This window comes from Bradyrhizobium sp. Y36 (genome assembly GCF_002531575.1).
Classification (GTDB): Bacteria; Pseudomonadota; Alphaproteobacteria; order Rhizobiales; family Xanthobacteraceae; genus Bradyrhizobium.
Map to the genome: position 1 here is coordinate 1 of NZ_NWTI01000028.1, position 56,107 is coordinate 56,107.

Sequence of the window (56,107 nt, forward strand, 5' to 3'; positions counted from 1 at the left end):
CTCGCCCGCGCGCGTGCAGTGGACCCCGACCGGCAACAACGTGCCCGACTATCCGAAGCTCGCGCAGCTGTGGTGGCAGAACATCGGCGATGCATCGTCCGGTGCGAAGACGCCGCAGGCGGCGATGGATGCGCTTGCGGCTGCTCAGGACTCCGTCATGGAGCGCCTCGAGAAATCGAACGTACAGGGCGCCTGCGGTCCGAAGCTCCACAAGAAGGAGACGGCCGAGTACTGGTACGCGAAGGCCGAGAAGGACGGCACCATCGCGCCCCAGCGCAAGCTCGCCAACGAGAAGCCGAAGGGCGAGACCGTCGACTACGACACGCTGATCAAGTCGTGGCCGGCAACCCCGCCGAAGCGCGCGGAAGCGAAGTAAGCGCGTCGAGCGTCCTCAAATGCGAAAGGCCGGGAGCGATCCCGGCCTTTTGTTTCGTGCTTGTGATGATGTGGGACGCGCCTCCCACACACTCGATGTCATTGCCTGCGGAAGCGGGCAATCCAGTATTCCAGAGACGGCCGTGATTGAATCGAGAGGCCGCAGCGTACTGGATGCTCCGCCCCCGTGCGCAATTGCGCACTAGGCGGGGCATGACGGTTGTCGTGTGGAGGGTGGTTACTCCGCCGGCTCGGCCGCCAGCGTCGGGTAATCCGTGTAGCCCTTGGCGCCGCCGCCGTAGAACGTGTTCTTGTCCCAGTCGTTCAGCGCTGCGCCCTGCTTCAGCCGCTCGACGAGGTCGGGGTTGGAGATGAAGGGCTTGCCGAAGGCGATGAGATCGGCGGCGTTCGCATCCAGAACCTTGGTGGCGAGATCGAAATCGTAGCCATTGTTGGCGACGTAGGCGCCGGAGAAGCGCTTGCGCAAGGATGCGTAGTCGAACGGCGCGATATCGCGCGGCCCGCCGGTGGCGCCCTCGACGACATGGAGATAGACCAGCTTGAGCGCGCTGAGCCCGTCGACGATGTGGTCGTACAGTGCCTGTGGGTTGGAATCCGAGATGTCGTTGGCCGGCGTCACCGGCGAGATGCGGATGCCGGTACGATCGGCGCCGGCCTCGGCGACGACGGCCCTGGACACCTCCAGCATCAGCCGGGCGCGGTTCTCGATCGAGCCGCCATAGGCATCGGTGCGCTTGTTGGCGCCGTCCTTGGCGAACTGCTCGAGCAGATAGCCGTTGGCGCCGTGGATCTCGACGCCGTCGAAACCGGCTTCCAGCGCGTTCTTCGTGGCGCGCTTGAAGTCGTCGATAATCCCTGGGATTTCGGAGAGCTCGAGCGCACGCGGCTCGGAGACGTCGGCGAAGCCGCCGTTGACGAAGGTCTTGCCCTTGGCGCGGATCGCGCTCGGCGCCACAGGAGCTGCGCCGTTCGCCTGGAGGTCGACATGCGAGATGCGGCCGACATGCCAGAGCTGGATGAAGATCTTGCCGCCGCGCGCATGAACCTTGTCGGTGACCTTGCGCCAGCCGGCGACCTGGTCCTTGGAATAGATTCCGGGGGTGTCCTGGTAACCCTGGCCTTGTTGCGAGACCTGGCTTGCTTCGGTGATCAGGAGGCCTGCGGAGGCGCGCTGGCCGTAATAGTCGGCCGCAAGCGCACCGGGCACGAATGTGCCGGGCACCGCGCGGTTGCGCGTCAGCGGCGCCATGACGAGGCGGTTGGCCAGCGTGATCGGGCCAAGCTTGTAGGTCTCAAACAGTTTGGTCGGACGGCTCATGAGGGATGTTCCAGACGGTGAAAGGTCAGGAACACTTGTGCATCGCGGCATCGAGCGCAAGAGACGAGCCATACGGAAAGTGCAGGCGAGCTACGCGGCAAGCACCGCGTAGCATAATTCATGTGCAATTTCGTCCGCAGCAGCGGATTCCGACTGCCGCGGCCGTGCGATTTCGCAAATCAGTTCGCGCCCAGGAAATCGCGCTTGCCGATCTCGACGCCATTGTTGCGCAAAATGCCGTGAGCAGTCGCGGCGTGGAAATAGAGGTTCGGCAGTGAGAACGCGCTGAGGAATTGCTGGCCCTTCATGGTGATGGATTTGTCCGGGCCGGCCGGGAAAGTGACGTCCTTGCTCTCGGCGCCCTCGAATTGCTCGGGCTTGAACGACTTCACGTAGTCGATCGTCTTCGCCAGCCGCTGCTTCAATTCCGCAAAGCTGGTCTCGGTGTCGGGCGCCGAGGGCACCTCGCTGTGGGTCAGTCGCGCGCAGCCCTTGGTGGCGAAATCGCTGACGAGCTGGATCTGGCGCGACAGCGGCAGCATGTCCGGAAACAGGCGGGAGCCGAGCAGGACGCTCGGATCGATCTTCTTCGCCGCGCAATGCGCCTCGGCTTTGGTGAGCAGCCCGGTCACGCTGTTCAACATCTGCAAATAGGCGGGAACGACGGCGTCGTAGAAGGACATGTGATGCTCGCTTGTGAATGGGAAATCTCAGGAGAAAACCTGAGCCACTCACATGGGAACGTCATGGAAAAATACAATCGCGCAGGGCGCCTTTTGCAGTGCGAAAATTCTATCGCGCCAGCTCCGCTGTCGTCGTCTCCGCACCCTTCGCGGTCATCGCCCGGCTTGGCCTGCGATCCGGTACTCCGCGGCTGGAATTGTGCGAACCAACTATGGCTGCGGCGTACTGGATGCCCCGATCAAGTCGGGCATGACAGCGGATGGAGCTTTACCGCACCGTGCCTGCCGGCTGGGCCTGCGCCGTGCCGCCGCGCATGCGGGCGAGCAGCTCGGCGGTCGGCCAGGAATCGGCGGGCAGGCCGAACTTGACCTGCATCGCCTTCACGGCAGCGCGGCTCTGCTGGCCCAGCACACCGTCGACCTTGCCGACATTGAAGCCGGCACGCACCAGGAGCTGCTGCAATTCCTTGAGCTCGTTGAACGGCAGCTGCGGCACTGGTTGGGCCGGTTTGCGCATGGGGGCGGCGCCCGCGATGCGCGAGGCGAGATAGCCCGCGGTGGTCGAATAGATCAGCGAGTTATTCCATTCGGTGTAGGCTGCGAAATTCGCATAGGCCATGAAGGCCGGACCAAAGCGCCCCATCGGCAGCAGCACGGACGCCGCGAGATTGTCGCTCGGCAGCGGTCGTCCGTCGGGATAGGTGACGCCGAGCTGCGCCCAGGTCGAGCGCGGCTCGCGCACGGTGAGATCGGTCTTCTCCCACGGCAGGTTCGGCGGCACCTTGATCTCTTCCAGCCATGGCTCGCCGCGCCGCCACTTCAGGCCGTTGGCGATGTAGTTCGCGGTCGAGCCGATCACGTCGGCGGGCGAGCGCAACAGGTCGCGTCGTCCGTCGCCGTCATAGTCGACGGCATAGTTGACATAGTGCACCGGCAGGAACTGGGTCTGCCCGAGTTCGCCGGCCCAGGAGCCGATCATCTCGTCGGGATGCAGATCGCCGCGGTCGATGATCTTCAGCGCGGCGATGGTCTCGTTCACGAACATCTCGGAGCGGCGGCAGTCATAGGCCAGCGACACCAGCGATTTCAGCGTCGGCAGATTGCCCATGTTGGCGCCGAAGTCGCTCTCCAGGCCCCAGAACGCGGCGATCACCGCCGGCGGCACGCCATATTCCTTTTCCGCGCGCGCGAACGCTGCGGCATGTTGCTTGATGTGCTGCTGGCCGTTCTGCATCCGATAGGGCGCCGCCATGCGTCCCGCGAATTCGGTGAAGAGCTGGCCGAACACGCGCTGGCCGCGGTCGCGGTTGACGATGCCCTGGTCGTAGACGAGATAGGGCGAGGTCTCCGCGATCGTCCGCTGCGACACGCCGGCGGCGACCGCCTGTTGCTTCACGTCAGCCAGGAAACGATCGAAGCTCGCGCCGTTGTGGCATGAGGCGGCGCGGGGCGAGGGGGCTGTCGCTTTGGGCGCAGCGGTCCTTCCGGGCGGCGGCTGGAGCTGGGCGGAGGCGGGAACGGACAGCGCAGCGAGGGCAACGGCCGCGATCGCAAGTCGGGTCTGGAGCATGGAGTTTCCGGCGGGGAGGGAACGCTTGGATTCTGGGTGAAGTTTAATGGAAGTATGGTGCGCGAACCAGTGCCGCGGCTCCGCGACGCACCTCGAAACCTTGCACTCCGGCCGGGGTCATCCCTACCTCATGCTTGCCGGCCTGCGGACGCCTCCAGCGGCCGCGGCGGGCCTCAGGAGACGGCCATGAACTATCTTCGTACCGCAATGCTGCTCGCCGGCCTGACCGCCCTGTTCATGGGCGTCGGCTATCTGATCGGCGGCGCCTCCGGCGCCATGATCGCGCTCGTTATTGCCGCCGCGATGAATGTCTTCACCTATTGGAACTCCGACCGCATGGTGCTCTCGATGTACGGCGCCCATGAGGTCGACCGTTCGTCCGCGCCTGAGCTGGTCGGGCTCGTCGCCGAGCTTGCGAGCCGTGCCGGCCTGCCGATGCCGCGCGTGTTCCTGATGGACGAGGTCCAGCCGAACGCCTTCGCGACGGGCCGCAATCCCGAAAACGCCGCGGTCGCCGTCACCACCGGCCTGATGCGCCAGCTCAGCCGCGAGGAGCTCGCCGGCGTGATTGCGCACGAGCTCGCCCATATCAAGAATCACGACACCCTGCTGATGACGATCACTGCGACCATCGCCGGCGCGATCTCGATGCTGGCGCAGTTCGGCATGTTCTTCGGCGGCAATCGCGAGAACAACAATGGTCTCGGCATCGTCGGCTCGATCCTGATGATGATCCTCGCCCCGCTGGGCGCCATGCTGGTGCAGATGGCGATCAGCCGCACCCGCGAATATGCCGCGGACAATCTCGGTGCGCGCATCGCGGGACAGCCGATGTGGTTGGCCTCTGCGCTGGTGAAGATCGAGGGGGCCGCGCATCAGGTGCCGAACTACGAGGCCGAGCGAAACCCCGCGACCGCGCACATGTTCATCATCAATCCGCTGTCGGGCCATGGCGTGGACAATCTGTTCGCCACCCATCCCTCGACGCAGAACCGCATTGCCGCGCTTCAGCAGCTCGCGGCCGAGCTCGGGGCGCGGGCCGCTCCGTCGGTCGGCGCCAACGAAAATTATCCCCCGCGCGGCCCGTGGGGACGCTCGTCGTCGGGTGGTCCTTCGCGCGGCCCCTGGGGTTGACGGAAACTCCAGGCGAGATCCGCGCTTTGTGACCTGGCGCACACAGGATCGTCCCGGCCGGTGCTAACAGCGGGGGAGATGCTTTCTTCGAAAGGGGATGCGTGGCCGGCCAAATGCCGGTCGCCGTCGAAGATGACCAGAACTGCCGTGCCATTGCTGATCGTCCTGTGTGTGCTCATCGGTTTGTCGACGCACACGGTCGTCAATTGCGGTGACGAGGACGAGCCCGACGTCTGCTCGGCCGTGATCGGCTTCTCGCCGCTGCGGGGATCGCTGATTGCCTTTGCCTATGAGGGGCGCGGACGGATCGCGTTGCGCCGTGGCGATTTCGGGCGGGCGATCGCCGATTTCGACGAGGCCATTCATCTCAATCCCAACCGTGCGGCGCTCTATCGCGATCGCGCGCTTGCACACCGCCTGAACGGCGACTTCGAGCTCGCCATCGCCGACTATGACGAGGCGATCGCGCATGATCCCAAGCTTGCCGCCCCCTATCACCAGCGCGGCCTCGCGCTCGCTGCCACCGGTGATCTCGACCGCGCCATCCTGAGCTACAACACGGCGGTCCGCCTCGATCCCAGGGATGCCGAGGCCCGCCTCGACCGCGGCCTGGCATTCCTCGCCCGCGGTCAGGCCGACGACGCGCGTGCCGATTTCGAGGCGGCGCTGGCGCTGCCATCAGGCAAGGACGGCCGCGCGCGCGAAGCCGCCCTTGCCAAGCTCGCCGAACTCGCGAGCGCCGAGCCGGCCCAGATGTCGGTGCCGCGAAGGTGAGGGGGCTCTATCCACGAATCCGGGAATCGTAAGGTGGGCAAAGGCGCCCCTGCGCCGTGTCCACGATCTCTTCAATACGACAACCGACGTCTGGCACGCTTCGCTTTGCCCGCCCTGCGATTGAACCTCCACGAGGACGGAGTGAGCCGAAGCCCTCGATCGTCTCCACACGGTCATTGCGAGCGCAGCGATGCAATCCAGAGTCTTTCCACGGAAGAATTCTGGATTGCTTTGCTGCACCAGTGCAAAATTGCTTCGCAATTTCGTCACGGGCTCCTCGCAATGACGAGGTGGATGTGGCTCTTCCATCCCTCGTACGGAGAGAGGCAGGCAGCAGCTACTTCGCCTTCTTGGCTTTGGCCTTCTTGGCCTTGGCGGCCTTCTTCGCCGGCTTCTCGTCCTTGGCCTTCTTCTCGACCTTCACGGCAACCGGCGTGCTGGCCGCAATCCGCATTGACCGCGCGTAGCTGTCGGCGACGTTGTCGGCGGACATCTGCAGGCGCTTGGCGGCGGCGGTGGCCTGCTCCAGGGTGGCCTTGGCCATCAACTTGAAGCGGTCGGCGGTCTCCTTGCTCTTGGCCTTGGCCGCAAGGCCGTTGAAGCGATCCCGCCGCTCCTTGGCGCGGGTCATCAGGCCCGTATGCAGCTGTCTGGCCAGTTGCCGGATCACGACATCCAGGTCGGCGTCCGCCATGTTCTCTTATCCTCTTCGAAAAACGCTATCGATGCGGGCGGGACTATGCAGATCGGGCCCCACCTTGGCAATTCCCGGCTGTGCGTCATCCGCAGCTTCCATCGGCCAAAACTGAAAAAGCCGCGCAGATCGCGCGGCTTTTTGGATGTCTCGGCGGGGCGCCTCACTTCAGCGAGGCAACCGGGCCGTTTGCCGCCGCCGGCTCGGGGTCGAAGCCGAACACGCCGACCAGATATTTGTAATAATCCGGCATCTTCTCCTTGAGCGCCGCGCGCGACTTCGGATCGTGGAATTCGCTCTTTCCGGAGAGGAAGATGCTGGAGGTCACGGCAAAGAACTCCATCGGGTTCTTCATCGCGTAGGACTCCTTGGGCAGCATGTCCTTCGACTTGGCCAGGGCGTAATAGGTGATCACGCCCTTGTTCGCATAGCCGTCCGGCAGCAGCCGCGCGTGATAGGCGTGGAGCAGCTCGTGCAGCAGCACGGCCTCCTTCTCGTAGCGCATCATGTCCGGCCGCAGCATGATCACGCCGAGCCCGGAATCGACCGCGAGGTCGACGGCGTTCGGATTGGTCCAGCGCTGCTTGTTCGGATCCCACACCGTCAGCGTCCGCGGAACGGTGCGGCGGATGTCGGGCGTGACCCGGCCGTAGCACGCGGTCGCGGCGCCTTCGTCCAGGCAGGCCAGCTCGCTCGCGACGATCGGCACGGTATGGAAGAAACGCAGCACGCGCGGCGACAGGCCCGCGCCTTCGACGAGATCGATCTGCTGCTTCAGATTGTCGGTGAGCTTGTCGACGTCCTTGCGGTCGGAATTCTCCGACAGGTCGAACATGTAGCCGCGGTAGCTCTGGAAGCCCGGCGGCAGCAGCTGCGCCGCGTCGGCGTCGAGCGATCCGGCACGAGATGGGCCGGCGAAGAGCGCGCCGACGACGGTCGCGGCCAGCAGCAACGCAATGCGCATGATGAACCCCCTGATGTCACTTCGCCCGGCAGAATAGGCCGCCGTTGTTTGCGAAAAGTGAGTGGGGCGAGACTAGGGCAGCGATGTTGAGGCGTGCTTAACCGTTGGTTGCAGATCGCGCAGGCGAATTAGCGCCGGATTAACCAAGGAGGGTATCCGGGCCCCCCGCTTCGGCGTAACATCCGGTCCGGGCACAACGCCCGCATCAAGAGCCGGGAGGAGGAAGCCATGTATGCCGCCATCCGTCAGGCCAAGGCGAAAAGCGGGAGCGCGGAGGAATTGGCGCGCCGCATCAAGGACGGCGCCGTTCCGATCATCAGCGACGTCGACGGTTTCCGTGCCTATTACGTCGTCTATGCCGGCGACGACACGGTCACCGCGATCTCAATCTTCGACAAGTTCGAGCAGGCCGAGGAAGCGAACAAGCGCGCCATCGCCTGGATCGAGAAGGATCTCGGCCCGCTGCTCGCGGGGCACGCGAGTGCGGCTGCCGGGCCGGTGATCGTGCATACGCTGGCGTGAGGGTCTGGGCCGCTCGCTCTCGCTTCACATTCAACTGCCATCGCCCGGCTTGACCGGGCGATCCAGTACTCCGTGACAGGCGTGATAGGGCCGATGGGCCGCGGCGTACTGGATGCCCCGCTTTCGCGGAGCATGACGGCGGAGTGAGTGGCGCGTGCGTGCCCTTAAGCGTCCCCTCACAATTCCCGCGCATTCGAGAACGCAAAGCTCGACACCCGCCGCGTCGTCTCGTCCAGGATCAGCGTGCGCGTGATCGGGGGCTCGGCGCGCTGGGCGCAGTTTTCGCGCTCGCAGAGGCGGCAATTGACGCCGATCGGCGTGCCCTCGCTCTTCTCCAGGTCGATGCCGGCGGCATAGGTCAGGCGCGCGGCGTGGCGGATTTCGCAGCCGAGGCCAATGGCGAAGCGCGGTTGCGGCAGCGGATGCGGCGCGACGGGACGGCGCACCATCTGCGCGATCGAGAAATAGCGCGTGCCGTCGGAGAGCTCGATCACCTGCTTGAGCAGGCGGTCGGGCGTGTCGAAGGTCGAGTGCACGTTCCACAAGGGACAGGTGCCGCCGAACTTCGAGAACGGGAACGTGCCGGACGAGAAGCGCTTGGAGACGTTGCCGGCATTGTCGACGCGGAGCAGGAAGAACGGAATGCCGCGCGCGTTCGGCCGTTGCAGGGTGGTGAGGCGGTGGCAGACCTGCTCGAAGCCGGAATTGAAGCGCTGCGCCAGCACGTGGATGTCGTAGTTGAGCGCTTCGGCGGCGGCCAGGAATGCCGGATAGGGCATCATCACGGCCGCCGCAAAGTAGTTGCCGAGCGTGATGCGGAACAGCCGGCGCGGCGCATCGTCGAGCGGGCCGGCGCGGCCGATGATGGTTTCCAGGGCTTGCGCGCATTCCCCCAAGCCCAGCTGGAAGGCGAGCTGGAACGCGCGGCCGGGCGGATCGACCAGCTCCGAGATCAGGAGCTGGCGGCGGTGACGATCGAAGCGGCGCAGCGTCTCGCGCATGACGTCGACGGGCATGATGCGGGTCTGGATCGAGTGCTTTTCCCGCAGCCGCGCCGCGAGCGCGGCATAGAGGCCCTCGGCCGGGACGTTCAGCTCGTCGCGGAGAGTCTCCGCGGCCTGCTCGAGTTCCGGAAAATAGTTGCGGTTGGCCTCGATCAGCTCGCGCACGCGCTCGACCGGATTGGCCTCATAGCGGGTGCCGACGTCGCGGTCGGCCATTTGCGCGGCCGCCAGCGTCTCGCCCTGGCGGGCCTCGGTATAGGCCGCATAGAGCCGTTGCAGCGCATGGGTGACGCCGGGGCAGAGCTCGGCGAGGTCGCGCAGCTCCTGCTTGGGCACGTCGATCTGGCGGAACAGCGGATCGGAGAAGATCTCGTTCAGCTCGGCGAAGAATCGGTCCTCGTCGGCGGTGGCGAGGTCGCGCAGATCGAGATCGTAGGTCTCCGCAAGCCGCAGCAGGATCTGCGCCGTTACCGGGCGCTGGTTCCGCTCGATCAGGTTGACATAGCTCGGTGAGATCCCGAGCCCCTCGGCGATCTGGGTCTGCGACAGTCCCAATTGCTGCCGGATCCTGCGGAAGCGGGGGCCGACGAAGAGTTTCTTGCCGGATTCGGCAGCCATGTCTCAGATCTCCGTGCGCGTGAAGGACAGTCTTGCTGACCTATATTTTTACAAGATTTACAAAATTACATCTATTACATGTTCCGATGTTACATGACATCACCAATAAAAAACAAGCCATCTATACGAAGTTTCTGTTTTGGCGTTTAGCTTCTGACACGCATCTCGCAATGCAGTGTCAAGAATGTCGATGGCAAGCCATCGCCATCGTCAGCGAAAGGATCAGTCAGATGAACTACCAGCCGCGCGGCATCAGCACCCTCCAGGGCCCGTCGTCCTATCAGGACGAGGTCAAGGCAGCCCAGGCGCTCCTCGAGACCCAGCCGACCTGGAACGGCGTGTCGGCCGAGGCCGTCGCGCGCATGCGCCTGCAGAACCGTTTCAAGACCGGCCTCGACGTCGCCCGCTACACCGCGGCGCTGATGCGGGCCGACATGGCGGCCTATGACAAGGACCCGACCAAGTACACCCAGTCGCTGGGCTGCTGGCACGGCTTCATCGCCCAGCAGAAGCTGATCTCGGTCAAGAAGCATTTCGGCGGCAAGACCGATCGCACCTATTTGTATCTCTCTGGCTGGATGATCGCGGCGCTGCGCTCCGAGTTCGGCCCGCTGCCCGACCAGTCGATGCACGAGAAGACCTCGGTGCCTGCGTTGATCGAGGAGCTCTACACCTTCCTGCGTCAGGCGGATTCCCGTGAGCTCAACGACATCTTCCGCCAGCTCGACAAGGCCCGCAAGGAAGGCGACAAGACCCGCGAGAAGGAGCTGATCGAGAAGATCGACAACTTCCAGACCCACGTCGTCCCCGTCATCGCCGACATCGACGCCGGCTTCGGCAATGCGGAAGCGACCTATCTGCTCGCCAAGAAGATGATCGAAGCGGGCGCCTGCGCGCTGCAGATCGAGAACCAGGTCTCGGACGAGAAGCAGTGCGGTCACCAGGACGGCAAGGTCACCGTGCCGCACGAGGTGTTCATCGCCAAGATCCGCGCCTGCCGCCACGCCTTCCTCGAGCTCGGCGTCGAAGACGGCATCATCGTCACCCGCACCGACTCGCTCGGCGCCGGCCTGACGCAGCAGATCGCCGTCAGCCACAAGCCCGGTGACATCGGCGACCAGTACAACAGCTTCCTCGATTGCGAGGAAATCACCCCGGAGAACGCCCGTAACGGCGACGTCATCATCAACCGCAACGGCAAGATGATGCGTCCGAAGCGGCTGCCCTCCAACCTCTACCAGTTCCGCCCCGGCACCGGTGCAGACCGCTGCGTGCTCGATTGCATCACCTCGCTGCAGAACGGTGCCGACCTGCTCTGGATCGAGACCGAAAAGCCGCACATCGAGCAGATCGCCAGCATGGTCGACCGCATCCGCAAGGTCGTGCCGAACGCCAAGCTCGCCTACAACAACTCGCCGTCGTTCAACTGGACCCTCAACTTCCGTTGGCAGGTCTACGACGCGATGAAGGAAGCGGGCCAGGACGTCAGCAAGTACAACCGTGCCGAACTGATGAAGGCGGAGTACGACGACACGCCGCTGGCGAAGGAAGCCGACGAGCGCATCCGCACCTTCCAGGCGGATTCGGCCAAGCGCGCCGGCATCTTCCACCACCTGATCACGTTGCCGACCTACCACACGGCGGCGCTCTCGACCGACAATCTCGCCCGCGAGTATTTCGGCGAGCAGGGCATGCTGGGCTACGTCAAGAACGTCCAGCGCGCCGAGATCCGCCAGGGTATCGCCTGCGTGAAGCACCAGAACATGGCCGGCTCCGACATCGGTGACGACCACAAGGAGTACTTCGCCGGCGAGGCTGCCCTGAAGGCGGGCGGTGCCCACAACACGATGAACCAGTTCGGCTAACGCAGCACGCTATTGGACAGGAGACTGACAATGACCAAAGGCAGCAATTTCTGGGTGATCGGCGGCGAGTTCGGTTCGATGAACTTCCACAAGCTCGTGGAAGGCTCGGCCCAGGTGCAGGGTCCGTTCAAGACCCGCAAAGAGGCCGAGGATGCCTGGCGCACGGTCTCGGAAGAGAACCGCCACAAGGCCGGCGTCCGCTTCTCGATCGTGGAAGAGCCCTCGCGCGTCTCGGCCTGATCTCCCGACTTAAGAAGACGTCCAAGGACGGATGGTCCCATCCAGGCTCTGCCTGGGTGGGATCGTCTGTTTTTGGTACAGGTGAAACGCCTGTGGGTGCCTCTAAGCCTCTGGAATTGTAGGTCTTTGCGGCGGGTGTGGTTGCTGATAGGTTAATGGGGATCAGTCGAGGACGAGGCCGCCAATGTCAGAGCCCGAGACCAGCGGGACCCATCCCGGCCAGTCGCGCCCGGTGCGGCTGCGCGATGCGCTGTTGCGCGCGCGGATCGAGGCCGCCGACCGGACCGGCGTCGTCGTCGATCTCAGGGACGCCGAGGTGGCGCGGCTCGAGATCCTCAACGACGCGCTCGATCCCCTGTTCGCTCAGGTGCCTGACCGGATTGATCTGTTCGACCGCGGCATCAGCCAGGGCGATACGCCGCGACTCTGGATCGACGTCGTCGCCCACATCGTGATGGGGCGCGACAAGCGGATGTACCGCTTCGTCCAGGACACCCGGTTCGGCCGCATCGTGCTCGCCGAATCGCACGACACCGCAGCGATCGTCGAGGCCGTCACCGACTATGTCGCGCGCCGCATGGTCGAGCGCGAGCGCGCCATGGTGATCCCGCCCGAACCGCAAGCCCAGGCCGCTGAGCCGCCACCGCGCCGTTCGCGCTTCTGGCCGTTCGTGTTGGGCTTCCTGCTCGGTGCCGCCGCGCTGTTCGGATTTGCCTTGTTCGCGGCCTTGCGGAGCTGGTGAGGCATCTTGCCGTAGCCCGGATGGAGCGCAGCGCAATCCGGGGCCTTCGCGCGACGGACACAGGCGTCCCGGATTATGCTGCGCTCCATCCGGGCTACGGACGGCCGAACTAGATCAGCCTCACATGCTTGATACGTCCGATCTGATATCCCGTTCCCAGCCCCCGCACGGTCTGCTCGCAGCGCCAGCCCGCATTGTCCTTTTCGATGCTGAACAGATTGTACGCCGCCGCCGGGTAGTGGCCGTGCGCGAGCGCGGAGGCCGAGGGCACGCCGAGCGCGGGAATGTTGCCGTTGGGGCCTTCGAACCACATCGTCGAATGAATGTGGTCATGCCCGTGCAGGATCAGCTCGACGCCGTGGCGCTTCAGAACGGCCAGCAGATCGGCGGAGTCCGTCATGCGCTTCTGGCGCGCGGCGGACTTCAGCGGATGATGCACCAGCAGCACGCGGAAGACATCCTCGGAAGCGAGCCGTTCGAGCACCTGTTCGAGAGCCGCGAGCTGGTCGCGTCCGAGCGTGCCCGTCGCCATCAATGGCAGGGTCGGCACCGCGGTCGACAGGCTGATCAGCGCGAGCGGCCCGCGCCGGCGCACCGAGGGAAAGCCGATGCGGCCGTCGTCGCCCGCAAGATAGGGAGCAAACGTCTCGCCGAAGCGATGCGAGGTGGCGCGGACATAGGCGTCGTGATTGCCGGGAATCGTGGTGACGCGGTCGGGCGGGCCGACCTCGTCGAGCCAGGCGCGGGCCGGCGCGAACTCGGCGTCCAGCGCCAGGTTGACGAGATCGCCCGTCACCGCGATGTGGTCGGGCGCCTGCGCCTTCATGTCGGCGACCAGCGCGTCGAGCACCTCGCGGCGCTGGTATTTGTGGCGGTTGCGCGTCCAGTTGACGTAGCCGAGCGCGCGCTTGCCCGCGAGCTCGATCAGCCGCGGCTTCGGCAAGGGCGCTAGATGCGGATCGGACAGATGGGCGAGCGTGAAGGGAGCCAGCGTGTTGGGAGTCATGGCGCGCGATTGCCTCGCTATTGCTCCGCTGTAATGGCAAGGTCGCGAGGACTGCGCAAGCAGCGCCTGAACCGCGGAGTCGAGGAAGTCTGATGGGAGAACGTCTGAACCGGGTCCGACGGAGATGCGAGCCGTTGCTGCGGCGATTCTTCCACGCCTATTTCCTCGTCGTCCGCGGCATGACGCTCGGCGTCCGGGCCGTGGTGCTGGATGCCGAGAACCGGGTGTTCCTGGTCAAGCACAGCTATGTCAGTGGCTGGCACCTGCCCGGCGGCGGCGTCGATCTCGGCGAGACCATGGAGCAGGCGATGCGGCGCGAGCTCAAGGAGGAGGGCGATATCGACCTCACCGGCGAAGCCGCGCTGCACGGCATCTTCCTCAACAGCCACGTCTCCCGCCGCGACCACGTCGCCGTCTACGTGGTCAGGCAGTTCAGGCAGGACCGTATCCCTGCGCCCAACCGCGAGATCATCGAGTGCGGGTTCTTCGCGATCAATGCGCTGCCCGAGGGGACCACGCTTGGCACGCGGCGGCGGATCGCCGAAGTGCTTGATGGTCAGCCGCTGATTGCGACGTGGCGCTGAGGCCGGTCTGTGCTAGTAAGCTGCCCGAAAGAGCGCCTCCGGATGACGATTGCCAAACCCAGCTTCAGCCTGATTTGCCTTGCGATCACCGCCAGCAACATCGTCACGATGTTGCGCTGGAGCGAGGCGCGCATGCTGCCCCGGCAGGCCGCGCCGCACGGGCGCGAGCCGGCAAGCCTCGGAGCGTCGTCGCGATGACCTCAACTCAACTTCGGATCGTGGTGCTGGTGCCCTGCTACAACGAGGAGGCGGCGGTCGCGACCGTCGTTGCCGATTTCCGCAAGGCGCTGCCCTCAGCCGCGATCTACGTCTACGACAACAATTCGCGCGACCGTACGGCAACCCTCGCGCGCGAAGCGGGTGCGATCGTGCGCAGCGAGCGTCGCCAGGGCAAGGGCCATGTCGTGCGCCGCATGTTCGCCGACGTCGAGGCCGACGTCTATGTGCTGGTCGACGGCGACGCCACCTACGACGCACCGAGCGCGCCGCGCATGATCGACAGGCTGCTCGACGATCACCTCGACATGGTCGTCGGCCTTCGCGTCGATCAGGTCCAGGCCGCCTACCGGCTCGGCCACCGCACCGGCAACCGCATGCTGACCGGCTTTCTGGCGTCGACCTTCGGTCATGCCTTCAAGGACATCCTGTCCGGCTACCGGGTGTTCTCGCGCCGCTTCGTCAAGTCCTTTCCGGTTCTCTCCGACGGCTTCGAGATCGAGACCGAGCTGGCCGTCTATGCGCTGGAACTGTCCCTGCCCGTTGCCGAGATCGAGACCCCCTATTACGCGCGCCCCGAAGGCTCGTTCTCCAAGCTCAACACCTGGCGCGACGGGTTTCGCATCCTCGGCACCATGCTCAAGCTCTACCGGTCGGAGCGGCCGCTGCGCTTCTTCACGGCGATCGGAATCCTGCTGGCGGCGGCCTCGGTGATCCTCGCGATCCCGGTTCTGATCACCTTCATCGAGACGGGCCTCGTGCCGCGCCTGCCGACCGCGGTGCTGGCGATGGGCCTGATGATCATGGCCCTGCTCTCGGTGTCGTCGGGGCTCGTTCTCGACACGGTGACGCGAGGGCGGCGGGAGATGAAGATGCTGGCCTACCTGTCCCAACCGGCGTTGAAAAGGAGCTGAGCGGCGTTGCTGCCCGATGGACCGCGCAGCGTTCAGGTGCTATCCCGCGATTGACATGACTGACCTTTCACTCACCATTCTTCCCGAAGCCGCCGGCGACGCTCAGGCGATCGAGCGGCTGCACGAACGTACCTTCGGTCCCGGCCGCTTCGTGCTCAGCGCCTACCGAATCCGCGAGCATGTCGACCATCTGCGCGAATTGTCCTTCACCGCCCGCATCGGTACGCTGCTGGTCGGCTCGGTCCGGCAATTGCCTGTGCTGGTCGGCGAGACGCCGGCGCTGCTGCTCGGGCCGCTCACGGTCGAGCCGCCGTTCCGCGGCCGCGGTGTCGGCCGTCTGTTGATGGAGCGCGCACTCAAGGACGCGAGGGCGAACGGCCACCGTCTCGTGCTGCTGGTCGGCGACGAGCCCTATTACAGCCGTGTCGGATTCAAGCCGGTCCCGAAGGGCCGCGTCACCATGCCGGGTCCGGTGGACGCCGCGCGCATCCTGGTGTTCGAGCTCGTCGACGGCGCCTTCGAAGGCGTCTCGGGAGCGGTCGGCCCCGACTGGAGCAGGGCACGGGCAGGGTAGCTCGGATGGCTTCAGTCATTGCGAGCGCAGCGAAGCAATCCAGGCTGCCTCCGCGGACAGACTCTGGATTGCTTCGTCGCAAGGGCTCCTCGCAATGACGGCGAGTGCCGTCGGCCGACTCAAGCCTAGAACTTGAAGTTCGCGAACGCCCGTACGCCGATGCCGGGCATCAGCACCTCGTCCTTGGTGTAGGATACCGAGTTGCGGATGTTCTCGTTGAGGAGATTGTTGCCGACGATACCGGCCATCATCTCGCGTGCGCCGAACCAGTTGCGATCGAGCTTGGTCTTGTAGCTGATTTCGGCCTTCAGCAGATTGTAACCCGCCGTCGGCGTCTCCGCGATCACCGCGACGTTGTTCTGCGCGAAGGCATGCAGCAGGTTGACCCGCATCAGCCAATTGTCGTCGCGCCAGAACACGCCGCCGCCCATCCGCATGGGGGGAATCCGCGGCACGTTGGTGCCGTCGCTGAAGGTGGCGCGGACGAAGTCGAGCTGGTTCTCGATGCCCCAGATGCCGCCCTGGAACGCGCCGACGTCGAGCTGCGACTGGAATTCGCCGCCGCGGAAATTGGCGTTGCGCTGCGAGTAGACCGCCTGGTTCAGCTCGGCCCCCGGTGTGCCGCAGGAGGCGAAGTCGTCGTCGCAGGACACGCCGGTGAGGCGGCGATAGATGAAATTGTCGAAATGCGTGTAGTAGACGGTCGCCTCGAAGCGGAATGGTCCGGTCGCCCTGCGCACGCCGAGCTCGACCGATTTCGCGGTCTCGATGGTGAGATTGGGATTGCCGATGTCGAACGTCGCGGTTGCATCGTGCCCGCCACGCGAGAACAGTTCGGCCGCCTTCGGCGCGCGCTCGACATATTGTGCGGTGATGCTGCCGACCATGCCGCCCGGCAGATCCTGCAACAGGCCGATGCTGCCGCTCTTCGGCGTGAACGATGGATTACGCGCGATGCCCGCCTGCGGCGTGCCGTCGGGCAAATAATCGGTCGGGAAGTCCGGCGTCGTGCCGTGCAGCTCGACATGCTCGATGCGGCCGGCGATCTGCGCCCGCGTCGCCTCCGTGAACTTGAACTCGTTGAAGGCGTAAGCAGCAACGCGCGTGCTGTTGTTGGGGTCCCACAACCCGTTGAACAGCGTGCCGGGATTGTCCGGGCTCGGCGCGCTCAATTCCTGATGGCCGACCTGGAAGCCCAGCGCCGTCGTCACCTCGGCGAAGCGTGCGTTGAACGGCATCAACTGCACCTCGGTGCGGATCTCCTGCTCCTTGTTGGTGAAGGTCTGGCGGATGCCGTCGCTATTGAGGTCGGCGGGATCGGCGAGGCCGATCTCGTTGTGCCGATAGTCGGTCGCACCGGCCCAGAAGCGGACCGTGTCGATCGCGGCCGCATCGGGATGGTACTCGCCCTTGACGTTGATCTTGGTCTGGTGGCCGTCGATCCGCGTCTTGTGGTCGGCGCCGTCGATGCCGGGGATGTGGTAGAGCGAGTCGTTCTGGGTGATCGAAGCGCCGATATAGCCGCCCTGGAAGAAGTAGGAGCCGCCGATCGAGGCACCGTCCGAACGCGTCGCCGAGTTCGGCTGGCGGCCGTTCACGGAGCGCGACTGGTCGTTCAGATACGGATAGCCCGGGATGGAATAGTCCGAGGTGGTGCGGCCGTAGGCGTCGGCATGGAACGCAAAGTTGCCGCCGCCGGTATCGAGCAGCACGCCGCTTTCAACGCCGCGATCGACCGAGGAGAACGCCGTGCGCGTCTCCGCGGTGACGCAAGGCGAGGTCGCGGCGCTCGCGAGCGGCGCCTTGGCGGGCAGGCCGTAAGCCTGGAACGAGGGCGCACAGGACGGCAGCGCATCCGGAATCCGGTTGTTGGTGGCGCTGACGACCCCGCCGATCGAGGTGGAGCCGTAGCGCAGCGCCGCCGGCCCGCGGACCACCTCGACCTGGTTGGTCGCGAGCGGGTCGATCGGGACGAAATGATCTTCGCCGAGGTCGGAGGCGCCGCCGGAATTGGTGCCGTTCTCGACGATGCCGACGCGGTTGACGTCGAGACCCCTGATGATCGGCCGGCTGGAGGCGCCGGGTGCGAAGCTCGATCCGGTGATGCCGGGCTTGGAGAACAGCAGATCGCCGAGCTGGCCGCCGCCCCCGCGGCGGATTTCCTCGTTCGGCACCACGGTGACCGTGGCGAACTGGTTGGTCACCACCGGCAGCACGCCCTGCTGGGGTGCGGCGGGCGCGGCGCTTGCCGGCGTTGCGTCCGCGGTTTGCTCGCGGCTGCGCGTCCGTGCGGTCCGCGTGCCGCGGCCTGCGTTGCGGGACGGCACCACCGCTCTGCGCACGATCGGGCTCGGAGCCGTCACGGTGACGGCAGGGATCTCGGTCGATGACTTGTCTTGCGCGGGTGTTTGGGCGAACGCGGATGTGGCGGCGGCGCCGAGCAGGAGCAGGCTTGCTCCGCCAAGACGCTGCGCGCGTCGCGATTGAAATGACATGATCCTGATTCCAGTCAGGCGCCGTCCGCATGATGGTGTGCTGATCGGAGGCGGCCTGCCGTCGCGGCGCGACGAAATTCGACTTCAACGGATCCCAGGCCTTCGCCTGGAAGCGGCGAGGCTGGGTGTGATCAAGCGTTGGAGGTCAGGATGCGGGAGGGGCGCGCGGCTGAAACGCCGTGCCTGCCGATTTCAGATGGAGAAACTCGGCATCGGTGGTGCGGTAGAGCAGGTCGATCGCCTGCGGAAGCTGCAACAGGGGCGGCGTTGTGAACACGATCGTGCCCGCCATCGCGACCAATGCGCAGATCGCGCAATTGTCCTCGCCCGGATGCTCGCGGTCGGGAGCGGCGGGCGATTGCTTCTGGCCCGCGGCGCGGTCGATCGCAGCAACGCCGTTGGCGCTGCCGGTCTGCTGCAGCGTGGCCTGGGCGAGCGGCGCGGCCTGCGCGAACCAATGGCTGTGACCGAACGTCAGCGCGAACTGCACCAGCATCGCGAACAACGCGAGCCGGGCGCCGTGCCTGATATTCGACCGGAACCACTTCATCTGGAAAAAGCTACCCCCACATCGCAGGGCGCCGACCCCTCGGTCTCCCACGATGTTATAATGTAACATCGCAGGATCGATCTGCGGATGTCAACGACCCTCAAGCCGGCCAGTGCGGGTGGCGGGCCGATGTGGCGTTCGAGCAACGGAGCGCTAGCGTCCCTCGCGGACCCAAGTGGCGGCGAAGGCGCCGAGCAGCAGCAGCAGCCCGATCAGGCCGGCAAAGATCGGCAGCACGCCGACGCCCTTGACGACGCTGGCGTCGCGCATCCGCACGCCCATCCAGCCGTCGCCGGCAAAGACGCTGGCCGAGCGCACCGGGAGGATTCTCGGCAGCTCGACGCTGGCACTGTCCGCCACGCGCACGGCGCTGCCGCCGGTTGCCTGCGTCAGCGGCTTCAAGGTCTCGACCGTGGAGGTGACTTCCGAAAACTCCTTCGGATTGGTCGGGCCGACATTGATCAGCGCTTTCAGCGTGCCGTCGGTGGCCTGCCACAGCCCAAGCTCGCTCGCCGGCAGATTGGCGCGCCATTCGCCGGGCTCGCCGGGGCTCAGCGTCAAATCGCGCAACACGCCGGACGGCGAGGTCACGCTCACCGGCTGGACGCTGTCCGCCATGGTCTGGCGCACCACGACGAGATCCTTGCCTTGCACCTGGAGGCGCAACGCTTCTTCATCGAGGTCCGGCTGCTTCATCAGCCAGTGCGACATCCGCCTGAGCAGGTCCAGATGCGGGCCGCCGCCCTCATAGCCGCGCGCCCACAGCCAGATGTGGTCGGAGAGCAGCAGCGCGACGCGGCCCTCGCCGAAGCGCGACAGAAACAAAAGCGGCTTGCCGTCGGCGCCCGTCATCACCGGCGGGTTGACGGAATTGCGGGTGTCGACGGTGCGGAAGAACCGGCTCCAGCGCGGCGGCTCGCTGGCGGAGCCCTCCAGGGCGCGGGTGACGGGATGGCGTTTGCCGATGTCCGACAGATGCGCATAGAACGGCTTCTCGGTCACGCCGACCGGCTCGGCCGGCAGCACCGAATCCAGCGGCGTGCGCCAGATGCTGGTGTTGGAGGCGTAGTCGGGGCCGGCCGAGACCAGCACCGCGCCGCCGCCGCGGACATAGCGCGCGATGTTGTCGAAATAGGCGATCGGCAGCACGCCCTGGCGCGCGTAGCGGTCGAAGATGATCAGCTGGAATTCGTTGATCTTCTGCTGGAACAGTTCGCGAGTCGGAAACGCGATCAGCGACAATTCGTTGATCGGGGTGCCGTCCTGCTTCTCCGGCGGACGCAGAATGGTGAAATGCACGAGATCGACGCTGGCGTCGGACTTGAGCAGGTTGCGCCAGGTGCGCTCGCCGGAATGCGGCTCGCCCGAGACCAGCAGTACACGCAGCTTGTCGCGCACCCCGTCGATGGCGACGACGGCGCGGTTGTTCACCGGTGTCAATTCTCGCTCGAGCGGGGAGGCCTCGATCTCGACGATGTTCGGGCCGGCGTGCTTGATGTCGACCTCGACACTCGCAGCCTGGCCGCTCGAGAGGGTGCGCTCGTTGATGACCTCGCCGTCCCTGCGGATCGTGACCTTGGCGCGCTCGCCCGTGACGCCCTGGTCGTCGAGGCGATAGGAGATGGTCTGGGTCTGGCCGACGATGCCGAAGCGCGGTGCCGCGGTGATCGCGATGCGGCGGTCGCGCTCGTCCTTCTGGCCGGTGATCAGGGCGTGCACCGGCGCCTGGAAGCCGAGCGCGGCGGCGTTCGCCGGAATGTCGTGGACGCGGCCGTCGGTGATCAGGAACGCGCCGGCGACGCGGTCGACCGGCACGTCCGACAACGCCGAGGCCAGCGCGCCGAACAGTTTTGTGCCGTCGGTCTCGCCGTCGGCCTGTCCGGCATCGACGACACGCACCTCCAGCCCCTTGATCTTCTTCAGGCTGTCGACCAGCGCTTCCTGCGCCTGCGCGGCCTCGCGATTGCGGCTGCCGAAATTCTGGCTCGGGCTCTTGTCGACGACGACGGCTGCGACCGAGGTCAGGGGCTCGCGGTCCTCGCGGGTGAAGGAGGGATTGGCGAGCGCGAGCAGGATCAGCACCAGCGCGGCCACGCGCACGGCGGCGCCGCGCGCGCGGGCCACCAGCAGCACGAGCGCGATGACGACGATCGCGGCGAGCGCGAGCCACAGCACGATCGCGGGGACAAGCGGCGTGAATGCGATGCCGTAGTTCATGTCGGTCCTATTGCCCCAACCGTTCGATCAGGGCCGGTGCGTGCACCTGGTCGGCCTTGTAGTTGCCGGTCAGCGTGTACATCACGATGTTGGCGCCGGCGCGGTAGGCGAATTCGCGCTGGCGGGTATCGCCGCCGGTCACCGGCAGCATGGCCTGGCCGTCGGGCCGCACGGCCCAGGCGCCGGCAAGATCGTTCGAGGTGATGATGATCGGCGAGACACCGTCGCCGCCGCGCGCCGGCCGCTGTGCGCTGTCCTCGTCCTCGTCTTCGCGCGGCAGGGTCTCGACCCAGGTCTGACCGGTAACGAAACGGCCGGGGAAATCGCGCAGCAGATAGAAGGTCTTGGTCAGCACGTGCTCGCGCGGCACCGGCTCGAGCTCGGGCACGTCGAGCGATGACAGGATCTCGCGCAGCGTCTGCATGCCCGGGGTCTGCGCCGCGCCGTTCGCGCCGGGCGGGGCTTCGATCGCGTCGCGGGTGTCGAACAGCACGGTGCCGCCCTGCTTCATGTAGGCGTCGATCTTGTTGATGGCGTCCTGCGGCGGCTTGGGCGCGCCCGGCACGATCGGCCAGTAGATCAGAGGGAAGAAGGCGAGCTCGTCGCGCGCGGGATCGATCCCGACGGGGTCGCCTGCCTCCAGCGCGGTGCGCTGGGCCAAGAACAGTGTCAGTCCGGACATGCCGGCCTTGACGATGGAATCGACGTCGGCATTGCCTGTCACGACATAGGCGAGGCGGGTCTGCGACGTCGCTCTCATCGCAAAATCGTCTGCGGCGCTGTCGGCGCGTGCCGGCGTCGGCGAGAGCGAGACCAGGCCCGCGAGCACGAGGCCAAGGACGATCATGGCAGGCGCGGCGCGGCGGCGCAGCAGCGCGGCGATGCCGCCGCCGAGCACCGCGACGATGATGGCGTCGATCAGGAACAGCGCGAGCGCCGTCGACAGCAGCCAGCCACGCAAGTCGCGCGGCTCGGCATTGGTGTAGGTGGCGTGCCGGGCGCGCAGGCTCGCGGTGTTGAGGGCCGCGATGCGGTCGGCGGCAGCAAGCGTGTTCACGGCGAGCGGTCCTTCGGCCGGACCATAGAAGCCCGGCGGATGATCTGATGTGGCGCGGTCGCGATAGTCCGCAGGGAGAGGCTTTGCGGTCGCCGGCGGCGGGCCGAAGGCGCCAAAGCCGTCGAGGATGTGCAGCGGCGCCACCGTCTCAGTGGTCGCTTCGCTGGCGACGCCTGCGCCGGGCTTGGACGTGTAGCCGGACATGTCGACCACCCGCCGCAGCAACTCGACGAAGGTGCCCGACATCGGCAGATCCGACCAGCGCATGTCGGCGCTGACATGGAACAGGCTGACGAGGCCCTTGCCGCGATGCTCGCCGGTGACGAGCGGCGTGCCGTCTTCGAGCGAGGCCCAGCTCTTGGTGGCGAGCACCGCGTCGGGCTCGGCCAGCACCTGGCGGCTCACAGTGACGTCCTTGGGGACCGCGACGCCGGCGAATGGGCCGTCGCCGGCGAACGAGGCGAGATGCTGCGGCTTCTCCCAGGTCAGGCTGCCGCCGAGCGTGCGGCCGCCCTTGCGCAGCTTGACCGGCACGAGGTCGTCCTCGGCCTGCGCCAGGCGCGGGCCGGCGAACCGCACCAGCACGCCGCCCTGGTCGACCCAGGCATTGAGGCGCTCGCGCAGCTCCGGCGCGATGGTGCCGACATCGGCGAGGATGATCATCGGCAGCTTCTGGTCCAGAAATTGTGTGATGCCCTGCTGCGGCGAGCCCTTGTCGGCGAGCCTGACGTCGGCGAACGGCGCCAGCGCGCGGGTGAGGTAGAAGGTCGGCGCAAGCAACGGCTGCGCGGTCTCGCTGGTCGAGCCCGAGACGATGCCGATGGCGCGGCGGCGCCAGCGCTTGTCGAGCAGCTGCACCGCGCCGGCGGAGCGCTCGCCCGAGATCTCGAGCCGGGTGATGTCGTTGCGCAGCTCGACCGGCAGATCGAATGCGGCGTCGGTCTCCTTGTCCTGCGGGCCGAACGAGAAGCGCGCTTCGCCGATCGGCGAGGCCTTCTGGTCCAGCGCGCGCACGGTGCCGACCGCGATGCCGCTGTCGGTGCGCAGCACCTTCACCGTCATCTTCGCGGCGGCGTTCTCGGCCGCAACCAGCGCCAGCGGCGCGGAGGTGCCGCCTTCGAAGATGGTCAGGCTGCGCTCGCCGATGGTCTTGCCGAGGCCGGCCACGAAGTCCTCGCCGCGGCCGGTATCGACGCCGTCGGACAGCCAGGCGATCTCGCAATCGCCGGTCGCTTTCAGGAAGCGGTCGACCGCAGCCAGCGTCTCGACGCGGTCGATCGAATAGGGCTTTGGCGCGAGCTGACGCAGCGCGACACGCGCCGCACCCGCCGGCATCAGCGTGATGTCGCGGTTCGGCTCGGACAGCGGCACCAGCGCGATGGCGCGGCGGTCGTTGTCGGCATTGGCGATCAGCTCGTCGGCGGCCCTGATCCTGACATCCCAGTGCGAGGCGGCACTCCAGCCGTCATCGAGCATGATCATCAGCGGCGCCTTGCTGCCGGCAAGCCCGGTTTGCGGATTCCAGATCGGGCCGGCGGCGGCGAAGATGACGAGGGCTGCGGCGAGCAGGCGGAGCGCGGTCAGCCACCACGGCGTTCGCGACGGCGTCTCTTCGCGCGGGGCGATGTCGAACAGCAGGCGGGTCGGCGGAAATTCGATGCGGCGCGGCCGCGGCGGCATCACGCGGAGCAGCCACCACAGCACCGGCAGGCTGACGAGGCCGATCAGGAGCAGCGGTTCGGTGAAGGCGAGCGGCAATCCCATCATGCGACCGGCCCCGCCTTGATCGTGGTGATGCGGGCGCCCGACTTGCTCACTTGCATGCCGGCATGCAGGAACAGCAGGAGCTCGGCCGCGGAGCGGTCGGTGGCGTGCGTGGTGAACAGCCAGTCGAGCTTGTTGGTCTCGGCGCGGATCTGGTCGCGGTGCAGTGCGAGCCGCGCGGTGTAATCCTGCGCCCAGCTCTCGGCGCGGCCGGCGGTGATCACGCCAAAACCTTCGGGCTCGACGAACTCGACGCGCCCGGAATAGGGGAAGCTCTCCTCGGCCGGATCGACGATTTGCACCAGCGTGCCATGCGCGCCGGAGCCGGAGAGGCCCGCGAGCGTGGTCCTGATCTCCTGTAGCGGCGACCAGAAATCCGAGAGCACGATGGTTTCGGCCAGCGCCGCGGGCACGAAGGACGGCGGCAGGCTCAATCGGTCGGCATCGTCATGCAGCATCGCCTGCGCCATCTTGTCGATGACGCTGCGGCTCGCGGTCGGCGCCATCAGGCCGGGAATGCCGACCCGTTCGCCGCCGGAGACCAAGAGCTCGGCCAGCGCGAAGGCGACGATCAGCGTGCGTTCCAGCTTGGATTCGCGCGCGGTCTTCGAGGCGAATGCCATCGAGGGCGAGCGGTCGGGCCAGATCCAGACCGTGTGCGAGGCTTCCCATTCGAGCTCGCGAACATAGAGATGGTCGTCGCGCGCCGAACGGCGCCAGTCGACGTTCTGCGCCGGCTCGCCCGAGACGAAGCGGCGGTATTGCCAGAAATTTTCGCCGGAGCCGGCGCGGCGCCGGCCGTGCAGGCCGTGGATGACGTTGGCGGCGATGCGGCGGGCCTCGAGCACCAGGCGCGGCAAGGAGGCTGCGAGCGTGCGGCTTTCGCCATCAGCTCGTCGGATCGCGATGACCTCCTTCGCCGTGTGCCCGGTCTCTGCGGCCATCAACCGATCCGTGTCTTGAGCTGCTTGATCACGTCCGGAATCGTGCGGCCCTCGGCACGCGCCTGGAACGTCAGCGCCATGCGGTGCTTCAGCACGGGCTCGGCGAGGTCGAGCACGTCGTCGATCGAGGGCGCGAGGCGTCCGTCGATCAGCGCGCGTGCGCGCACCGCCAGCATCAGGGATTGGCTGGCGCGCGGACCCGGGCCCCAGGCGATGAACTTGCCGGCTTCGCCGGCGTCCGGACCCGGGCGGGCCGAGCGCACCAGCGACAGGATGGCTTCGACCACGGAATCGCCGACCGGCAGGCGGCGGATCAGCCGCTGCGCGGTGATCAGCGCATCCGCCGTCATCGCGCCCCTGGCGAGCGTTTCTTCGGCGCCGGTGGTTTCGAACAGGATGCGGCGCTCGGCGTCGCGATCGGGATAATCGACGTCGATCTCCATCAGGAAGCGGTCGAGCTGCGCTTCGGGCAGCGGATAGGTGCCTTCCTGCTCCAGCGGGTTTTGCGTCGCGAGCACGTGGAACGGCTTCGGCAGATCGTGGCGCGCGCCGGCGACGGTGATGTGCTGCTCCTGCATCGCCTGCAGCAGCGCCGATTGCGTGCGCGGGCTGGCGCGGTTGATCTCGTCGGCCATCAGCAGCTGCGCGAACACCGGACCCGAAATGAAGCGGAAGGCGCGCTTGCCCGCGGTGCTTTCGTCGAGCACCTCGGCGCCGAGGATGTCCGACGGCATCAGGTCGGGCGTGAACTGGATGCGCTTGGCATCGAGGCCGAGCGTGACGCCGAGCGTCTCGACCAGCTTGGTCTTGGCAAGGCCGGGCACGCCGATCAGAAGCGCGTGTCCGCCGGAGAGGATGGTGACCAGCGTATTCTCGATCACCCGATCCTGGCCGAAGATGATGGACGCGATCGCATCCTTCGCAGCGCGAATCTGGCTCGACACCTGCTCGGCCGAACGGACGATCCCGTCCTCGAGTTTCTCGACACTCTCCGCCATCCGTTCGCTCCTTCAGCCCGCCCTGCGGCTTGGGCCGTCATGTCACCACATCGCGCAGGTCATCATTTCAGCTCATGGGCCTTATGCTAGACTTGCAGGAAGGCCATGTATTCGTTGAATTAACCTATCCCCACCTTATCGGCTTCGGGTTATGTACGGCATCACGAAGTGGCGACTTCCACACCGGGCCAATCCGGGGTGGAACCGTTGACCCGAGTACAACGTAGACCTGCACCAATCGTGCCAAAGACAAAGTCAGGGCAAACCATGGCGAACCAAGGGCAGAGCGCCGATCGTGGTCTCGATGGGCTGACGGCCGCTGCCAAAAATGCTGCCGATGCCGAAGGCAGCAAGAAAGGCCTGCCGCCGGTACATCTGTGGAATCCGCCGTTTTGCGGCGATCTCGACATCCGAATCGCCTCCGATGGTACTTGGTTCTACTTGGGGACGCCAATCGGACGTCCCGCGCTGGTGCGCCTGTTTTCGACCATCCTCAAGCGCGAGGGTGATCAGCACTTCCTGGTCACGCCGGTGGAGAAGGTCGGCATCCGCGTCGATGACGCGCCCTTCATGGCGGTCGAGATGCAGAAAGACGGCGAGGGAACGCATCGCGTGCTGCGCTTCCGCACCAATGTCGACGACTGGGTCACCTGCGATGCCGCGCACCGGCTGCGCTTCGCGCAGGCCGCGGATGGCGGGCTGACGCCGTATTTGCACGTCCGTGCCGATCTCTGGGCCAAGGTCACACGGGCGCTCTATTACGATCTGGTTGACATGGGCGAGGAGCGGATGGTCGATGGCCAGCCGATGTTTGGCGTCGAATCGTCAGGTGAGTTCTTCGCCATGGCCGATGCGGAGCAGGTGAGGGCCGCGCTTTGAACAAGCCTATCCTGAAGAGTGATCCGGTTGCGCTCGGCGCGGCGGATTTTTTCGCCCGTTCGAAGGCGAAGCTCGGCTTCGACGTGCCGGCCGGCCTCTACGATCCCAACATCATTCCCGCCTCGGGCGATCCCGGCACCGACAAGATGCTGGAGATCGTCGCGCGCGAGCAGCCGGTGCGTCCCGCAGCGGTCCTGATCGCGGTGGTCGACCATCCCGAACCCACGATTTTGCTGACGCAGCGCTCGGCACATCTCAACGATCATGCCGGCCAGATCGCCTTTCCCGGAGGCAAGATCGACGCGACCGATTCCTCGCCGCTCGACGCGGCGCTGCGCGAGGCCGAGGAGGAGGTCGGTCTGTCCAGGGATTTCGTCGAGCCGATCGGTTATCTCGATCTCTACGGCACCGCGTTCGGCTTCCGCATCCTGCCGACGGTTGCGCGGGTGCGGCCGGGCTTTTCGCTCACCATCAACCAATCCGAGGTCGATGACGCCTTCGAGGTGCCGCTGTCCTTCCTGATGAACCCGGTGAACCATCAGGTGCACAGCAAGGAATTCCGCGGCATGGAGCGGTTCTACTATGCCATGCCGTTCGCGGAACGTTACATCTGGGGCGCGACGGCCGGAATGCTGCGTGTGCTGTATGAGCGGATCTATTCATCATGATCCGGCCGGTCCTGACCGAGATCGGAATCTTCCTCATTCCCTTTGCCGTCTATGCGCTGTTCCTGGCCGCCACGCGGTCCGGCCTGTTCGCGCGCTCGTCCTGGCCGGTCACAATCGTCGCGCGCCTCGTCCTGGCTGCGCTCGTGCTGGTGATCGCGGGGCTGATCGGCTTTGCGCATTTCTCCGGCGCCGCCCCGGATTCGACCTACGTTCCCGCCCATATCGAGAACGGCAGGCTGGTGCCGGGCGTGGAGAAATAGGGGCAGCACGATGAGCGCGGAGCCGATACTCGCTGATGCGCCCTGGCTGACTGCAGGCGGGACCGCGCGTGTCCTGGCACTGCTCAACGCCGACGGCGAGGAGGCGCGGGTGGTCGGCGGCGCCGTGCGCAACGCGCTGCTCGGTCTTGTGCCCGGCGACATCGACATCGCGACCACGGCGCGGCCCGAGGAGGTGGTGCGGCGCGCCAAGGCCGCCGGCATCAAGGCTGTGCCGACCGGCATCGACCACGGCACCATCACGCTGGTCATCGACAGCCATCCCTATGAGGTCACGACGCTGCGCGAGGACACCGAGACCTTCGGCCGCAAGGCCAAGGTCGCGTTCGGCCGCGACTGGGTGAAGGACGCCGAGCGGCGCGACTTCACCATGAACGGCCTGTCGGTCGACGCGCGCGGCGTGGTCTACGACCATGTCGGCGGCATTGCGGACGCCAAAGCCCGCCGCGTGCGCTTCATCGGCGATCCCGACCAGCGCATCGCCGAGGATTATTTGCGCATCCTGCGCTTCTTCCGCATCCATGCCGCCTTCGGCGCCGGCGATCCCGACCGCGACGGCACGCTCGCCTGCATCCGCGGACGCGCCGGCCTTGCCAGCCTGTCGGCCGAGCGGGTGCGGATGGAGATGCTGAAGCTGCTGGTGACATCGGGCGCATCCGCGGCCGCGCTGGCCATGGCCGAGGGCGGCCTGCTGCAGACGCTGACCGGCGGCGTGGTCTACACCGGGCCGCTGGCGACGATGATCGCGATCGAGCGCGAGCTCGGCCTGCCCGCGAACGCGACGCGGCGCCTCGCTGCGCTCACCGTCGCCGTGACCGAGGATGCCAAGCGCGTCGCCGCGCGCCTGCGGCTCTCCAACGCCGAGACCAAGGGGCTGGATTCCATGGGCCATCGCTGGTGGCGCCTCGCCACCAAGGACGCCGCCAATGCACGGCGGCTGCTCTACCGGCTCGGTGCCGAGCGCTATCACGATCGCGTGTTGCTCGGTTGGGCGAGGAGCGGCGGCGACGTCACCTCAACGCACTGGCGCGCGCTCGCTGAGCTGCCGCAGCGCTGGACTGCGCCGAAATTCCCGCTGAAGGCCGCCGACTTCATCGCGCGCGGCCTCGCCGAAGGACCCGCACTCGGACATGTGTTGACGCTCGCCGAGGATGCTTGGCTTGCGGCGGATTTTCCACTAGATGAAGCCGCGCTCGCTGCCATCGCCGATCAAGCTGCGGCCCGCATCAGCCGCGACGAGAGAACGTGACCATCGTCTCAGCCTTTGCCGACATCTCGATCTTTCAGCTTCTGCTGGTCGCGTTGATGGCGTTGTTTGCTTCGATCATCGGTGGTCTCGCCGGCTACGGCACCGGCGCGCTGATGCCGCTGGTGCTGGTGCCGCTGGTCGGCGCCGAGCCTGTGGTGCCGATCATCGCGATCTCGGCCATCTTCACCAATTGCAGCCGCGCGGTTGCTTACCTGCGCTACGCCGACCGCCGCCGCGCGCTGATCGTGCTGGCCTGCGCCGCGCTGACGACCGCACTCGGCGCCTACGGCTACACCCGGCTGACCAATGCGGGCGCCGCGCTCGTCATCGGCACCATGCTGATCCTGAGCGTGCCGCTGCGCCGGGTGCTCCGCCGCCGAAGCGTGCGGATCGGCGACGGCGGCCTTGCCGCCGGATCCGTCGGTTACGGCGTGCTGGTCGGCGGCACCTCCGGCTCCGGCGTCATCCTGCTCTCGCTCTTGATGGCGGCCGGCCTCGAAGGCGCCGCGGTGATCGCGACCGACGCCATGATCTCGCTCGGCACCGGCCTCATCAAGATCTCGGTGTTCGGGCTCGCCGGCGCCGTCACCGCGCAGGTGCTCGCCTTCGCGCTGCTGATCGGCGGGATCGCGATCCCTGGCGCCTTCCTCGCAAAGGCTTTTGTCGAGCGGATGCCGGTGCACATCCACACCGCGATCCTCGATGTCGCGGTGATCACAGGCGGGCTGGTGATGATCTCGGCGGCGGCAAAGCAGCTGATCGGCTAGCCGCCTCGCGCGGCATCAGCGACGCAAACAGCAGCGTCCAGAGGGTCAGCGCGCAGATCGGGATCACATAGTACTGGGTATAGATCGGGTGGCTGACGAAGAAGGCCAGATTGATCGCAAGCCCGCTTCCGAGCAGACACGCGAGACGTCCGTGACCCCGCCGCCAGATCCACACCGTCCAGGCGGCGGAAAGAAGAATCAAGAGCGACTGCGGGTCACCGAGATAGGATCGAATGGTCTCAGCGTCGAGCGAGGGAGGAACCACATCGCCGGCGCTATAGGTGGTCGCGAAGGGACTGCCGGCGTTGATGGCGTTGGCCGCGAGGGTCGGGATCATGCCGATCACGAGCGCTGCGGCGAACAGCGCTCCCTCGAGAAACCGCGTGGCCTTTGGCGCTTCCAGAAAGGCGACGAGCAGATAGACGCAATAACCGGTCGAGAGAAGAACGTTCGGCACCCGCATGTTGACCGCGATGCCGATCAAGAAGCCGGTGACCAGAATGAGAAGCATCCGCGGCATTTGCCGTTCTTCGGCGAACAGCCGGGCGGTCAGCCATCCGGCGGCGGCGCAGAGCACCATGGTCGGTGCGATCGAGTAACTCGCCTTGACTGGATTGATCATCACGTAGATGGCGACAAAGCCGAAGGCGGTCGCGATGGCCAGCTGCGCTCTCGATCGCGACAGCCAGATCGCGGCAAAGGCAAACAGGAAGATGATCAGCGTGCAGATGGCATAAAGCGGCACGACCTGATGGCCGGACGGGAACAGTGCCAGCACGAGGCCGGTGCCGGGAGGGTACTGCAAGACCAGCTTGCCGGTCTCCGGCATCGCCGTGTGGCACACCGGGCCCTGGCCATCTCGCCAGGTCGGCAGCTTCTTCATCTTTGCGACGAAATAGCCGTCGTCATCCCGCGCGAAGCTCGTATCGAGACCGCCGAGACCAAAGCGCTGAAACAGATGCGCTTGCCGGAGATAGCAGATGTCGTCGTTGACGCCGCGGTCTTCGGACCATCGCGACATCGAGAACAGGTGGCTGGCAAGGATCGCGGCACAGAGCAGGATGCCGATCGCCTTGCCGAGGCGCAGCGAGCCTTCAGATCGGGTCAAGGCCGCTTGTCCTGCGTGGTGACGATGAGGCCATTCAGGTCTCAATCCCCTGCGGTGGGCGCGCTTGCGGATCGACGCCAGCGGACGCGGCCGGCTCCCCGCCGTCATGCCCGCGCCGTTCGATCGCGTCGACCACAAACAGGGGCCTCTCCTTGCTGCTCAGATAGATCCTGCCGACATATTCGCCGATGATGCTGAGCGAAACGAGCTGGAAAAGCGAGGCCAGAATCGTCGAGATCATCAGGCTGGTCCAGCCCGGCACGACCTCCAGATACATCCAGGAATAGAGGGAATAGCCGGCGACGACCAGCAGAACCAGAAACATGCCGAGCGCCGCCAGCGACGAGAACCGCAGCAACACCATGGAATAGCCGAGAAAGGCGTCGGTCGCGAACGCCACCATCTTGCGGAGCGGGTATTTGGTTCTCCCGGCGAAACGCTCCTGCCGGTCGTAGACGAACGGCACCTGCCTGAAACCGAGTGAAGCGACCATGCCGCGGATGAACCTGTCCCGCTCCGGCATCCGGGCAACGAGGTCGGCCACGCGACGGGACATCAGGCGGAAGTCGCCGGTATCCCTGGGAATGATGATGTCGGTGGTACGCTCGAGCAGGCGATAGAACAGGCTGGCGGACTTCTTCTTGAACCAGCCTTCGCCGGCTCGGCTGCGCCTTTGGCCGTAGACCACATCGGCGCGGGTTTCCCGCATCCGCTGCAGCATCGGGCCGACCAGTTCCGGCGGGTCCTGCAGATCGGCATCAATGACCAGAACCACGCTTCCCTTGACGGCGGCGAGGCCTGCGGTGAGTGCGATCTGGTGCCCGAAGTTCCGCGACAGCCGGATGCCCGTAACCTGGGCGCACTTGCCGATCTCCTCGCGGATCATGTCCCACGTGTTGTCGGTCGAGCCGTCGTCGATGAGAATGACCTCGTAGTCGTCGCCGAAGATGGTCGCCGCGCTGGCGCGGCAGCGCTCGACGAGATGCGCAATTCCTTCCTGCTCGTTGAAGCAGGGCACCACGATCGACAGGAACGGCGAGACCGTCCCGTCAGGCGAAGTCGTGAGCGATGCGTGTGTCATGGAGCACCGTACCTCAGGGCGACGAACGCAGCGCTGCGGGATCCAAACCGTTGATGATCTGAAACCCCACGCAGGCAGGGTCGGGACGCGTATAGAGTCCGACGCTGAGGCAGCCTCCGGCGTGTTTCGCCCATGTCTCGGCCAGCGGCGTGAGGGTGCCGGTCCGCGCCGTCTCCATGTTCATCAACTGCCGCTGCAGGGTTTCGAGAAGCGGGCCGCGTGAGGGTTCGTCCCCGCGGTAGCGGACGGAAATCGTGTTCGTCACGCCGAGGGCCGTCAGGAATTGCGGGAGCGAGTGAACGCCTTCATAGGCGAGCGGTCCTCCAGCCTCGATGATGATAGGCTGGTCGGGCGACGCCTTCGCAAGCTGCGCGAGCCTCTGCACTTCCGTGAAGAACCCGTTGGTGGTTTCGATGTTGCGTTTGACGGCCGAGGCGAGCGCCGGGGGCTGGCCGAGATGGCTCGTCACCAGGAAGAAGACGACGAAGAAGGCGGCCGCGCACAGCGCATGATCCAACGTTCGCTTCGGGTAGTGGGGGCCCGCTTTGTGTGCGAGCTCGGCGATCAGGATGCATGCCGTGAGCGGGATCAGCAGCATCGCCGGAAAGTCATAGCGGTTGTTGTGCGGAAACAGCATGCGATAGAGCCCGCACTGGGCGGCGTACATGGCGAGCAGGAACGCATAGGCCGCGAATGCCGGCGCCGACTCCAGAACCCGCTGCTTCCAGCTGCGGGCCGGTATGATCTTGAGCAGCTGAAGGGCGGCGATCGGCAGGACCCACACCCACCAGGTGCGCGCAACGCCGTCGATCAGGCCGAGCAGCGCGTAACGCACCGTGACGATGGGGCCGGCGGACCGACCGTAATAATCCGCGCCTGCCGAGCGCATCTCCCGAACGACGACAACGCCGATTGCCACAATATAAGCCGTGAGCAGCAGCCCGAGCCCAGCGACAAGCAACGGCGGCAGGCGGCGGGTCACGACCGCATAACCAAGGACAAAAGCCGGGAGGCCTGCGGCGACCGGGATGAAGGTTTCCTTGAGGCCCGCGAGAATGACGGCAAACAGGGTGAGCGCGACGGCTGCGCAGAGCCTCAACCTGCGCCCCTCGGCAAACAGGATGGCGTCGGCAGCGAACAGCATCAGCCCAAGACTGGCCGTGCCGAAGATCTCCGAAGGCCCCAGCCGCGACCAGACATCGGCCCACATCGGCAGGACCGCGATGGCCGCGGTCAGGGCCCCGCTGAGCCACACGCCGATGAACCGCACAAGTCCCCACCAAATCGAAGCCAGGAAGATGGCGAAGCAGGCGCTGTTCACCAGATACCAGAGATGGACGTCCGCGCCGAACAGGGATGTTTCTGTGAGTTTCAGGATGTAGAAGGTCGGACGAAAACGGCCCTGGAGCTGGCCGACCTCGGTCTTGGTGATCAGCGTTTGCCATATCTCGCCAAAGGGCAGCCGCAGATCGGACCCCAGATAGGTGAACACCTCGTGGTCGTCGATCAAGCCCCAGTTTGCCTGGGTGACCTGCCTGCCCGTCAGCGCAAGCGAAAAGACGCAGGCCAGTATTGCGACGACGAGGAATTGGTGAATGCGGCCTTTGGGAAAAAGCAGCCGTTCAGCTATCGGTTTCATCTAAATAAGAGTTGGTGCCCCATCAACTTTCGATTGGTCGTACCCTACAGGTTGCACCCTTGCAAGCCGCGCGCCTCCGGAAAAGCGCGGCCGCCATTGGACTTTCGGAAGCCATGGAGCCAGCACTGCGACCCTGCTCGTCGTTATTCAGTCGGTATCCGATGTGGTAGTTTGAGATCAGCGATCTGAACGACGCGGGTCCAACGCGCACTCGCCGGCACAGCCGGGCAGGGCGATCGTTCAGTGCAAACGAGGGAGGACAGCGCATGAGGGACTTGGCTGGACGGACCGCATTCGTGACAGGCGCCGCCTCGGGAATCGGACTGGGGATCGCGACCGCGCTGTCACAGGCGGGGGTGAAGGTCACGCTCTGCGATATCGAGGAAGAGGCGTTGAACAAGGCGGTCGCGGACCTGAAGACACGGACCAACGTCGATGTCGATGGCGTGAGAGCCGACGTCTCGCTGAAAGCCGAGCTTCAGGCGGCAGCGGACGCGACCGTCGCGCGTTATGGCAAGATCCACATCCTGGTCAACAATGCGGGCGTGGGCGGCGGCGGACCCTATGGCGAGTGGACGGATGCGGGCTGGAACTGGGTGCTCGGCGTCAACCTGATGTCGGTGATCTGGGGCTTCGAGATCTTCGGCCCGCTGATCGAAGCGCATGGCGAAGGAGGGCAGGTCGTTTCCACGGCCTCCGTCTCCGGACTGATTGCGGGGCCAAGTCCGGCGTACGATGTGAGCAAATATGGCGTGGTGGCGTTGTCCGAGGGGATGCGTAGCGCGCTCGCGCCGAGGAAGATCGGGGTATCCGTTCTGTGTCCGGGCATCATCCGCACGCAGATCATGAGCTCCCGGCGCAATGTGCCGCAGCGATTTGCCGGGGCTGTCGGCAATCCTCCGCCGAACGAGGGGCCCCGCGCCGAGTTCATCAAGGCGTTGCGGCAACGGGTCAACAACGGCATTGACCCACTCTATGTGGGCGAACTGGTTTGCGAGGCCATCGAAAACGACTGGCCCTACATCTTCACCGATACCGAGCACGAACCCTTCATCGACAAGCGCTTCGCAGCGATCAAGCAGGGCTTCGACCGCATCCGCGGACGAACGCCGCGGCACTAGCGCTCGCGTCCGCTTGCGGCACGCTGCGACATGCAGCAATGTGTCCGCTGCTTCGCCGCATTGGGCAGAGAAGCGGACATCAGCCGCGCGAATGGGCACACCATTCCGACTCGGATGCGGTCTCGGGCGTGCCTATTCTTCGTCCTCGTCGTCCTCCTCGTCTTCATCCTCATCCTCTTCCTCTTCCTCTTCCACTTGCACCAGCACGGCGAGCGGCAGCGTCTCGCGGAACAGGTCGCCCTCCATACCCATCCAGAGGCAGAGCGCCTCATCCTGCTTGACTTCCGCAACCGTCAGCGGCTGGCCGCCGGATTTCAGCATCACGACGTCGCCGGCTTTCAAGTCCATGGCGTGCTCCTTTCGAATGATCGACCCGGAAGGAACCTAGCAAGCGGTCATGACACCCTGATCACGCCGGTCGTGCGAGGAATTCTGCGGTTGGGGGCAGATCAGGGGAGATCGTGAAGCATCTCCCGCCGCATTCGCAGCAGCGGATAAGGTCGCCCCTCACGATCGGTCTTGATGAAGCTAGCTGTTCGTCAGCCGCAGAAGATGCGGCACGGCCTCGGTGTCGGGGGCCGCGCCCAGGCGCGCGTAGAATTGCATGGCCGACGCGTTGTGCTTCCAGACATCCCAGCCGAGCCTGGTGACGCCGTGATCGGCGGCCCATTCCTTTGCCTTCGTCATCAGAGCGCTGCCGACGCCCTGCCGGCGCGCGTCGGCATGTACCGCAATGTCGCTGATATACATGCCGGCCCGAGCGCTGTAGAGCTCGTGGGTCAGGATCCATGCGATCATGCCGACAACGCGATCTTCGAGCAGCGCGACGAAAAGGTGCACCGGCGCATGCTCGCGGATATAGAATGCGACATAGCGGTCCATCGTCAGAGGGGGTGGTGGTTCCTCGATATGAGTCGCCAATGCGTCCGCGAGGCTGCGCACGGCGGCATAGTCGCTCGCCTGGGCTTTCCGGATGCTCAATGCTCCACTCATGATGCCGTGCCTTCGCTTGCGCCTTCCCAAAATCTGCCGCGGGCGCTGAAAGGCGCCCGCAGGGTCATCTACGTGGGAGGCTGCGGGAACGTTACGCCGGCCGGCGAAAGAATCCGGTGCGGAGTGGTGATGCCGTCTTAGGTACGCTCGCTCACGATCGGCTGGTTTGGCAGGCACTGATTGCTGAAATAGCCGACGGCGCCACGAACGAGCGGAACATGGCAGACGAATCCGGTCGGGCGGTATCGCACCCTGATCCGGTCCAGCTGCGACATGGTCAGCGTCATGAACGCGTCGAGCCGTCGGGCCTGAAGCTGCAACCTGCGCTCGCTGCTGTCGTGCGGCTTCGTGGCGTCGAGCTTGCGATCGTCGCCACCCATCGCCTGGGCTTGCAGCGGGTTCAACTGGCCCCGCAACACCTCGAAGCAGTGGTGCATCACCAGGACGTGGTGCTTGGCGCTCCACCAGTTGATGGTCACGACCTTCTGCAGCGGATCGATCTCGCCGTCGGCGCGCCGGGCACAGAGATCGACATAGGATTTCAGCCCATTGGCTGTCGGGTCGTTGCAGAGCTCCTCGCTGGGACGCTTCGCCTCGCCTCCGTTGTAGATGGCGCCTCTGAACTGCGGGAGGTTGGCCTCGGCATCGCAATCGAAATTGTACTTCGTGAGCAGCGTCGCCGTCAGTGGATCCTGGTCAAGCGTGTGCTCCGAAGTCGCATCGCGCCCGAGATCGCTGGGCCAGTCGATGTAGATCTCTGCCTTGCGTGCGAAGATGGTGCCGTTCCGCCGCAGGGCCGTGCGGGCCTTCCAATAGTCCGAGAATGTCTCGAGCGCCTTGGTGTCGACCGGGATGAAGGCCGGACTTGCCTGCGCCTTCAGCGAGCCGAACTGTTCGGGCAGCATGGTCTCCTGCTGCGTCTGCACCTCGGCGAAAGCGTCCGAAATCTCCAGGAAGGTTCGCGTCGCCATGTCCATGTCGGACTTGGCCTGCTCGCCCATCTTCTGGTCGTAGGAGCTCATGTACTGGAAGTAACCGCCGACCAGCCCGGTTAGCAGGGTAACGGCCGTCAGGCCCTTGGTGACCGACAGGCGGCTGTCCCAGACCTGGATTCGCTGCCAGACACCCGGCGCGTCGGGCGTCGGTTGTGCGCGCGCTGCTTGCTTCGGAACGTCTTGCTCCATTGTCGCCTCCAATTCACCACGCCCCATGGCGGAAAGGCTACCGCAATCCCGGATCGCGGCTTGTGAAGCATTTCACGTCAGGTGAGGCAGGTGGGCTGCCGGAAATCGCGCGGGCAAAGCTCGCTCAGCGGGTGGCTGTGGCTCAGGCAAGAATGCGTCCGTCGCAAGTTTCGACGATGGCATCATACCCCTGTTTTGCCCGACGGACCCGAAGGCTATTCGAAAAATCCGCAAGTGCTTGATCTTGCAGGGGCCGTCTACTGTGCATGGGGTTGTTTTTCAATTTTTTGCTTCTTGCCCTGCTCGAGGCCGGCCCGGCACCAGCTCGGTCAGCGAGCGGATGATGCGGTCGGGCTTGATCGTCGAGCCTTCGGGCAGGCCCTCGCCATGTACGTCGATCCAGATCGCGTAGATGCCGAGGCGCTGCGGCGTCACGACTTCCCATTCCAGATTGTCGCCGATCATCCAGGTATCCGCGGGCGTGACGCCGAGCGCCTCCATCGCGTGCAGATAGGCGCGCTCCTCGGGTTTGCCGAAGCCGTGCTCGCCCTCGATCTGGATGTGGTGGAAGCGGTGCGCCAGCTCGAAGCGCTCGACCTTGGCGCGCTGCATGTCGGCGGCGCCGTTGGTGACCAGCGCGAGCTTGATGCCGAGCGCCCTCAATTGATCGATCGCCTCGTGCGCGCCGGGGAACACGAACATCTCCTCCTCGCGATAGGCGGTGAAGCGGTCGGCGAGGCGAATGGCGAGGTCGTCGGGCAGGGCGCGATGGCCGGCGGCGGCGAGCGCGGCAAAGCCGCCCTTGACGGTGAGGTGCCGCGCCTCGGCAAGCCTCATCCGCCAGGCAGCTTCCGCATTCGCCCAGAAGTTTCGCGCGAAGGCGAGGACGGTCGTTGCGACCAGCTCGGGCGGCAGCGGCGCAAGCTCGTCGGCGAACTCCCTCGCGATCGTGTTCCAGGCGATCTCGGGCCGGCCATAGGCGGACAGGATGGTGTCGTCCATGTCGATCAGCATGGCGCGGGGCAGGGGCCTCGAGGCGGGCTTCGTCGTCGTCACGGCCATTTCACCTCGGGCGGCATCGACGACAGGATCGAGTCGACATTGCCGCCGGTCTTGAGCCCGAAAATGGTGCCGCGATCATAGAGCAGGTTGAATTCGACATAGCGGCCGCGCCGGATCAACTGCTCCTCGCGGTCGGCGGCGGTCCAGGCGCTTTCGAAATTGCGCCTGACGATCTCGGGGTAGATCTTCAGGAAGGCGCGCCCGACGTCCTGGGTGAAGGCGAGGTCGGCCTCCCAGTCGCCGCTGTCGTGCCAGTCGTAGAAGATGCCGCCGATGCCGCGCGCCTCTTTCCGGTGCGGCAGGTAGAAATACTCGTCGCACCATTTCTTGTACTTGTCGTAGTCGGCGACGCCGTTCGGACCGGTGCAGGCCTCTTTCATCGCGGCGTGGAAGGCGATGCTGTCGGCATCCTCCTGCGTGCGCCGTCGGTCGAGCACCGGCGTGAGGTCGGCGCCGCCGCCGAACCAGGCTTTGGTGGTGACGACGAAGCGCGTGTTCATGTGCACGGCGGGCACGTTCGGATTGCGCATATGCGCGATCAGCGAGATGCCGGAGGCCCAGAATCTCGGATCGTCCGCGGCGCCTGGGATCTGGGCCCGAAATTCCGGCGCGAACTCGCCGTGCACGGTCGAGCAGTGCACGCCGACCTTCTCGAACAGGCGGCCCGACATCATCGACATCACCCCGCCGCCGCCGGGCGCGCCGGTATGATCGGTGCGCTGCCAGGGCGTGCGCTTGAAGCGGCCGGCCTCGCCCGGATAGAGGCTTTGCGGGGCGTCGTCCTCGAGCTTCTCGAAGCTCGCGCAGATGTCGTCGCGCAAGGCCTCGAACCAGGCGCGGGCGCGGGTCTTGCGGTCTTCGATCGTCGACATGTCCATTGTCATTCCCGGTCGCTCACCAAGCGAGTGTGCCGTAGGGTGGGCAAAGGCGCCCTTGCGCCGTGCCCACGTCTCTTAGCGTGATCTTGAAAGGTGGGCACGCTCCGCTTTGCCCACCCTACAAAGCCTGTCCCTATCTGATGCCGAGCGATTTGTGCGTCTGCACGCTGAGCCGCCATTGCGGATGGCGCAGGCAATAGTCGATTGCGCGCGCGGTGTTCTCGATCACGTCGGGGCCGTCCATCGGCTGCAGCGAGAAGCGCTCGAAGGCGAGTTGCTCGAACGTCTCGGGCGCGGCGAGGGCCTGTGGATACACCAGCTTCAGCTCATGGCCCTGACGCAGCACCAGCTCGCTGCCGCCCTTGGGGCTGACGCAGATCCAGTCGAGGCCATCGGGCGCGGCGATGGTGCCGTTGGTCTCGACACCGATCTCGAAGCCATGGGCGTGGAGCGCGTCGATCAAGGCCGTGTCGACCTGGAGCAGCGGCTCGCCGCCGGTGAGCACCACGTAGCGGTTGGCGTCCGAGGCCGTCCACTGCGCGGCGATGATATCGGCGAGCTCCGCGGCGGTGCCGTAGCGGCCGCCGAGCGTGCCGTCGGTCCCGACGAAATCCGTGTCGCAGAACTTGCAAGTGGCCTCGAGGCGGTCGGCCTCGCGCCCGCTCCAGAGGTTGCAGCCGGCAAAGCGGCAGAACACGGAGGCGCGCCCGGCATGGGCGCCTTCGCCTTGCAGGGTCAGGAAGATTTCCTTGACCGCGTAACTCAATGGTCTCTCCTCAACCTGTCAGCCTTGCGAGTTCCGGATCTGCCGCAGCGCCTCGCCTGCGGCCATGGCCGCCGACATGGCGACATTGAGCGAGCGCAGCCCGGCCCTGATCGGGATCACCAGCCGCGCATCCGCGGCCTCGACCACCGCGTCGGTGACGCCGGCGCTCTCGCGCCCGAATAGCAGGATGTCCGACGTCTGGTAACGGAAATCGCGATAGTCGGTGGCGGCCTTGGTGGTGAACAGCAGCAGGCGGTAGCCATGGCCGGCGCGCCACTCCTCGAATTTCAGCCAGGAGTCATGCCTGAGGATGCTGACATGGTCGAGGTAATCCATTCCCGCCCGGCGGAACGCGCGGTCGGAGACCGGGAACCCTGCCGGTTCGATGATATGGGCGGCGAGTCCCAGGCAGGCACAGAGCCTGAGAATCGTGCCGGTGTTCTGAGGGATGTCGGGCTGGAAAAGCGCTATCTGCATCGCGGCTGACGGGTTGGTTGCAGGGCGGAAATGTCTCAATAAAACATCGCCTGCCCGGGAATTCGTGCATGGCACGCTCCCGCGCCGATAGCGGGCTTGCGCTCGCCCGGCAAGGGTGCCAATAGAACGATTCTGGACTGCTGTTTCGCCTGTTTAGAGGCGAATGAGCGAAGTTCTGCCGCCGCGGGGGGCCGCGGGCGCCGGCAGCCTTTCCGGGGACCTCATGGGTGCCCCTTGGAGCGGTTCTGCCGGCTGCGTAAGAAGAAAGGGTTGGAATCGTGACGACAGCGTCTTCGGCGGACCATCCGACACGCCGTGATTTCTTATTCGTTGCAACCGGGGCAGCTGCAGCAGTAGGGGGCGCGGCTGCGCTCTGGCCCTTCATCTCCCAAATGAATCCTGACGCGTCGACCATCGCCGCCGGTGCGCCGATCGAGGTCGATCTCAGCCCGGTCGCCGAGGGCCAGGACATCAAGGTGTTCTGGCGTGGCAAGCCGATCTACATCAGCCACCGCACCAAGAAGCAGATCGACGAGGCGCGCGGCGTCAACGTGGCGAGCCTGCCCGATCCGGAGACCGACGAGGCCCGGGTCAAGTCGGGCCACGAGCAATGGCTGGTCGTGATCGGCATCTGCACCCATCTCGGCTGCATCCCGATCGCCCATGAAGGCAATTACGACGGGTTCTTCTGCCCCTGCCATGGTTCGCAGTACGATTCGTCCGGCCGCATCCGCCAGGGGCCCGCGCCCGCGAACCTGCCTGTGCCGCCGTACCAGTTCGTTTCCGACACCAAAATCCAGATCGGCTGAGCTTCGGATCTTCATCCGAAGCTTCGCGCCGTCTCGTCGTATTATTTCCTCAGGATCGCATCATGAGCGGACCATCCGACTACCAGCCGAGCAATCCGGCCCTGCAATGGATCGAGCGGCGCCTGCCGATCCTCGGCCTCATGCACTCCTCCTTCGTCGTCTATCCCACCCCGCGTAACCTGAACTATTGGTGGACCTTCGGCGCCATCCTCTCCTTCATGCTGGGGATGCAGATCCTGACTGGCGTGATCCTGGCGATGCACTATACGCCGCATGCCGATCTCGCCTTCAAGTCGGTCGAGCTGATCGTTCGTGACGTGAACTACGGCTGGCTGCTGCGCAACATGCACGCCTGCGGCGCGTCGATGTTCTTCTTCGCGGTCTACGTCCACATGCTGCGCGGCCTCTATTACGGCTCCTACAAGGAGCCGCGCGAGGTGCTGTGGATCCTCGGCGTCATCATCTACCTCCTGATGATGGCGACCGGCTTCATGGGCTATGTGCTCCCCTGGGGCCAGATGAGCTTCTGGGGCGCCACCGTCATCACCAATCTGTTCTCCGCCATTCCCTATTTCGGCGAGAGCATTGTGACGCTGCTCTGGGGCGGCTATTCGGTCGGCAACCCGACGCTGAACCGCTTCTTCTCGCTGCACTATCTGCTGCCGTTCCTGATCGCGGGCGTCGTCGTGCTCCACGTCTGGGCGCTGCACGTTGCCGGCCAGAACAATCCTGACGGCGTCGAGCCGAAGACGGAAAAGGACACGGTGCCGTTCACGCCGCATGCGACCATCAAGGACGGTTTCGGCGTTGCCTGCTTCCTGCTGCTCTACGCCTGGTTCATCTTCTACATGCCGAACTATCTCGGCGACGCCGACAACTACATTCCGGCGAACCCGGGCGTGACGCCGCCGCACATCGTGCCGGAATGGTATTACCTGCCGTTCTACGCGATCCTGCGCTCGATCCCGAACAAGCTCGCGGGCGTCATCGGGATGTTCTCGGCGATCATCGTGCTGTGCTTCCTGCCCTGGCTCGACGCTGCCAGGACCAGGTCGTCGAAGTACCGCCCGCTGGCCAAGCAGTTCTTCTGGATATTCGTCGTGGTCTGCATCCTGCTCGGCTATCTCGGCGCGCAGCCGCCGGAAGGCATCTACGTGATCGCCGGCCGGGTCCTGACGGTCTGCTACTTCGCTTACTTCCTGATCGTGCTTCCGCTGCTCTCGCGTATCGAGAAGCCGCGGCCGGTGCCGAACTCGATCTCGGAGGCGATTCTCGCCAAGAGCGGCAAGGCCGTCGCCTCCGTCGCGATCGCGCTCGTCGCCGCCGGCGCGCTGTTCCTCGGCAGCCTGCAGGACGCCCGCGCCTCCGAAGGCAGCGACAAGCCGCCGGGCAACAAATGGTCGTTCTCCGGTCCCTTCGGCAAGTTCGACCGGGGCGCGCTGCAGCGCGGCCTGAAGGTCTACAAGGAAGTCTGCGCCAGCTGCCACGGCCTGTCCTACGTCGCCTTCCGCAACCTCGCCGAAGCCGGCGGCCCCGGCTATTCCGTGGCGCAGGCGGCGGCGTTCGCGTCCGAGTACAAGGTCAAGGACGGCCCGAACGATGCGGGTGACATGTTCGAGCGCCCCGGCCGGCCGGCCGACTATTTCCCCTCGCCATTCCCGAACGAGCAGGCGGCCCGTGCGGCGAACGGCGGTGCGGCGCCGCCCGATCTGTCGCTGATCACCAAGGCGCGCTCCTATGGCCGCGGCTTCCCCTGGTTCATCTTCGACTTCTTCACCCAGTACCAGGAGCAGGGCCCAGACTACGTCTCGGCGGTGCTTCAGGGATTTGACGATCACGTCCCCGAGGGTGTGACGATCCCGGAAGGCTCGTACTACAACAAGTACTTCCCAGGCCACGCCATCAAGATGCCGAAGCCGCTCAGCGACGGCCAGGTGACCTATGACGACGGCTCGCCGACCACGGTCGCGCAGTACTCCAAGGACGTCACCACGTTCCTGATGTGGACGGCCGAGCCGCACATGGAAGCGCGCAAGCGCCTCGGATTCCAGGTGTTCGTGTTCCTGATCCTGTTCGCGGGCCTGATGTACTTCACCAAGAAAAAGGTCTGGGCCGACTCGCACTGAGCGGGCGCCTGACGCGACGAAAAATGAAAAAGCCCCCGCAAGGGGGCTTTTTTGTCGCCGTCATTCCGGGGCGATGCGCAGCATCGAGCCCGGAATCCATTCAGCGACCGACTCTGCCGCCCGATGGATTCCGGGTTCGCGCTATCGCGCGCCCCGGAATGACGACAGTGTGGATTGCGCCGCGTGCCCGCACCGGCGAAGATACCGCCAATCGCTCCCCAGAAACTCATCGGAGGACACCATGGGAACCGCCATCACCTTCAAACGTCCCGACGGCAAGGACGCCTCGGGCTATCTCGCCAACGCGGCGCGCGGCAATGCGCCCGGTGTCGTCGTGATCCAGGAATGGTGGGGCCTGTCGGATCAGATCAAGGGCCTGTGCGATCGCTTTGCGCTGGCCGGCTTCGATGCGCTGGCGCCCGACCTCTACAAGGGTAAGGTGGTGCCGTATCACGACACGGACAGCGCCAACAAGGAAATGAACTCGCTCGACTTCATGGACGCCACCACGCAGACCGTGCGTGGCGCCGCGCAATATCTGTCGCGCAACGGCGCCAAGGTCGGGCTGACCGGCTTCTGCCTCGGCGGCGCCGTCACCATCATCGGATCGGTGCATGTGCCCGAGCTCGCCGCCGGCGTCGTGTTCTACGGCATCCCGCCGGAGCAGGCCGCCAAGCCCGCCGACGTCAAGATTCCGCTGCAGGCCCATTTCGCCAACAAGGACGATTGGTGCACGCCGGAGCTGGTGGGCGGCTTCGAGAAGGCCATGAAGGCCGCCGGCAAGTCGCTGGAGCTGTTCCGCTATGATGCCGAGCATGCCTTCGTCAACGAGCAGCGCCAGGCCGTGCACGACCGTGAGGCCGCCGAGCTCGCCTGGGGGAGGGCGACGGAGTTTTTCAGGAAGCATCTCGGGTGATGCTGGAACGGCCGAGCAGGAGCAGCGAGCGCATGCCCATTCCGTCTGTCGCCCGCCGATCGCTTGATCCCATCGCTCGGTCGGTACTTGCTGCTGGCGCGCTGATGCTGATGCTAGCTCAGGCGCCGGCACAGCAAGCCTTCGTCACGCTGAATGGCGATCTCAAGAAAGAGGCCTGGTGGGTCATCGCTGAATTCCATCCGTTCACAGCTGAGGTTCGCGGCATCCCCGCGAACCAGATCCGCAAGAGCTGGTGCAAGGCGACGGAATTTCGCAAGGACCTGATCCCCAAAGAGCTGCTGTTCGAGAATGGTGGCGACGTGATGAAGGTGGCCGACATGTCCTTTGCCGTCGAGGGGCGGTTCGACGGCTCCGCCTCGAAGCAAATCGCTGTGGTCGGTGTGTTTCAGGAGTGTGCCGGCCCAAAGGGCAGGTTCATGCTGATCCTCGATCAGCCGGACGGCGAGCAGCCGAAGGTGCGCTTTGTCGACGCTGTACGTACCAACCGCCAGTTCGCGGCTCTTTCGACGGACAAGCGCGGCAAGCTCGTCCTTTGGGGGTGCATGGAATGCGACGGCTATTCTGTCCTCAAATGGGATCGGAAGAAGAGCAGGTTCGGCTGGGAGCCTGACCCTCTCGAGCAATAGTCCGAAGCCGACCCTCGCAGATGGCGGCCCTTGACGCCGCCCCCCGGCCATGGTGAGTATCCGCCCCATGAGCACCGCAGCCCGCCCAGCCCGTCTTTGGTGGCGCACCTCCTAAAGAGGTGGCCGGTGCGATTTTCCTTTCCCAAATCGTCTGAGGTCGCCTGCACAGTGCGGCGGCCTTTTCGTTTGTCCTGTGTGGCGTTCCCTCGGCAAGTTTCGTAAGAGGACCACATGAACAGGACAGTCTTTGCCCTCCCGGCCAGAAGTGAGTACGCGACCCGCGCGGGTCTGGCGATCACGCGCGTGGCGGAGCAGTTTACCGGCGGGGCCAACAGGCTCGACGACCTGATCAACCTGCTCGACCGCCGCCGCGGTGTGGTGCTCTCCTCGGGCACGACCGTGCCGGGCCGCTACGAGAGCTTTGACCTCGGCTTTTCCGATCCGCCGCTCAAGCTCGAGACCACGGGCGTCAGTTTCAAGCTCGAAGCGCTCAACGCGCGCGGAGAGGTGCTGATCGCGTTCCTCGGCGACGTCCTGCGCGAGCCCTGCGTCGTGATCTCCGAGACGACGACGACGCGCCTTGCGGGCCACATCGTCCGTGGCGAGGCGCCCGTCGAGGAAGACCAGCGCACGCGGCGCGCCAGCGTGATGTCGCTGGTGCGCGACATCATCGCCGCCTTCTCCGCCAATGACGACGGACTGCTCGGCCTGTTCGGCGCCTTCGCCTACGACCTCGTGTTCCAGATCGAGGACCTCGTGCAGAAGCGCCCGCGCGAGCAGGACCAGCGCGACATCGTGCTGTACGTGCCCGATCGCCTGCTGGCCTATGACCGCGCCACCGGGCGTGGCGTGGTGCTCTCTTACGACTTCGCCTGGAAGGGCAAATCCACCGCTGGCCTGCCGCGCGAGACTGCGGAGAGCCCCTATCTGAAGACGCCGCGCCAGGGCTTTGCCGATCACGCGCCCGGCGAATATCAGGCCACCGTCGAGACCGCGCGCGCCGCGTTCGCCCGCGGCGATCTGTTCGAAGCCGTGCCGGGCCAGCTGTTCGCCGAGCCCTGCGATCGTTCGCCGGCCGAAGTGTTTCAGCGGCTCTGCATCATCAATCCGTCGCCCTATGGCGCGCTGATGAATCTCGGCGAGGGCGAGTTTCTCGTCTCGGCTTCTCCGGAAATGTTCGTGCGCTCGGACGGTCGCCGCGTCGAGACCTGCCCGATCTCGGGCACGATCGCGCGCGGCAGCGACGCGATCGGCGATGCCGAGCAGATCCGCCAGCTCCTGAACTCGGAGAAGGACGAGTTCGAGCTCAACATGTGCACCGACGTCGACCGCAACGACAAGGCGCGCGTGTGCGTGCCTGGCACCATCAAGGTGCTGGCGCGGCGGCAGATCGAGACCTACTCAAAACTGTTTCACACCGTTGACCATGTCGAGGGCATGCTGCGCCCCGGCTTCGACGCGCTCGATGCCTTCCTCACCCACGCCTGGGCGGTGACTGTCACCGGCGCGCCAAAGCTCTGGGCGATGCAGTTCGTCGAGGATCACGAGCGCTCGCCGCGGCGCTGGTATGCCGGCGCGATCGGCGCCGTGAACTTCGACGGCAGCATCAACACCGGCCTCACCATCCGCACCATCCGCATGAAGGATGGTCTCGCCGAAGTGCGCGTCGGCGCCACCTGCCTGTTCGATTCCGATCCGGCTGCCGAAGACCGCGAATGCCAGGTCAAGGCCGCCGCCCTGTTCCAGGCGCTGCGCGGCGATCCGCCGAAGCCGCTCTCGACCTTCGCGCCCGATGCGACCGGCTCGGGCAAGCGGGTGCTGCTGATCGACCACGACGACAGCTTCGTGCACATGCTGGCCGATTATTTCCGCCAGGTCGGCGCCGAGGTCACCGTGGTCCGCTACGTGCACGCGCTCGACATGCTCAAGCAGCGGACGTGGGACTTGCTGGTGCTGTCGCCCGGTCCCGGGCGTCCCGAGGACTTCGGAATCAAGACAACGATCGATGCTGCGCTCGAGAAGAAGCTGCCGGTGTTCGGCGTCTGCTTGGGCGTACAGGCGATCGGCGAATATTTCGGCGGCGAGCTCGGCCAGCTCACCCATCCCGCCCATGGCCGCCCCTCGCGGGTGCAGGTGCGGGGCGGGCGCCTGATGCGCAACCTGCCGAACGAGATCGTCATCGGCCGCTATCACTCGCTGTTCGTCGAGCGCGACAGCATGCCGGAGGTTCTGGCCGTCACCGCCAGCACCGAGGACGGCGTCGCCATGGCGCTGGAGCACAAGACCCTGCCGGTCGCCGGCGTGCAATTCCACCCGGAATCGCTGATGTCGCTCGGCAACGAGGTGGGTTTGAAGATTGTCGAGAACGCGTTCCGGCTGGATGCGCCGGGCAATTGAGAGGCACGAATGACCTTTGACCACGACATCAAGGCGAGCGTCCGCACCATTCCCGACTATCCCAAGCCGGGGATCATGTTCCGCGACATCACGACTTTGCTCGCGGACGCGCGTGCGTTCCGCCGCGCGGTCGACGAGCTCGTCAATCCCTGGGCCGGCAACAAGATCGACAAGGTCGCCGGCATGGAGGCAAGGGGCTTCATCATCGGCGGCGCGGTGGCGCACCAGCTCTCTGCGGGCTTCGTGCCGATCCGGAAGAAAGGCAAGCTGCCGCACACCACCGTGCGCATCGCCTATTCGCTCGAATACGGCATCGACGAGATGGAGATGCATGTCGACGCGATCGCGCCCGGGGAGCGCGTGATCCTGGTCGACGACCTCATTGCCACCGGTGGCACCGCGGAGGGCGCGGTGAAGCTGCTGCGCCAGATCGGCGCCAACGTTGTCGCCGCCTGCTTCATCATCGATCTGCCCGAGCTCGGCGGCGCCGCCAAGCTGCGTGCCATGGACGTGCCGGTGCGCACGCTGATGACGTTCGAAGGGCATTGAGCCACCGCCGGGGCGGTCAGATCGCCTCGGCCTTCAGTTCGTCCCGCCAATGCAGCAGGCGCTCCTTGAGGAGCGCGTTCCTGACATAGGCGCTCTCCTCGTCCTCCAGACGCTCGCATTCGCCGAAGCTCAAGCCGGCCTCGCCCTGCGTATTCCAGGTCGCCTGCAGGCTGCTGCAGGTGTGGCTGCCCTGGCGCAGCGAGAACCAGATGCGGTTCTGGATCGTCTCCAGGTTCGGCGCCTGACCAACCCAGGCCTGCCCCGACGCCGCGCAGCGCACGACGTAGATGCCGGCAATGGTCTTGCGCTCCTTGTAGGCGGTGATTGCTGCTTTCCGGTCGATGGTCACGGGTGACGGGCCTTGCTGAGGAGAGATCGATGCCCGCCTCACTATGCCGGCTTCAGTCCATAGTCAATATTATCCGGGTATAAATATTCAGGACCGCTGCAGGATCAGGCTGAGCTCGAGCTCGCGGAAGGCGAGGTAATTGCGTCGGGTCCATTGGTGCAGCTCGGTGGACGAATCCTTTTCCTGGCGCAGGTAGCGGGTGAAGGAGAAGTTGAGCCGGTCGACATAGGTCTTGAGGAAGCCGGGCAGTGCGGGGAGGCGAAACAACCGGCCGCCGGCCATCGCAGCCGGCAGCTCGCCGCGCACGACGAATTCGTTGTCCACCGTGATCAGGTTCATGCGCGGGATCTGCCCGCGCAGCATCTCATGGGCGCGCGCCGAGACGCGGTCGGTATCGGCGATGAACAGGATCTGGGGCGCGACATGGCGGCGCGCCGCTTCCTTGAGCAGGCCGATCTCGTCGGTCATCTTGAAAAACTCGTCGAAGGCATGGAAGCCGAGGTCGATCACCTTGGCGAGTCCGTCGTCGACGATGACGCGGTCCATCAGCTGCATCTTGCCGAAGGTGTCGATCACGTCGGCGGTCTCGGTGATCCCAGGCAGATAGTCGAGCAGCGAGGGCTCTTTCAGATTGACGTCGAAGGCCGCGACATTGCCGTTCTTGAGCAGCAGGAATTCGCTCAAAAGCCGCGCCAGCAGGGTCTTGCCGACCTGCGGGCGGGGCGAGCAGATGATGTAGACGGGCGTTGCGGGCATCGACAGCTATATCCGTCGAACTTGGCGACCAATCCAGCCGTATCAGCCCGCACTTCGCAACTATTTTTCGCTGTTGCGGGTGACGGACTTCGACCCCACGATGTCGGTCAGGCGGATGCGGTCGAACTCGCTCCAGACGTTGGCCAGCCAGTGCCGGACATAGCCGCGCAGCACGAAGGAGTAGTTCGCGGCCTCGTCGTTGATGCCCTTGTTGGCGACGAATTTCAGGAATGGAACGGAGGAGACTTCGACCTGCTCATAGGCCATTTCGTTGAGCTTGGGGATGGTCAGCTCGGTGGCGTCCTTGATGCGGTGGAAGTAGGAATTGTAGGTCGCCTGGTCCCACTGGAAGAACTGGGTGTCGTTGATGAAGTTCTTCACCAGGAAATATTTCGCACCGGTCATGAAGCCCGCGGTCTCGGCGATCTCGTCCAGCGAGGCGATCGAGGGGCCGAGGATGTGGAACACCGCGAAGGTGATCTGGCCGGCCTTGGCCGCGTCGAGGAAACCGATATCGCGGAGCGAGGCCAGCGCCGGCGAGAGCAGGCCGGCGCGGACGTCGATCACGGTCACCGACGGGCTCGTCGCGTTGAGCGTATCGAAGATCTTCATCTGATCGGCCGTCGTCGTCATATCGACGATCTCGGTGATATCAGGGTGGAAGCGCTTCAGGGTTCCGCGCGGGGACTCCGTGTCGAAGGCGCGTGTCGGCACGTTGTTGGCTGAGAAATAATCGAGCAGGGTGCGCGACACCGTGGTCTTGCCGACCCCGCCCTTGTCCGCGCCCACCACAACCACTGCCGGCTTTGCCATTGCTGTCCCCTAACGCGCGCCCCCGACCGCGAGATCGCGATCGGCCGGGCCCCAAATCGATGTCCCACAGGACGTCCCGAGTCTGCTGTTGGGCGCGAACATGGCAGAAACAAGGGAGAATTCAATTCCTCGGCATGTCGATAGGGCAATTCCCGAAGTTTTTCCCAATCGCCGCGAAACCCGCCACGAACCGCGGCCAAATGCGAGGCTCAGTGCCGGCCCCAGGGACCCATGGGGTTTCCCGCGGGGTTGCCTATCGGGGCTGCGGAAGGGCTTGGCGCGGGCACGGGCGGCGGACTGGCCGTGCTGCTTGCATCGTCCCACGGGCCATGCGGCGACGGCGCTGGGCCGTCCCGTGGTGTGGCTTGCGCCTCGGGTTGGTCCGCCTCGGGCTGCTCCGGCTCTTCGGCGAGGTCCGGCAGCGGGCCGGGGTCGTGGCCGCCGGCAAACTTGACCAGGGCATCGACCCGCGACTGCACCGAGGGGTGGGTTGCGAACAGATCGGCAAAGCCCTCGCGAGGATTGTCGACGCAGAGCTCCATCACCGCCGAGGTCGCGCCGGGAAGCTCGCCGCGATTCTCGATCTTGCGCAGCGCCGAGATCATGGCGTCGGGATCCTTCGTCAGCTCGACCGAGCCGGCGTCGGCGAGATATTCGCGCGACCGCGACAGAGCGAGCTTGACCACCTGGGACAGCAGCCAGGCCACCACGATCAGCACGATGGCGATGATGATCACGATCACCGCACCGCCGCCGGAACTCTTGCTGTCGCTCGACGACGAGGACGACCGCGACGACGAGGAGGAGCCCGAGGACCACGAGCCGCCGGAGCCGGAGCTCCAGCTGAAATTCGTGAACAGGCGGAAGAACAATTCGCCGAAGAAGCCGACCACGCCGGCGATGATGACGGCGACCACCATCAGCTGCACGTCGCCGTTCTTGATGTGGGTCAGCTCGTGGCCGAGCACCGCCTCGATCTCCTTGTCGTCGAGGGCATCGAGGAGACCTGTGGTGACGGTGATGGAATATTGCCGGGGATTGAGGCCGGTCGCGAACGCGTTCAGCGCCGGGCTCTCCATGATCTTCAGCTTCGGCATGGTGATGCCGCGCGAGATGCAGAGGTTTTCGAGCAGATTGTAGAGCCGCGGCTGTTCCTGCCTTGTGACGTCGTGTCCGCCGGTCACCGCATCGATCATCGACTGGTGGAAGAAATAGGCGATCACGATCCAGACCGCCGCCACGACCGTCGCAACGGGCGCGGCGACCTTCAGGTCCTGAAGGGCATGGCTCAGATAATAGGCGACCGTGCCGTTGCCGTTGATGACGACCTCGGCGACCAGCGCGCCGGCATAGACCAGCACGTAGACCAGCGCGAACAGGCCGGCGAGCAGCAGCATCGAACGAAACTTGTTCGAGGCGATGTGCGTGTAGAGACCGTACGCGGCCATGGCTGCTTCCGTTTAATCACCGTCATTTCGGGGCGGGCCGGAGGCCCGAACCCGGAATCCAGAGATTGGTGATCTCGATGAGATTCCGGGTTCGATGCTGCGCATCGCCCCGGAATGACAGCATCTGTTGTGCAAGCTCAGATCAGAACTTCACCTGCGGCGCAGCCTCGACCTCGGTACGGCTCGCGCCGAGATCGAAGAAGTCCTTTTTGGTGAAGCCGAACATGCCGGCGAACAAGGCCGCAGGCAGCTGCTGGATGCCGGTGTTGTATTCCTGGACCGCGTTGTTGAAGAAGCGGCGGCTCGCCGCGATCTTGTTCTCGAGGTCGGAGAGCTCGGATGCGAGCTGCTGGAAATTGGCATTGGCCTTGAGGTCGGGATAGGCCTCCGACAGCGCGATCAGCCGGCCGAGCGCGCCGGAGAGCTGGTTCTCGGCCGCGGATACCTGCGAAGGACCTTGCGCCGACATCGCCGAATTGCGCGCCTTGATGACGTCGTCCAGCGTGCCGCGCTCATGCGAGGCATAGCCCTTCACGGTCTCGACCAGGTTCGGAACGAGGTCGTGGCGCTGCTTGAGCTGCACGTCGATGTCGGCAAAGGCCTGGCCGACGCGCTGGCTGAGCGCCACAAGGCGGTTGTAGGCGCTGAAGGCGAACAGCGCGAGAACGACGATGACGCCGAGAACGATCCAGCCGGTCGACATGGAGAACTCCTGAAGGGGGAAGAAGGCGGGCTAGGTTAGACCAGATTGGCGCAGGACGAGAGCCCCGGCGCAGAGGAAAGGTAAGACTTGGTCGGATCGGGCGCCATCCGCGTTCAAGGCAAAAGCGGTGAACGGGCGTTAACTTTCGGACAGGACGGCATCGCCCCAGCGCCAGCGGCGGGCACTTGCGTAAGCGGTCTTGTCGCGGCGGGGGACTTTGGCGAGCTCGACGCTTTGCTCAGTGCAGAGCTTCGCCGTGATCTCGGCCTTGCCGACATCCGGCGGCGCCAGCACGCGGGCGGCGCGCGTCGCCGGCGGCGTGCGGGTCAGGGCGACGTAGATGAAGCGCTCGTCCTCGAACGGCACCTCGGCGCCCTTGATCTGCCGGTGCGCCTGCGAGCGCGGCAGGCGCTGGTTGAAATGGCACCAGTCGGGCGCGATGAGCGGGCAAGGCTTGTCGTGCGGGCAGGGTGCGGCGACGTAGGCGCCAGCCGCGACCAGCTGTTGGCGCAGCGCGAGGATGCGGGCGTAGCCGGCGGGCGTGCCGGGCTCGATCACGAGCAGCGCCTGGCGGGCTTTGGCCCACATCGCTGCCGCGAGCTTGCGTTGGTCGGCCTCGCCGAGTTCGCCGATGATGTAGCTGGCGACGACAAGATCGGCTTGCGAGACTTCAGTGAGGTTGCCGCCGGCATCGCCCGGCAGATAACGGCACTCCGCCAATCGCGAGCTGTCGCGCGCCAGTTCGAGCGCGAGCCGGCTCAGCGTGGCGTTGGCGTCGAGCAGGGTAAAGTCCTGCAATGAAGGAAAGGCTTCGGCCGCGGCCCAGCTGGCGGTGCCCGGCCCTGCGCCGACGTCGAGCAGCGTTTCCGGAGCGAGGCTTGGCGCGATCTCCGTCAGCGCGTTCAGGCTCGCGGCGACCGCCGCGTAGGTCGCGGGCATCCGCGCGAGCGCATAGGCGAGGGCATCAGCCTCGGACTTGATCGTGCCGGAGGTGCCGCCGGCGCGGTAAGTCGTCGAGATTTTCTGCGAGCGCTGTGCCGCGTCGGTGCGGGAGAAGCCCTGCAGCTTGCCGTCGAGGGCTGCTTTCAGTTCGGCGGGGAGGGTGGGGGAGATCATCTTTGCCCACCGTCATCCCGGGGCGCGACGCAGTCGCGAACCCGGGAGTTCGAGATTGTTGTGCGAGATTCCGGGTTCTCGCTTCGCGAGCCCCGGAATGACGCGAGCCGTCTCACGCCACGTTCTGGTCGAGAATGTCCACAGCCTCTGACAGGCTGACCGACACCAGCTGCGACACGCCGCGCTCGGCCATGGTGACGCCGAACAATCGGTTCATCCGCGCCATGGTGATCGGGTTGTGGGTGATGATGATGAAGCGCGTGTCGGTCGAGCCGGTCATCTCGTGCAGCAGGTTGCAGTACCGTTCGACGTTGTGGTCGTCGAGCGGCGCGTCGACTTCGTCCAGCACGCAGATCGGAGAGGGGTTGGTCAGGAACACCGCGAAGATCAGCGCCATCGCGGTCAGCGCCTGCTCGCCGCCCGACAGCAGCGACAGAGTCTGCGGCTTCTTGCCCGGCGGCTTTGCGATGATCTCGAGGCCGGCTTCGAGCGGGTCGTCGCTCTCGATCAGATGCAGCGCGGCTTCGCCGCCGCCGAACAGCTCGACGAACAGGCGCTTGAAGTGGTTGTTGACGACCTCGAACGAGGTCAGGAGGCGCTCGCGCGCTTCCTTGTTGAGGCTCTGGATGCCCTGGCGCAGCCGCTTGATGGCTTCGACGAGGTCGTCGCGCTCGGTGACGAGGCCCGTGTGCTGGGTCTCGACCTCGCGCAGCTCTTCTTCAGCGCGGAGGTTGACGGCGCCGAGGCGCTCGCGGTCGCGGCGCATTTTTTCGAGGTCTTCCTCGATGTCGTGCAGCGGCGGCAGCTCCGCGCCCGGCTCGAGCTCGGCAAGGCCGGCAACGGCCTGCGGCTCGACCTCCAGCATGTCGCGGATCTCGCGCTCGATGTCCTCGAGCCGGCGGCGGGCGCCTTCCATGCGTTCCTCGGCGCGGGCGGTGGCCTCGCGCGAGCTGGACAGCGCCTCCAGCGTCAGCTTGGCGACGCGGTCGGTTTCCGCCATCGCGCTTTCCGCGGTGGCGAGCGCGTCGGCAGCCATGCGGCGGTCGTTCTCGGCGTATTCGATCTCGGTGATCAGCGCGCTGCGCTTCTCGGCGAACACCTGCGGCGCGTTTTCCAGCTCGCTGCGCTCGATCGTCAGCTCGGCGATGCGGGCCTGGATGGTGTCGATGTGGGAGGCCGCGCTCTCCTTGCGGTTCGCCCACTCGGTGCGCTCGGCGAGGATCGCCTGCACGCGGCGGTCGGCAAGCTCGGCCTCGCGGGCCAGCGCCTGCGCTTCGGCACGGACCTGGGCGGCCATGCGGCGATGGGCTTCGATGTCGCTGCGAACGGCGGCGAGACGGGTCTCGGTGTCCTCGCTCGACGGCAGCTCGCTGATGCCGGCCTCGGCATATTCATAGGCAGCTTCGGCCTCGGCGCGGTCGGCGGCGAGGCGGCTGTGCGCTTCGGACAGCGTCGCCTTGCGCGCGGCATGGCGGCTGATCTCGCGCTCGGCATTGGCGTGGCGCTCGCGCGCGACGTTCAGCTCGCGCTGCGCGGCGCGCCAGGCTTCGCGGCTGGCACCTTCGGTGCTGGCCGCCATCTGCAACTCGGACTCGGCGTTCTCCAGCGCCTGACGCTTGATCTGCGCGTCGATGCGGGCCTGCTCCAGCTCGTTCTCGATGTCGACGAGGCGGGCGCGCTCGGCGAGGCGGCGGGCAGCGCCGGTCGGGGCGTGCGCGGCGGCGACGAAGCCGTCCCAGCGCCAGACGTCGCCCTCGGGCGAAACCAGACGCTGGCCGGTCTTGAGCTGCGAGACCAGCTCGGCACCGCGCTCGCGCGGCACCACGCCGATCTGGGCCAGACGGCGGGTCAGCTCGGCCGGGGCCTGAACGTGGCTCGCGAGCGGCTCGACGCCTTCGGGCAGGGCCGGATCGTCTTCGGTGTGGCCGACATTGGTCCAGCGCATCGGCGCCGACGGATCGATCGGCGCATCGAGGTCGTCGCCGAGCGCGGCGCCGATCGCCTTCTCAAAGCCCTTGTCGACGGTGATGCCGTCGATGATCGGCGGCCACAGATTCTTGGTCTCGCCGTTGAGGATCTTGGAGATGGTGCGCGCCTCGGTTTCGAGCCGCTGCGCGCGCTTGTCAGCCTCGACCAGCGGCGAGCGCGACGATTCCAGCGTCTGGCGCGCCGCGACGTGGGCGGCTTCGCTGGCCTGTGCCGCGGCCTCCGAAGCCGCGAGCGTCTCTTCCGCGGTTTCGACCAGAGCGGTCAGTTCGTCGAGGTCGCCGAAGCCGCCGGTCGCCTCGGTGAGCTTCTGCTCTTCCGCGGCGACATTGGCGATCTCCTGGTCGAGCCGGGCGAGCTTGTCGCGATGGGTGCGGACGTTGGCCTCGAGCTGGTTGCGCTTGGCGGTGAGGTCGGCGAGCGCGGTGGTGAGCTCGGCGAATTGCTGCTCGGTCTCGGTCAGCACCGCCTCGGCTTCGGCGACGCGCTCGTCGACGCCGGAGCGCTTCTCGACGCGCGACTTGATCTCTTCCTTCAGCTCGGCATCTTCGGCGTCGAGCCGCTGCAGCGCGACGTCGGCGTCCATGGTTTGTTGCTGGGCACGGGAGATGTCGCCCTCGAACTGGGCGAGGCGACGCTCGAGCTCGGCGACGCGCTCCTTGGCGCGCTCTTCCTCGCGGTCGAGCAGCTCGCGGGCATTGGTCAGGCGCTGCAGGCCTGCCGCGGCGCGTGCTTCGGCGTCGCGCAGCGCCGGCATTTCGGCGGCGCGGATCGCCTGGATGCGGGCGGCTTCGGCCTGGTGCTGGGTGCGCTCGGCCATCTCGCGCACGGCGAGGTCATGGGTCTGGCCGGATTCGTTGACGTCGGCATGAGCGCCGATCCAGCGCAGATGGAACAGGGTGGCTTCGGCCTTGCGGACCTTGGCGGCAACCTCGCGGTAGCGCACGGCCTGGCGGGCCTGCTTCTTCAGGCCTTCCATCTGACCGCCGAGCTGGCCGATCACGTCCTCGACGCGGGTGAGGTTGGTTTCGGCGGCCTTCAGCCGCAGCTCGGCCTCGTGGCGGCGGGCATGCAGGCCGGCAACGCCGGCGGCGTCTTCCAGCACGCGGCGGCGCTGCTCGGGCTTGGCCTGGATGATCTCGCCGATCTTGCCCTGGTGGACGAGCGCGGGCGAACGCGCACCGGTGGCGGCGTCGGCGAACAGGATCTGCACGTCGCGCGCGCGCACGTCGCGGCCGTTGATGCGATAGACCGAGCCCGCTTCGCGCTCGATGCGGCGGGAGATTTCGAGCAGCTGGCTGTCGTTCATCGCCGCGGGCGCGGTGCGATCGGCATTGTCGATCGTCATCGTCACTTCGGCGTGGTTGCGCGCGGGACGGTTGCCGGAGCCGGCGAAGATCACCGCGTCCATGTCGGCGGCGCGCAGCGATTTGTACGAGGTTTCACCCATCGCCCAGCGCAGCGCTTCGACGAGATTCGACTTGCCGCAGCCGTTGGGG

General features: G+C 65.8%; 51 protein-coding genes and 2 pseudogenes (1 of these 53 cut by a window edge). 23 read left to right on the forward strand and 30 right to left on the reverse strand.

What is annotated here, in order from left to right; translation table 11 throughout:
• Positions 1 to 376: pseudogene (locus CO669_RS31785) on the forward strand (carbohydrate ABC transporter substrate-binding protein); the annotation flags it as partial.
• Positions 377 to 613: 237 nt separating this feature from the next.
• Here CO669_RS31785 and CO669_RS31790 read toward each other — a convergent pair.
• From CO669_RS31790 to CO669_RS31800, 3 genes are all read right to left on the reverse strand, one after another.
• Entirely contained in the window at positions 614 to 1,714 is a 1,101-nt protein-coding gene (locus CO669_RS31790) for an alkene reductase (protein ID WP_097666084.1), read from the reverse strand.
• A 179-nt stretch (positions 1,715 to 1,893) separates the two neighbouring features.
• Complete coding sequence (locus CO669_RS31795; RefSeq protein ID WP_097666086.1) at positions 1,894 to 2,397, reverse strand: DUF1993 domain-containing protein; 504 nt, start codon at positions 2,395 to 2,397, stop codon at positions 1,894 to 1,896.
• A 268-nt stretch (positions 2,398 to 2,665) separates the two neighbouring features.
• A complete protein-coding gene (locus CO669_RS31800) occupies positions 2,666 to 3,967 on the reverse strand; it encodes a lytic murein transglycosylase (RefSeq protein WP_097666088.1) in 1,302 nt (433 codons plus the stop codon).
• Positions 3,968 to 4,153: 186 nt separating this feature from the next.
• Between CO669_RS31800 and htpX the strand changes: the two genes are divergently transcribed.
• Together htpX and CO669_RS31810 are read left to right on the forward strand one after the other, a co-directional pair.
• Entirely contained in the window at positions 4,154 to 5,101 is a 948-nt protein-coding gene (gene htpX / locus CO669_RS31805; RefSeq protein ID WP_097666090.1) for a zinc metalloprotease HtpX, read from the forward strand.
• A 132-nt stretch (positions 5,102 to 5,233) separates the two neighbouring features.
• The gene (locus CO669_RS31810; protein WP_198964368.1) at positions 5,234 to 5,875 is read left to right on the forward strand and encodes a tetratricopeptide repeat protein; all 642 of its coding nucleotides are present in this window, start codon (positions 5,234 to 5,236) and stop codon (positions 5,873 to 5,875) included.
• Positions 5,876 to 6,212: 337 nt separating this feature from the next.
• On the opposite strand, the gene CO669_RS31815 is transcribed toward CO669_RS31810, so the two are convergent.
• Both CO669_RS31815 and CO669_RS31820 read right to left on the reverse strand, forming a co-directional pair.
• The gene (locus tag CO669_RS31815) at positions 6,213 to 6,569 is read right to left on the reverse strand and encodes a hypothetical protein (RefSeq protein ID WP_097666094.1); all 357 of its coding nucleotides are present in this window, start codon (positions 6,567 to 6,569) and stop codon (positions 6,213 to 6,215) included.
• Positions 6,570 to 6,732: 163 nt separating this feature from the next.
• Positions 6,733 to 7,533, reverse strand: a complete 801-nt coding sequence (locus CO669_RS31820) for a hypothetical protein (RefSeq protein WP_097666096.1) — start codon at positions 7,531 to 7,533, stop codon at positions 6,733 to 6,735.
• A gap of 228 nt (positions 7,534 to 7,761) precedes the next feature.
• Between CO669_RS31820 and CO669_RS36250 the strand changes: the two genes are divergently transcribed.
• A complete protein-coding gene (locus CO669_RS36250; protein WP_027575542.1) occupies positions 7,762 to 8,055 on the forward strand; it encodes an antibiotic biosynthesis monooxygenase in 294 nt (97 codons plus the stop codon).
• A gap of 176 nt (positions 8,056 to 8,231) precedes the next feature.
• Here the strand turns inward: CO669_RS36250 and CO669_RS31830 are convergent, their stop codons facing one another.
• Positions 8,232 to 9,677: a helix-turn-helix domain-containing protein gene (locus CO669_RS31830; protein ID WP_097666098.1), complete on the reverse strand. Its 1,446-nt coding sequence runs from the start codon at positions 9,675 to 9,677 to the stop codon at positions 8,232 to 8,234.
• 230 nt (positions 9,678 to 9,907) lie between these two features.
• Here CO669_RS31830 and CO669_RS31835 point away from each other — a divergent pair, with 230 nt between their 5' ends.
• The 3 genes from CO669_RS31835 (at position 9,908) to CO669_RS31845 (ending at position 12,524) form a co-directional block, all read left to right on the forward strand.
• Complete coding sequence (locus CO669_RS31835; RefSeq protein ID WP_097666100.1) at positions 9,908 to 11,542, forward strand: isocitrate lyase; 1,635 nt, start codon at positions 9,908 to 9,910, stop codon at positions 11,540 to 11,542.
• Between the two features lie 30 nt (positions 11,543 to 11,572).
• On the forward strand, positions 11,573 to 11,782 hold the full coding sequence (locus CO669_RS31840) for a DUF4170 domain-containing protein (protein ID WP_018323282.1): 210 nt from the start codon (positions 11,573 to 11,575) through the stop codon (positions 11,780 to 11,782).
• 184 nt (positions 11,783 to 11,966) lie between these two features.
• The gene (locus CO669_RS31845) at positions 11,967 to 12,524 is read left to right on the forward strand and encodes a hypothetical protein (RefSeq protein WP_097666102.1); all 558 of its coding nucleotides are present in this window, start codon (positions 11,967 to 11,969) and stop codon (positions 12,522 to 12,524) included.
• Between the two features lie 109 nt (positions 12,525 to 12,633).
• On the opposite strand, the gene CO669_RS31850 is transcribed toward CO669_RS31845, so the two are convergent.
• The gene (locus CO669_RS31850; protein WP_097666235.1) at positions 12,634 to 13,515 is read right to left on the reverse strand and encodes a metallophosphoesterase family protein; all 882 of its coding nucleotides are present in this window, start codon (positions 13,513 to 13,515) and stop codon (positions 12,634 to 12,636) included.
• 107 nt (positions 13,516 to 13,622) lie between these two features.
• On the opposite strand from CO669_RS31850, the gene CO669_RS31855 reads away from it, so the two are divergent.
• From CO669_RS31855 to CO669_RS31865, 4 genes are read left to right on the forward strand one after another with little or no spacing between them, the layout of a single operon-like run.
• Positions 13,623 to 14,114, forward strand: a complete 492-nt coding sequence (locus CO669_RS31855; protein WP_097666104.1) for an NUDIX domain-containing protein — start codon at positions 13,623 to 13,625, stop codon at positions 14,112 to 14,114.
• A 42-nt stretch (positions 14,115 to 14,156) separates the two neighbouring features.
• The gene (locus CO669_RS35780; RefSeq protein ID WP_158228807.1) at positions 14,157 to 14,312 is read left to right on the forward strand and encodes a hypothetical protein; all 156 of its coding nucleotides are present in this window, start codon (positions 14,157 to 14,159) and stop codon (positions 14,310 to 14,312) included.
• Positions 14,309 to 15,244 carry a glycosyltransferase family 2 protein gene (locus tag CO669_RS31860; protein ID WP_097666106.1) on the forward strand — a complete coding sequence of 312 codons (936 nt, stop codon included), beginning with the start codon at positions 14,309 to 14,311 and terminating at the stop codon, positions 15,242 to 15,244. Before CO669_RS35780 ends, CO669_RS31860 begins: the two co-directional genes overlap by 4 nt.
• Positions 15,245 to 15,299: 55 nt before the next feature.
• Positions 15,300 to 15,818, forward strand: coding sequence for a GNAT family N-acetyltransferase (locus CO669_RS31865; protein ID WP_097666108.1), 519 nt, complete (start codon positions 15,300 to 15,302; stop codon positions 15,816 to 15,818).
• A 125-nt stretch (positions 15,819 to 15,943) separates the two neighbouring features.
• Here CO669_RS31865 and CO669_RS31870 read toward each other — a convergent pair whose 3' ends face one another.
• The 6 genes from CO669_RS31870 to CO669_RS31895 form a co-directional block, all read right to left on the reverse strand.
• A complete protein-coding gene (locus CO669_RS31870) occupies positions 15,944 to 18,313 on the reverse strand; it encodes a TonB-dependent receptor (protein ID WP_097666110.1) in 2,370 nt (789 codons plus the stop codon).
• 145 nt (positions 18,314 to 18,458) lie between these two features.
• Positions 18,459 to 18,863, reverse strand: a complete 405-nt coding sequence (locus CO669_RS31875; RefSeq protein ID WP_198964369.1) for a DUF2946 domain-containing protein — start codon at positions 18,861 to 18,863, stop codon at positions 18,459 to 18,461.
• A 153-nt stretch (positions 18,864 to 19,016) separates the two neighbouring features.
• Positions 19,017 to 21,080 carry a hypothetical protein gene (locus CO669_RS31880; protein WP_097666114.1) on the reverse strand — a complete coding sequence of 688 codons (2,064 nt, stop codon included), beginning with the start codon at positions 21,078 to 21,080 and terminating at the stop codon, positions 19,017 to 19,019.
• A 7-nt stretch (positions 21,081 to 21,087) separates the two neighbouring features.
• Positions 21,088 to 23,904 carry a DUF4159 domain-containing protein gene (locus tag CO669_RS31885; protein WP_097666116.1) on the reverse strand — a complete coding sequence of 939 codons (2,817 nt, stop codon included), beginning with the start codon at positions 23,902 to 23,904 and terminating at the stop codon, positions 21,088 to 21,090.
• Positions 23,901 to 24,845 carry a DUF58 domain-containing protein gene (locus CO669_RS31890; protein ID WP_097666118.1) on the reverse strand — a complete coding sequence of 315 codons (945 nt, stop codon included), beginning with the start codon at positions 24,843 to 24,845 and terminating at the stop codon, positions 23,901 to 23,903. Before CO669_RS31890 ends, CO669_RS31885 begins: the two co-directional genes overlap by 4 nt.
• Positions 24,845 to 25,843, reverse strand: coding sequence for an AAA family ATPase (locus CO669_RS31895; protein ID WP_097666120.1), 999 nt, complete (start codon positions 25,841 to 25,843; stop codon positions 24,845 to 24,847). The genes CO669_RS31890 and CO669_RS31895 overlap by 1 nt, the downstream gene beginning before the upstream one ends.
• A 267-nt stretch (positions 25,844 to 26,110) precedes the next feature.
• On the opposite strand from CO669_RS31895, the gene CO669_RS31900 reads away from it, so the two are divergent.
• The 5 genes from CO669_RS31900 to CO669_RS31920 are packed head-to-tail and all read left to right on the forward strand — an operon-like array spanning position 26,111 to position 29,684.
• On the forward strand, positions 26,111 to 26,722 hold the full coding sequence (locus tag CO669_RS31900) for a DUF1285 domain-containing protein (protein WP_097666122.1): 612 nt from the start codon (positions 26,111 to 26,113) through the stop codon (positions 26,720 to 26,722).
• Positions 26,719 to 27,390 (forward strand): CoA pyrophosphatase, encoded by a 672-nt coding sequence (locus CO669_RS31905; RefSeq protein ID WP_097666124.1) that lies wholly within the window; start codon positions 26,719 to 26,721, stop codon positions 27,388 to 27,390. Before CO669_RS31900 ends, CO669_RS31905 begins: the two co-directional genes overlap by 4 nt.
• Positions 27,387 to 27,650: a DUF6111 family protein gene (locus CO669_RS31910; protein ID WP_097666125.1), complete on the forward strand. Its 264-nt coding sequence runs from the start codon at positions 27,387 to 27,389 to the stop codon at positions 27,648 to 27,650. The genes CO669_RS31905 and CO669_RS31910 overlap by 4 nt, the downstream gene beginning before the upstream one ends.
• 10 nt (positions 27,651 to 27,660) lie before the next feature.
• Positions 27,661 to 28,917 (forward strand): CCA tRNA nucleotidyltransferase, encoded by a 1,257-nt coding sequence (locus CO669_RS31915; RefSeq protein ID WP_097666128.1) that lies wholly within the window; start codon positions 27,661 to 27,663, stop codon positions 28,915 to 28,917.
• Positions 28,914 to 29,684: a sulfite exporter TauE/SafE family protein gene (locus tag CO669_RS31920; RefSeq protein ID WP_097666130.1), complete on the forward strand. Its 771-nt coding sequence runs from the start codon at positions 28,914 to 28,916 to the stop codon at positions 29,682 to 29,684. The genes CO669_RS31915 and CO669_RS31920 overlap by 4 nt, the downstream gene beginning before the upstream one ends.
• Here the strand turns inward: CO669_RS31920 and CO669_RS31925 are convergent.
• Genes CO669_RS31925 through CO669_RS31935 form a run of 3 tightly spaced genes read right to left on the reverse strand, consistent with a single transcriptional unit; the run spans position 29,632 to position 33,512 of the window.
• Positions 29,632 to 30,792 carry a hypothetical protein gene (locus tag CO669_RS31925; protein WP_245444605.1) on the reverse strand — a complete coding sequence of 387 codons (1,161 nt, stop codon included), beginning with the start codon at positions 30,790 to 30,792 and terminating at the stop codon, positions 29,632 to 29,634. The two genes, CO669_RS31920 and CO669_RS31925, sit on opposite strands and share 53 nt — an antisense overlap.
• Before the next feature lie 34 nt (positions 30,793 to 30,826).
• A complete protein-coding gene (locus CO669_RS31930) occupies positions 30,827 to 31,873 on the reverse strand; it encodes a glycosyltransferase family 2 protein (RefSeq protein WP_097666132.1) in 1,047 nt (348 codons plus the stop codon).
• A gap of 13 nt (positions 31,874 to 31,886) precedes the next feature.
• Entirely contained in the window at positions 31,887 to 33,512 is a 1,626-nt protein-coding gene (locus CO669_RS31935) for a hypothetical protein (RefSeq protein WP_097666134.1), read from the reverse strand.
• 296 nt (positions 33,513 to 33,808) lie between these two features.
• On the opposite strand from CO669_RS31935, the gene CO669_RS31940 reads away from it, so the two are divergent.
• Complete coding sequence (locus CO669_RS31940; protein ID WP_245444607.1) at positions 33,809 to 34,633, forward strand: SDR family NAD(P)-dependent oxidoreductase; 825 nt, start codon at positions 33,809 to 33,811, stop codon at positions 34,631 to 34,633.
• Between the two features lie 132 nt (positions 34,634 to 34,765).
• On the opposite strand, the gene CO669_RS31945 is transcribed toward CO669_RS31940, so the two are convergent.
• From CO669_RS31945 to CO669_RS31975, 7 genes and pseudogenes are all read right to left on the reverse strand, one after another.
• Positions 34,766 to 34,981: a YodC family protein gene (locus tag CO669_RS31945; RefSeq protein ID WP_097666138.1), complete on the reverse strand. Its 216-nt coding sequence runs from the start codon at positions 34,979 to 34,981 to the stop codon at positions 34,766 to 34,768.
• A 180-nt stretch (positions 34,982 to 35,161) separates the two neighbouring features.
• Positions 35,162 to 35,626, reverse strand: a complete 465-nt coding sequence (locus tag CO669_RS31950; protein WP_097666140.1) for a GNAT family N-acetyltransferase — start codon at positions 35,624 to 35,626, stop codon at positions 35,162 to 35,164.
• 137 nt (positions 35,627 to 35,763) lie between these two features.
• Entirely contained in the window at positions 35,764 to 36,810 is a 1,047-nt protein-coding gene (locus CO669_RS31955; RefSeq protein ID WP_097666142.1) for a hypothetical protein, read from the reverse strand.
• Between the two features lie 279 nt (positions 36,811 to 37,089).
• Complete coding sequence (locus CO669_RS31960; protein WP_097666144.1) at positions 37,090 to 37,872, reverse strand: HAD family hydrolase; 783 nt, start codon at positions 37,870 to 37,872, stop codon at positions 37,090 to 37,092.
• Positions 37,863 to 38,660: pseudogene (gene hemF, locus CO669_RS31965) on the reverse strand (oxygen-dependent coproporphyrinogen oxidase); the annotation flags it as partial. The pseudogene hemF and the gene CO669_RS31960, both read right to left, overlap by 10 nt.
• Positions 38,661 to 38,883: 223 nt before the next feature.
• Positions 38,884 to 39,516 carry a 7-carboxy-7-deazaguanine synthase gene (gene queE / locus CO669_RS31970; protein ID WP_097666148.1) on the reverse strand — a complete coding sequence of 211 codons (633 nt, stop codon included), beginning with the start codon at positions 39,514 to 39,516 and terminating at the stop codon, positions 38,884 to 38,886.
• 18 nt (positions 39,517 to 39,534) lie between these two features.
• Positions 39,535 to 39,993, reverse strand: a complete 459-nt coding sequence (locus CO669_RS31975; protein ID WP_097666151.1) for a tRNA (cytidine(34)-2'-O)-methyltransferase — start codon at positions 39,991 to 39,993, stop codon at positions 39,535 to 39,537.
• Between the two features lie 278 nt (positions 39,994 to 40,271).
• On the opposite strand from CO669_RS31975, the gene petA reads away from it, so the two are divergent.
• The 6 genes from petA (at position 40,272) to CO669_RS32005 (ending at position 47,437) form a co-directional block, all read left to right on the forward strand.
• Complete coding sequence (gene petA / locus CO669_RS31980; protein WP_097666153.1) at positions 40,272 to 40,802, forward strand: ubiquinol-cytochrome c reductase iron-sulfur subunit; 531 nt, start codon at positions 40,272 to 40,274, stop codon at positions 40,800 to 40,802.
• A 62-nt stretch (positions 40,803 to 40,864) separates the two neighbouring features.
• Positions 40,865 to 42,928, forward strand: coding sequence for a cytochrome b/c1 (fbcH, locus tag CO669_RS31985; RefSeq protein ID WP_097666155.1), 2,064 nt, complete (start codon positions 40,865 to 40,867; stop codon positions 42,926 to 42,928).
• A 241-nt stretch (positions 42,929 to 43,169) separates the two neighbouring features.
• Entirely contained in the window at positions 43,170 to 43,844 is a 675-nt protein-coding gene (locus CO669_RS31990) for a dienelactone hydrolase family protein (RefSeq protein WP_095426928.1), read from the forward strand.
• A gap of 32 nt (positions 43,845 to 43,876) precedes the next feature.
• Positions 43,877 to 44,491 (forward strand): hypothetical protein, encoded by a 615-nt coding sequence (locus CO669_RS31995; protein ID WP_245444609.1) that lies wholly within the window; start codon positions 43,877 to 43,879, stop codon positions 44,489 to 44,491.
• 231 nt (positions 44,492 to 44,722) lie between these two features.
• The gene (locus CO669_RS32000; protein ID WP_097666159.1) at positions 44,723 to 46,888 is read left to right on the forward strand and encodes an anthranilate synthase component I; all 2,166 of its coding nucleotides are present in this window, start codon (positions 44,723 to 44,725) and stop codon (positions 46,886 to 46,888) included.
• 9 nt (positions 46,889 to 46,897) lie between these two features.
• The gene (locus CO669_RS32005) at positions 46,898 to 47,437 is read left to right on the forward strand and encodes an adenine phosphoribosyltransferase (protein ID WP_063196579.1); all 540 of its coding nucleotides are present in this window, start codon (positions 46,898 to 46,900) and stop codon (positions 47,435 to 47,437) included.
• A 16-nt stretch (positions 47,438 to 47,453) separates the two neighbouring features.
• On the opposite strand, the gene CO669_RS32010 is transcribed toward CO669_RS32005, so the two are convergent.
• From CO669_RS32010 to smc, 7 genes are all read right to left on the reverse strand, one after another.
• Complete coding sequence (locus CO669_RS32010; protein WP_097666161.1) at positions 47,454 to 47,786, reverse strand: GIY-YIG nuclease family protein; 333 nt, start codon at positions 47,784 to 47,786, stop codon at positions 47,454 to 47,456.
• An 87-nt stretch (positions 47,787 to 47,873) separates the two neighbouring features.
• Complete coding sequence (locus tag CO669_RS32015) at positions 47,874 to 48,542, reverse strand: hypothetical protein (RefSeq protein WP_097666163.1); 669 nt, start codon at positions 48,540 to 48,542, stop codon at positions 47,874 to 47,876.
• Between the two features lie 60 nt (positions 48,543 to 48,602).
• Entirely contained in the window at positions 48,603 to 49,355 is a 753-nt protein-coding gene (locus tag CO669_RS32020) for a P-loop NTPase family protein (RefSeq protein ID WP_063196576.1), read from the reverse strand.
• Positions 49,356 to 49,564: 209 nt separating this feature from the next.
• Entirely contained in the window at positions 49,565 to 50,803 is a 1,239-nt protein-coding gene (locus CO669_RS32025) for a M48 family metallopeptidase (protein WP_097666165.1), read from the reverse strand.
• Between the two features lie 142 nt (positions 50,804 to 50,945).
• Complete coding sequence (locus CO669_RS32030) at positions 50,946 to 51,506, reverse strand: LemA family protein (RefSeq protein WP_097666167.1); 561 nt, start codon at positions 51,504 to 51,506, stop codon at positions 50,946 to 50,948.
• A 138-nt stretch (positions 51,507 to 51,644) separates the two neighbouring features.
• A complete protein-coding gene (locus CO669_RS32035) occupies positions 51,645 to 52,622 on the reverse strand; it encodes a small ribosomal subunit Rsm22 family protein (protein WP_097666169.1) in 978 nt (325 codons plus the stop codon).
• Positions 52,623 to 52,734: 112 nt separating this feature from the next.
• On the reverse strand, positions 52,735 to 56,107 hold the 3' portion of the coding sequence (gene smc / locus CO669_RS32040; RefSeq protein ID WP_097666171.1) for a chromosome segregation protein SMC. It continues 92 nt past the right edge of the window; the window shows 3,373 of its 3,465 coding nt (coding positions 93-3,465); the start codon falls outside the window, past its right edge; the stop codon is at positions 52,735 to 52,737.

What these genes read in the sequence shown, in the direction of transcription:
- CO669_RS31995 (WP_245444609.1), top strand. Translation starts at nt 43,877, where the DNA reads ATGCCCATTCCGTCTGTCGCCCGCCGATCGCTTGATCCCATCGCTCGG.
- CO669_RS31895 (WP_097666120.1), bottom strand. Translation starts at nt 25,843, where the DNA reads ATGGCGGAGAGTGTCGAGAAACTCGAGGACGGGATCGTCCGTTCGGCC.
- CO669_RS31810 (WP_198964368.1), top strand. Translation starts at nt 5,234, where the DNA reads ATGACCAGAACTGCCGTGCCATTGCTGATCGTCCTGTGTGTGCTCATC.
- CO669_RS31820 (WP_097666096.1), bottom strand. Translation starts at nt 7,533, where the DNA reads ATGCGCATTGCGTTGCTGCTGGCCGCGACCGTCGTCGGCGCGCTCTTC.
- CO669_RS31910 (WP_097666125.1), top strand. Translation starts at nt 27,387, where the DNA reads ATGATCCGGCCGGTCCTGACCGAGATCGGAATCTTCCTCATTCCCTTT.
- CO669_RS31880 (WP_097666114.1), bottom strand. Translation starts at nt 21,080, where the DNA reads ATGAACTACGGCATCGCATTCACGCCGCTTGTCCCCGCGATCGTGCTG.
- CO669_RS32030 (WP_097666167.1), bottom strand. Translation starts at nt 51,506, where the DNA reads ATGTCGACCGGCTGGATCGTTCTCGGCGTCATCGTCGTTCTCGCGCTG.
- fbcH (WP_097666155.1), top strand. Translation starts at nt 40,865, where the DNA reads ATGAGCGGACCATCCGACTACCAGCCGAGCAATCCGGCCCTGCAATGG.
- CO669_RS31860 (WP_097666106.1), top strand. Translation starts at nt 14,309, where the DNA reads ATGACCTCAACTCAACTTCGGATCGTGGTGCTGGTGCCCTGCTACAAC.
- CO669_RS31835 (WP_097666100.1), top strand. Translation starts at nt 9,908, where the DNA reads ATGAACTACCAGCCGCGCGGCATCAGCACCCTCCAGGGCCCGTCGTCC.
- CO669_RS31990 (WP_095426928.1), top strand. Translation starts at nt 43,170, where the DNA reads ATGGGAACCGCCATCACCTTCAAACGTCCCGACGGCAAGGACGCCTCG.
- CO669_RS31790 (WP_097666084.1), bottom strand. Translation starts at nt 1,714, where the DNA reads ATGAGCCGTCCGACCAAACTGTTTGAGACCTACAAGCTTGGCCCGATC.
- CO669_RS31890 (WP_097666118.1), bottom strand. Translation starts at nt 24,845, where the DNA reads ATGGCCGCAGAGACCGGGCACACGGCGAAGGAGGTCATCGCGATCCGA.
- CO669_RS31855 (WP_097666104.1), top strand. Translation starts at nt 13,623, where the DNA reads ATGGGAGAACGTCTGAACCGGGTCCGACGGAGATGCGAGCCGTTGCTG.
- CO669_RS31915 (WP_097666128.1), top strand. Translation starts at nt 27,661, where the DNA reads ATGAGCGCGGAGCCGATACTCGCTGATGCGCCCTGGCTGACTGCAGGC.
- CO669_RS31875 (WP_198964369.1), bottom strand. Translation starts at nt 18,863, where the DNA reads ATGAAGTGGTTCCGGTCGAATATCAGGCACGGCGCCCGGCTCGCGTTG.
- CO669_RS31845 (WP_097666102.1), top strand. Translation starts at nt 11,967, where the DNA reads ATGTCAGAGCCCGAGACCAGCGGGACCCATCCCGGCCAGTCGCGCCCG.
- CO669_RS31945 (WP_097666138.1), bottom strand. Translation starts at nt 34,981, where the DNA reads ATGGACTTGAAAGCCGGCGACGTCGTGATGCTGAAATCCGGCGGCCAG.
- CO669_RS35780 (WP_158228807.1), top strand. Translation starts at nt 14,157, where the DNA reads ATGACGATTGCCAAACCCAGCTTCAGCCTGATTTGCCTTGCGATCACC.
- CO669_RS31955 (WP_097666142.1), bottom strand. Translation starts at nt 36,810, where the DNA reads ATGGAGCAAGACGTTCCGAAGCAAGCAGCGCGCGCACAACCGACGCCC.
- CO669_RS31840 (WP_018323282.1), top strand. Translation starts at nt 11,573, where the DNA reads ATGACCAAAGGCAGCAATTTCTGGGTGATCGGCGGCGAGTTCGGTTCG.
- CO669_RS31900 (WP_097666122.1), top strand. Translation starts at nt 26,111, where the DNA reads ATGGCGAACCAAGGGCAGAGCGCCGATCGTGGTCTCGATGGGCTGACG.
- CO669_RS31865 (WP_097666108.1), top strand. Translation starts at nt 15,300, where the DNA reads ATGACTGACCTTTCACTCACCATTCTTCCCGAAGCCGCCGGCGACGCT.
- CO669_RS31930 (WP_097666132.1), bottom strand. Translation starts at nt 31,873, where the DNA reads ATGACACACGCATCGCTCACGACTTCGCCTGACGGGACGGTCTCGCCG.
- CO669_RS32015 (WP_097666163.1), bottom strand. Translation starts at nt 48,542, where the DNA reads ATGCCCGCAACGCCCGTCTACATCATCTGCTCGCCCCGCCCGCAGGTC.
- CO669_RS32005 (WP_063196579.1), top strand. Translation starts at nt 46,898, where the DNA reads ATGACCTTTGACCACGACATCAAGGCGAGCGTCCGCACCATTCCCGAC.
- CO669_RS31975 (WP_097666151.1), bottom strand. Translation starts at nt 39,993, where the DNA reads ATGCAGATAGCGCTTTTCCAGCCCGACATCCCTCAGAACACCGGCACG.
- CO669_RS31950 (WP_097666140.1), bottom strand. Translation starts at nt 35,626, where the DNA reads ATGAGTGGAGCATTGAGCATCCGGAAAGCCCAGGCGAGCGACTATGCC.
- CO669_RS31870 (WP_097666110.1), bottom strand. Translation starts at nt 18,313, where the DNA reads ATGTCATTTCAATCGCGACGCGCGCAGCGTCTTGGCGGAGCAAGCCTG.
- CO669_RS32000 (WP_097666159.1), top strand. Translation starts at nt 44,723, where the DNA reads ATGAACAGGACAGTCTTTGCCCTCCCGGCCAGAAGTGAGTACGCGACC.
- htpX (WP_097666090.1), top strand. Translation starts at nt 4,154, where the DNA reads ATGAACTATCTTCGTACCGCAATGCTGCTCGCCGGCCTGACCGCCCTG.
- CO669_RS32020 (WP_063196576.1), bottom strand. Translation starts at nt 49,355, where the DNA reads ATGGCAAAGCCGGCAGTGGTTGTGGTGGGCGCGGACAAGGGCGGGGTC.
- CO669_RS31885 (WP_097666116.1), bottom strand. Translation starts at nt 23,904, where the DNA reads ATGATGGGATTGCCGCTCGCCTTCACCGAACCGCTGCTCCTGATCGGC.
- CO669_RS31830 (WP_097666098.1), bottom strand. Translation starts at nt 9,677, where the DNA reads ATGGCTGCCGAATCCGGCAAGAAACTCTTCGTCGGCCCCCGCTTCCGC.
- CO669_RS32025 (WP_097666165.1), bottom strand. Translation starts at nt 50,803, where the DNA reads ATGGCCGCGTACGGTCTCTACACGCACATCGCCTCGAACAAGTTTCGT.
- CO669_RS31935 (WP_097666134.1), bottom strand. Translation starts at nt 33,512, where the DNA reads ATGAAACCGATAGCTGAACGGCTGCTTTTTCCCAAAGGCCGCATTCAC.
- CO669_RS31815 (WP_097666094.1), bottom strand. Translation starts at nt 6,569, where the DNA reads ATGGCGGACGCCGACCTGGATGTCGTGATCCGGCAACTGGCCAGACAG.
- CO669_RS31800 (WP_097666088.1), bottom strand. Translation starts at nt 3,967, where the DNA reads ATGCTCCAGACCCGACTTGCGATCGCGGCCGTTGCCCTCGCTGCGCTG.
- CO669_RS36250 (WP_027575542.1), top strand. Translation starts at nt 7,762, where the DNA reads ATGTATGCCGCCATCCGTCAGGCCAAGGCGAAAAGCGGGAGCGCGGAG.
- CO669_RS32035 (WP_097666169.1), bottom strand. Translation starts at nt 52,622, where the DNA reads ATGATCTCCCCCACCCTCCCCGCCGAACTGAAAGCAGCCCTCGACGGC.
- CO669_RS31795 (WP_097666086.1), bottom strand. Translation starts at nt 2,397, where the DNA reads ATGTCCTTCTACGACGCCGTCGTTCCCGCCTATTTGCAGATGTTGAAC.
- CO669_RS31960 (WP_097666144.1), bottom strand. Translation starts at nt 37,872, where the DNA reads ATGGCCGTGACGACGACGAAGCCCGCCTCGAGGCCCCTGCCCCGCGCC.